The sequence below is a fragment of the Corallococcus sp. bb12-1 genome (assembly GCF_026626765.1).
Lineage (GTDB): Bacteria > Myxococcota > Myxococcia > Myxococcales > Myxococcaceae > Corallococcus > Corallococcus terminator.
Map to the genome: position 1 here is coordinate 405,116 of NZ_JAPNJZ010000015.1, position 52,219 is coordinate 457,334.

Consider the following 52,219-nt stretch of genomic DNA (forward strand, 5'->3'; position numbering starts at 1 on the left):
AGGCCTCCCGCGACCGCGTGCCCGGCGATGGCCGCCACCACCGGCTTGGACAGCAGCATGCGCGAAGGGCCCATGGGGCCATCCCCCTCCGGCTCCAGGCGCGACAGGCGCCCTTCCGCCACGGCCTTCAGGTCCGCGCCCGAGCAGAACGTGCCCTCCTCGCCGAAGAGCACGCCCACGCGTGCATCGGGGTCCGCGTCGAAGGCACGGAAGGCGTCCGCCAGTTCGGCCGCCGTGTCGCGGTCCACCGCGTTGCGCACCTCCGGGCGGTGGAGGATGACGGTGGTGACGGGGCCGTTCTTCTCGACGCGCACGCTCATGGCCCCGGGTTTTCCCCCGCCCCGCGTCCGGCCTGCAATATGAGGGGCGGCGCGCGGGTGCGAAACAGGAAGGACCGACGGGGCATGGCGGACGAAGGCAAGCAGGACACACAGGACGCGGCGGCGGGCACGAGCATGTTCGAGAACCGCCTGCGCAAGAACGCGAAGCGCCTGCGCAAGTGGGCCCGCGCGCAGGGGCTCACCGCCTTCCGCGTCTATGACCGGGACATCCCGGAGTACTCCTACGCGGTGGACCTCTACGGCGACCACGCGCACGTCGTGGAGTACCCGCGCCGCAAGGCCCACGCAAAGGGTGCCAGCACGGACTCCGAACGCGCGGAGGTGCTCGCCGCCGTCACCTCTGTCCTGGGCGTGCCCGCGGAGAAGACGTCCGTGAAGACGCACACGCCCCAGCCCTGGGGCCGCTCGCAGTACGGCCGCGTGGGCCAGGGCAGCGAGCGACTGGTGGTGGAGGAGCAGGGCCTGAAGTTCTGGGTGAACCTGGGCGACTACCTGGACACCGGCCTCTTCATGGACCACCGCAACACCCGCGCTCGCGTGCGCACGGAGGCCAAGGGCAAGCAGTTCCTCAACCTCTTCGCGTACACGGGCGCGTTCACGGTGTACGCGGCGGCCGGCGGCGCGGCGGGCAGCGTGAGCGTGGACCTGTCCAACACGTACCTGGACTGGGCGGAGGACAACCTGGTCCTCAACAAGCTCGCGGATCCGCGCCACGTGCTCATCCGCGCGGACGCGAAGGCGTGGCTGGAGGACCAGGCACGCAATGGGGACGACCGCTATGACGTCATCGTCTGCGATCCGCCGTCGTTCTCCACGTCGAAGAAGATGTCGGGGAACTTCGACGTGCAGCGCGACCACGTGCGGATGCTCGAACACCTCCAGGCGCTCTTGTCGCCCGGAGGTGTCCTGTACTTCTCCACCAACTACCTGGGCTTCGAACTGAAGGACTCCGCGACCCGGGGCCTGGAGCAGGTGGAGGAACTCACCCCCCGCTCCATCCCCGAGGACTTCCACCGCAAGGAGATCCACCGCTGCTGGCGCATGGTGGCCCCCTCGCGCTGAAAGCCGTCACCCGCTGGCGGCGACTACAGCCAGCAGACGTTCTCCAGGCAGCGCTCGCCGGACGGGCACTCGCAGTTGGCCTGGCAGGCATTGCCGGAGCCGTGGTTCACCGGCTTGCACTGGCCACTCGCGCACATCTGGCCGGCGGGGCACTCGCAGTTGGCCCGGCACACGGAGCCGGACGTGCCCGCGTCCTGGGACGGCTGCGTCGGGGGCAGCTTGCACTTGCCGCTGGTGCAGACCTCACCCGACGGGCACTCGCAGTTCACCGTGCAGGACATGCCGCTGCCCGTGCCGGGGTCCGGCGTGGGCGCCTTGCACTTGCCGCTGGTGCAGACCTGGCCCGAGGGGCAGTCGCAGTTGGCCTGGCACGACTGGCCCGGATCCGGCTGCGGCGACTTGCACTGGCCGCTGGTGCAGACCTGGCCGGCGGGGCACTCGCAGTTGGCCTTGCACGCGCCACCGGAGGGGATGGGCAGGCAGTAGCCAATCTCGCACTTCGTGTCCGCCGAGCACTCCGTGGTGGAGGTGCAGGGCGAGCGGCACTGGCCGTTCACGCAGTCGTTGTTGGCCGGGCACTGGGCCTGCGTGGTGCAGGCGTTCGGGTCCTGCTGGCGGGGCTCGCACAGGCCCTGGATGCACACGCCGTTGGGGCCGCACTTGGCATCCGTGTCACACCCGGCCCTGCAGACGCTGTTGATGCAGTAGCGGTCCGCGCCGCAGTCCGTATTGACCCGGCAGGCCGGGCCGGAGCCGCCGTCCGTGGTGCCCGCGTCCGGCCTGGTGCCACCGTCCGACGTGGAGCCACCGTCCGGCTTCGTGCCGCCGTCCGTGGTGCCCGCGTCCGGCTTGGTGCCCGCGTCCGGCTTGGTGCCCGCGTCCGTCGAGCCGCCGCCGGGCTTGGGGGTGCAGAAGTTGTCCTGGCAGCGGCCGGAGGAGCCGCAGTCCGAGTCGCGGTAGCACGACTGGGCGCACCAGCCGTTGATGCACATCTGCGTGCCGGGACACTCGCTGGAGTACACACAGGCGTTGGCGTCGGAGGAGAGGTCCCAGCAACTGCCGGCCCGACAGTACTGGTCGGAGCCACAGTCGGACGCGCTGACGCAGCTGGTGTCGTAGTCGTAGTCGTCGTCAGGCCAGTAGCCGTCGCCTCGCGTATCGAGGATGCAACCCGACAACAGGCCTAACAGCGCAAGGAACGGCACGAACAGAGTGCCGCGAAGCGAGGTGTTCCTCATGAGTGGGGGCTCCAAAGGAATAGGATGGGTCCGGACCGGCCGCCGGGGGGGTCATCCGATTTCGTGAGGCTTCGACGCAAGAGGGGGCCGAATCGATCAAATAATTTTGATCTTTTTTCGTCTCTTCGGAGACCCAGGGGCACGGAGGCAGTGTGCTCGTCTGGACCACCGACACAGACTGGAGGGCGTTCCTCGATGGGGGGCGCGTCCTGCGTCACCTTGAAGGAGAAGCGGCGGTGTTCATCCGTGGAGCGCGCTCGTGGGCGGCCGCGAACCCACCCGAAGCCGGGTCGGGCGAGGGGGCCGCGCGTGCGCAGCAGTCCGCGGACGAAGCCCACCTGCTCCTCCTGGTGCGCCGCATCCAGGCCGGGGAGCTCTCCGCCTTCGAGCAGCTCTATGAGGCCACGCGCGAGGACGCGGCGCGCACGCTGCGCCATCTGGTGGGCAACCGCGTGGAGGTCGAGGACCTGCTTCAAGAGACGTACCTGCGGCTGCTCACGGCGGTGAAGGGCTTCCGGGGCGAGTCACGCTTCCGCACGTTCCTCTACCGGGTGTGCTCCAACGTGGCGCTGAGCCACCTGCGCTGGAAACGGAGGCGGCCGGAGGATTCGTTCGCGGAGCCGCCGGAGGTGGTGGCCCCGGGGGAGGATCCGGAGCGCGCCGCGGAGCGCCGTCAGGCGGCCCGGCTGGTGGAGGCGGCGCTGGAGAAGCTCAAGCCCAAGAAGCGGATCGTCTTCGTCTACCACGAGCTGTGCGGCATGAGTCCGGACGAGATCGCCCTGGCCGTGGGAAGCTCCGTCAACACCGTGCGCAGCCGCCTTCACCACGCGAGAGTGGAGTTCACCGAAGCCATGCAGCGTCTGGTCGTCGCCCGTCCGATGGGAGGCTCCCATGGCCGGCCATGAGACCCAGGCCCTGTGGGCCCTGGCCGCGGACGAATTGGAGGCCGGAGCGAAGGCCCGCGTGGAGGCGCACGTGGCGGCCTGCGAGGCCTGCGCGGCGGAACTGAAGCGGGTGGTGGAGGCCCGGGCGCTCTTGCACACCGCTCGCGAGGTGGCGCCCACCGTGCGGTGGGAGGAGACCGGGGCCAGGCTGAAGGCCGCGGCGGCGAAGCGGATGGCCGTGCCCGAGCGCCGGTTCCTGTCACCCTGGGCGCTGACGCTCGCGGGGGCCTGTGCCGCCGTTGTCGTGCTGTGGCTGGGCGGTGCGCTGTTCGCTCGGAGGAACGCGGACGTGGGGACATCCCCCATCGCGGTGCGGACTCAGCGCGATGGGGAGTCTCCGACGGTGGGCCCGCCTGGACCTGTTCCCGCGCATCCGTCTGGGGATGCACGGGAGGATCCATCGGCCGTGGCGACCGGACCGGGGACCACGCCCTCGACGGGAGAGGCCCAGAAGGCTCCGGACGCCATCGCGGTACGCTCCGATGCTGCCTCCACCACCGAGGTGGAGCGGGTGACTGGCGCGCTCGTGCGTGAGGTCACCGGGTCGGAGCACGCGCTGGCCTCGGGCATGCGGTTGCGCTCGGGGATGGCGGTCCGTACGCCTCCGAAGGCCTCCGCCGTACTGCGGCTTCCGGACGAGAGCCGCGTGCGGCTGTCAGCCGGCTCGGACGTGGTGTTCGCTCGCGCGGAGACGAACGCCGTGCACCTCACCGTCCAGCAGGGACGGCTCTCCGTGAAGGCCTCGCACGCCCAGCGGGAAGCCTTCCTCGTGGAGTCCGCGGGCCTGCGCGTCACCGTCGTCGGAACTGTCTTCTCCGTGGAGCGCACCCCGGGTGGCGCCGCGGTCGCGGTGCTCGAAGGCCGCGTGCGCGTGGAGGCGGAGGGACAACCTCCTCGCTTCGTGGACGCGGGTGAACGCGTGGAGCTCGCCCAGACCGGAGGCGTGCTGAAGCCTCGCGCGCTCTCCGCTGGGGACCAGCAGGCCTTCCGGGACCTGCGGGCCGCCGAGCCGCGACCGACCGTCGCGAGTGTCACTCCGTCGAACAGGGAGCCCATGCGGACCGGCGTGGCCTCGCCGCCCTCCCCTGCGCCGGAGGTGAAGCCAGACACAGCGGTCGCCGCCACGGACTCCACGCCGCGCCAGTCCATTGCCACCGCCGCCAATCCCTTGGAGTCCCCGGCGGCCGGATCCGAAACCCCGCATCCAGGAAGCGACGCCGCCGTGGCCACGGCGCCCGCGTCCTCCGACGACGGCTTCGTGCCCTACCCCGGATCCACGGGGGACGCGCTCGCGTCCGCCGCGCCCCTGCTGACGCCAGGGTCGGTGCAGGCGCCCTCCATCGCCCCGGTGCCTCCAACGCCACCGCGTCGGCGCAAGACGCTGGGCATGCTCGTCCCGGGCGGGCTGCTGTCGGACGACTCCGACGAGCGCTTCCTCGGGTACGCCCGCTTGCAATCCCATCGCTCGACGTGCGGACGCTTCCTCGTGGGCCTGGGAGAAATCGCCGAAGCCAGCCCCCGCGCGAACCACCGCGAGGAGGCCCGCGCCCTCCGGGGTCGCTGCTTCACGAAGCAGCGTCAATCCGCGGCCGCCGACGACGAATACCGTCAGTACCTGCGCGAGTTCTCCACCGGCCGCTACGCCCCCGAGGCCCGCGCGGCCCTGGGTCTGCCCATCAAGCCCGCGCCTGGGACTCCCGAAAGCGCCCCCGTGCCGAAGCCCACGCCCACCACGCCCCGGTGGAACGCTCCGGGAGGCACGGGCTCGCCCCAGCGGACGCCCGTCAGCCCCGGGGTTCCTCGTCGCTGGTGAAGTCCGCGTCCACCTCGCCGCCCTCGCTCCGGGGGCGGCGGAAGGTCGCGGGCCCCTCCGAGGGCTCGACGGAAGCGGGCACCTCCGAGGTGTCGAAGCGCCGGGCATCCTGGAAGGGCCCCGCCGGCGGGTTCGGGTCGAGCGGCGTCCCATCCGGAACCGGCCCGATGCCCCCGAAGTGCGTCACGCGCACGGCGCCCGAGCGCAGGGTCTGCTCCAGCGAGCGCCGGACGCGCGCCGTCATGTAGCGGCGCACCGGCGGCACCATCAGCGCCAGCCCGATGATGTCCGAGAGGAACCCTGGCGCGATGAGCAGCGCACCGCCCACCATCACCAGCACGCCGCTGAGCAGGCCCTCCTCGGGCACTCCGCCGCCGGCCATCGCCTCACGCCAGTTGCGGAACACCCGCTCGCCCTGCTTCCGGGCGATGAGGCTTCCCAGCACCGCGGAAGCAGCGAGCAACCCGAGCGTGGACCCCAGCCCGATGTGATGCCCGAGCGTGATCAGCAGGTACAGCTCCGCCAGGGGCAACAGGATGCAGACGATGACGAGGGCCTTGAGCACGTCGGCACGTTAACGCCAGATCGGCCTCCGCGCTCATCTCCAGCCAGACACCCAGTGTTCCCGGTCCGCGAGCGCCCGCCAGGGGACCCGGTGCACCCGCCGGGTAAGAAGCGCCTCCAGCTCCAGTTCCTGGGGCCGCTCCCCGCCTTCCCCCACCCAGCGCAGGACGACGAAATGCTTCTCCCGCTCCAGGGGCTGGACCGCCGTCCACTTCGAGCCGACCAGGCGCTCCCGCTGGAGCCGCACCGGTGAGGCCACGGGCCGACTCATTCCCCGTTGAGCTGACGGAGCAGGGACGTCATCACGAAGTAGAGGATCGCGAAGCCCCCCACGCCGAAGAGGATGAGCTTCGTGGGCAGCGACATCCCAGGCCCCTTCGGTTCGTACCGGGCCGCCGCGTCCATCGCCTCCGCCAGGCCGGGAGTGAGCTCCATGCGCGGCGCCGTGCGCGCGTACTGCTCCGTGCGCGTGTACTGCGTCACCACTCGCTCCGTGTCGGCGGCCGCCAGGACCTGCCCGAGCTGCGGGTCGAACAGCCGGACCTTCGCCTCGCGGGCCAGGGCCGCCGCCTCCGCCAGCACCTCGCGGATGAGGTCCGGGTGGTCCAGCAGGGGCACGCGCAGCTCCAGGGCCACGACCCGGCCCTTGTCGTGGAGTGGCGCCACCTCCACGTCGCCCTGGGACAGGGCCCAGTCGCGCGCGCCGTCCGGGCGGGCGGCCCCCGACTTCGCCGCCAGGAGGGCTTCCACCCGCGCCGCGTCGTATGGGACGCCCGGGGCCATCGGTTGAAGGACCAACTCGTATCTCACGCGGGTTACGAGTATACGCCGCGCGGGGCTGTACCCGCCCCCTTTCCCCCCGAGACGCCTTGATGAAGCCCTCACCTCCCCCCCGCTCCGGCCGGCCCGGCTCCCCTCCTCCCGGCCGAGGGAGGCCCGGTGACGCGTCTTCTGGCGGCGCAAGGTCCGGCTCCCTTCCTCCTGGAAGCGGGAGGCCCGGCTCGCGTCCGGAGAAGCACCACCCCGACCGCAAGACGCCCGACCTGGGCCCCGACGGCACCCCCCAGGTGATGCTCCTGCGCCGAGGCTCGGACCGATGGCAGGCCGGCCCGCCATGGATCTACCGCGCCGACCTCAACGGCGACCCTGGCCTCCAGGGCGGCGAAGTCGTCCGCGTGGTGGACGGCCGCGGCTGGTTCATGGGCAAGGCCTTCTATTCGAAGGTGTCCAAGATCTCGCTGCGCTGGCTCACCAGCGACGACATCGCGGTGGACGTGGACTTCTTCAGGAAGCGCCTCCAGTCCGCGGAGGCCCTGCGCACGCTGGCGCTCCCCGGCGAGACGACGTACCGGCTGGTGCACGGTGAGGCGGACGGCCTGCCCGGCCTCGTGGTGGACCGCTATGGCGACTACCTGAGCGTGCAGTTCCTCATCCCCGCCATGGAGCAGCGCAAGGACCTCATCGCGGACCTCCTGGAGGAGCAGTTCCACCCCAAGGGCATCGTCAACCGCTCCGACGTGAGCGTGCGCCACCTGGAAGGCATGCTGCCGGAGAAGGGCCTCCTGCGCGGAACGCTGCCCCCGGGCCCCGTGTCCTTCGACGAGGGACTCGTGCGCATGCGCGCGGACCTGCTGGAAGGCCAGAAGACGGGCGCCTTCCTGGACCAGCGTGAGAACCACGTGATGGCGGCGCACTACGCCTTCGGCGACGCGCTGGACTGCTTCAGCTACGTGGGCGGCTTCGCGCTCCAACTGGCCACCAAGGCGAAGCACGTCACCGCGGTGGAGATTTCAGACGCGGCCTCCGCGCAGCTCAAGGAGAACGCCCAGGCCAACAAGCTCACCAACCTGGACGTGGTGACGGGCAACGCGTTCGACTTCCTGCGCGACGCGGTGGACGAGGGCAAGCGCTACGACACCATCGTGTTGGATCCGCCCTCGTTCGCGAAGAACAAGGACGCCATCCCGGCGGCATTGCGCGGCTACAACGAGCTCAACCTGCGCGCCTTCCAGTTGCTGCGCCCGGGTGGAATCCTGGTGACGGCCAGCTGCACCTACCATGTGGACGAACAGGGCTTCGAGGACATGCTCGCCTCCGCGGCGTCGGACGCGCGGCGCCGGGTGCAGATCATCGAACGGCGCGGCGCCGGGCGTGATCACCCCGTGCTCATGAACCTGCGCGAGACGCGCTACCTCAAATGTTTCGTGCTGCGCATGCTGTGAGTTAGGGTAGGACCCAAGGGGTCCGTCCTTCGGGCCCCGACGTGCGAGAACGGTTCAAGGGATGGCGCACCGGGACTGGGACGACGCAGAGGATGAAGCCCCCGCGTCCGGTACGCGTGAGATGGAGCGCGCCATGCAGGAGACGCGCACCGTCTACCGGCAGGCGGACGCGGCGTACGTCCCCTACTCCTGCCCCGCCAGCGGCGAGTGCTGCCAGCTGGCGACCACGAAGCGGCAGCCCTGGTTGTGGCGTCCCGAATGGGAAGTCCTCTCCCGGGGCCGCGAACTCCCCCCGCCCCGCGCGGATGGCGGCTGTCCCTTCCTGGACGCCGCGGGGAAGCGCTGCACGGTGTACGAGGACCGGCCGTTCGGCTGTCGGACGTTCTTCTGTGAACGGATCCGCGGCCCGGCCCGGCAGCCCGCCGAGGACGTGACGCGCCTGTTGCTCCGGCTGGAGCGGATTTCACAGCGGGTGATGCCGTCGCTCCAGGGCCCCCGCCCCCTCCTGGAATGGTATGCCGAGGCACGTACCGCCCCGGCCCGGGAGGAACCGTGAAGTCCATGTTGCTGACGCGGTGGCGGAACGCCCACCGGAGTCCAGTCGTGTTCGCGAAGCCCCCCTTCACGGCAGTGCTCCGTTCCACGCCTCGCGCACCGGCGGGGTCCCCCACGTGATCCGTCCGCGCTGGCTCATCGCGCCCCAGGAGTTCAAGGGCACCCTGAGCGCCGCCGAGGCCTCGGTCGCCATGGCGGAAGGGCTGCGGCAGGCGTCGCTGGACGTGGTGCTGGACGTGGCACCGCTCGCGGATGGAGGTCCCGGCACCGTGGACGCGCTGCTCGCGGGCGGACGCGGCGAGCGTCGGCTGCGCACCGTGCGGGGCCCGATGGGCGCGCCGGTGGAGGCCGCGTGGGCCCGACTGGAAGATGGCCGCACGGCGGTGGTGGAGATGGCGGCGGCGTCGGGCCTGTCCCTGGTTCCGGCCGAAGCACGGGATGCCCGCGCCGCGTGCACGTACGGCACGGGCGAGTTGATCCGCGCGGCCCTGGACGAGGGCTGCGAGCGGCTCATCGTCGGACTGGGCGGCAGCGCGAGCACGGATGGCGGCAAGGGCGCGCTGGAGGCGCTGGGCTACCGCTTCCTGGACGCGCGCGGAGACCCGCTGCCCCCGGGAGGCGCGGCCCTCGCGAAGCTCGTGCGCGTGGAGTCCGACGCACGGCATCCCCGCCTGGGCAAGGTGGAGCTGCTGGGGGCCACGGACGTCATCACGCCGCTGTTGGGCGAGGACGGTGCCGCGCGCCTCTTCGGTCCACAGAAGGGCGCGTCACCGGAGGCGGTGGAGGAGTTGGAAGCGGCGTTGGCCCACTTCGCGCGCGTGGCGGGTGAAGCGACCGCCTCCACTCCCGGCGCGGGCGCGGCGGGCGGCATGGGCTACGGACTGGCGGCGCTCACGGGCGCGAAGCTGACATCCGGCTACGTGCTGGTGGCGCGGGCGCTGGGGCTGGAGCGGCGCGTGCTGCTCGCGGACCTGGTGCTCACCGGAGAGGGCCGCTTCGACCGGCAGACGTGGCTGGGCAAGGGCCCCGGCGCGCTCGCGAGGCTGGCGCGCGAGCACGGCACCCAGGTGGTGCTCTTCACGGGCAGCGTGCACGCGGATGCCCTGTTGGACCTGTCGCTCTTCCGCGACGTGGTGGAGCTGAACGGACAGGCCCGCCCCGGCGCCAGCGCCCAGGACACCCTGCGCGAAGCGACGGCGCGGTGGGCGATGGGCCGGCTGGGTCGGTAGCCGGCCCCTCCCTTCCCGTTACTCCCCCACCCCGTCCGTCGTGCGCACCACGCGCATCCCCGAGGCGCGGAAGCTCTCCAATGCCTCCTTCGCGATGCGGGGGAAGTCCAGCGCGGCGGGCAGCGGGCTCACCGGGGGCGCGGGCACGGGGCTCATCGCGTCCTCGAGGATATGGATGCGCGACAGCTTCGACGGATCCGTGCGCTCCAGGTACTGCTGCAGGTCCCGCAGCGTGGACAGCACGCAGTGGGAGCTGGCCTGCCCGAAGACATACACGCGGTCGAACGTCATCAGGTGATCCATGAGGCCCTGGTTGAACTCGCCCACGCGCTGGCCCTTCACCTCCTTCACCTCCGGCGACATCACGGAGTAGCTCTCCGTCAGCGGGTGCTCGCCCTTCAGGTCGAACCGGGTGGGCGTGTCGCGCACGAGCGCGTGGAAGAGGCTGGCCTCGTACATCGCCGGCATCAGCGCGTGGCTCATCCCGCCCAAGAGCGAGTGGTACGGCCAGATGTTGAGCACGTACCGTCCGCTCGCCTCCAATTGCTCGCAGTACGACAGGCTCTCCTGCGGGTGGCGCGTGGGGCGCCAGCGGCCACTGCGCACGTCCTTCGCGCTGATGACCGTCATGGGCGCGGGCGGACGACCCTCCGCGTCCTTCCACCACGCGGGGTGGAAGATTTGAAACACGCGATGCGTGTCCAACGAGAACACGAGCTCCGTGATGTGGGCCATGTTCGTGTACAGCCACAGCAGCGCGCGCGCGGTGTCATCCACCGCGCCGGGGACGAAGAGGGCCGCGCCGGGCATGCAGAAGCCCACCTGCACGTCGATGCCGAACGCCGCGACGCGGATGGGATCCTCGCGCGCAGGACGCACGCGGTTCTCGGCGGCGTAGCGGAAGGCCTCCGCGGAGACCTCCGCGACGCGCTCCAGGTACAGCTCACCGACGCGGTTGATGTCGAGAAACCCGGGGAGGGGCAGATACATGACGTCGTCTCCAGACCGCATGACGCCGCCCACCCCGTCGTCCTACCGGAAGCGTCAGCGTCCCTGTGGGAAGTGGCGCCGCGTGAGCGATTCCACCAGCGCCTGAGTGGTCGCAGTGTAGCCGATGCGCTGCTCCTCCGGCGTCACGCCCTCGGCGATGGACAGCGACGGCGTCCCGGCCTCCGACTCCATCAGCGGGAAGTAGCCCTGGGGTGTCGCCTCACCCGCCTGCCCCACCAGTCCCAGCGGCCCCGTGCCGGTGCGGCGGCGGAAGATGATGGGCGTGCCGGGGACGCTCTGCTTGCCCTCGGTCAGCTCGTTGCCGAACTTCATCACCGGCGTCGCACCCGTACACGACAGCTTGTAGACGGCCGCCACCCGGTCGCGCGTCATCGCGTGCGACATGGTCCGCGCGACGATGTGGCCGCCGTAGCCGTAGAACTGCGCGGTCGGCTCCCAGCCCACCTGCCTGCGCAGCTCCTCGAACTCGCGCGTCATCTGCGCGTCCAGGCCGTCCTCCAGGATGAGCACCGGCTTGATGCCCATGTCCCGGGCGCGCGTCACCGCGTACAGGTACTGGAGCTTCTTGTTGCCGGAGTCGAACCGGATGGAGTCCCCACCCTGCGGCTCCTCGGAGATGAGCTTGAACGCGGCCGGGATGCCCGACATAAGCGTGTCGAAGGTGTCCAGCAGGTAGCTGGAGCGCTGCGGCCGCCGCTCGTGCATCGCGCGGAAGGCCGCGTCGTCGGAGCCGTAGCGCTGCACGTGCTCGTGGCCCATGGTGCCCACGGGAATCATCCCCAGCACCCGAGCGCCCTCCACGTTGCTCGTGCGCTGCACGCCCGCATCCTGGCAGGCCCTCAAAGCCAGCTCGTGCTGCTCCAGGCAGGTGGCCGCGCGCAGGCCCACCTCGAAGATGCGGGCCGGCTCCTCGACGATGTCCACCAGCTCCTTCACCTGCGCCCGCACGCGTTGCAGGTAGCCCTCCGTGTCCACCCGGATGGGGAAGGGCTTCACGCCCACCTGGTCCAGCGTCTCCAGCGCGATGCGCTTCTCCTCCTCGCACGTCACCGTGGCGAGCGCGCGCGCCAGCGCCTCGCGGTCCTGCAGCGCCTGGGTGGCCACCTGGATGCGGTAGTTGAGCTGGAGCAGCAGCGGCTCCAGCCAGGACACCAGCGCGGAGGAGCCGGTGAGCGTGAGGATGGGCTCGCGCGGCAGGAACACCGCGCCCCGGGGGACGGCGCGCACGGACAAGCGCTCCGTGCGCAGGATGGCCGCCTTGAAGCCCACGCCCATCTCGTAGTCGTGCTGGGCGAGGAAGGCATAGTCCTCCGGACGGGGCACGGGCAGCAGCCGGCGCACGTACGCCTCCAGGTCCAGCGGCATCACCTGCGGCCCGCCCTTGCGGTGCGAGTAGTAGAACGTCTCCTTCCGCAGGGGCCAGCCGGCCTCCGCCATGCTGAACTTGTAGCCATCCGTGGCGAGCAGCGACTGAGACATTGAGGCAGGGCTCCTTGTTGACCCAAAGACTATGCGTCACGCCCACCCGTTACCTAATGCCTCGCGTCCGGAAGGATGCGGGGTGAAGAAGCTCGGGGGGCGAGACACGGGTGTCCTGTCACCCGCTTCTTCACGGACCAACACATCTGGGAATACGCCCGCCGCGACAGGTCCGGTTAAGCTGTCCGGACTCACAACGAAGCCAAGGTGCCCATGCCCGCAGAGAACGAGACGCAGAAGGTCGAAGCGGTACTGCGCGAACATGCGCTGAGCTACCCCGGCGCCCACGAGGACTTCCCCTGGGGTCACCGCGCGATGAAGGTCAATGACAAGACCTTCCTCTTCATGACCGTGGAGGGCGAGAAGCTGAACCTCTCCGCCAAGCTGCCCGACTCCAAGGACGCCGCGCTCACGCTGCCCTTCACCGAGCCCACCGAGTACGGCCTGGGCAAGAGCGGCTGGGTGACGGCCCACTTCGAAGCGGCCGCGCAGGTGCCGGTGCCCGTCATCAAGGCGTGGATCGACGAGAGCTACCGCGCCATCGCGCCCAAGAAGCTCGTGAGCCAGTTGCCCGAGCGCGGCACCACCGTGCCCGGCCCCGCCTCCAAGCCCTCGAAGCCCGTCGCCGCCAAGCGCGGTGCCAGCCCCAGCGCCCGCGCGGGCGCCGCCACCCGCAAGGCCACCGCCCCGGTGAAGAAGGCCGCAACGAAGGTCGCGGCTCCGGTGAAGAAGGCCGCCAGGAAGGTCGTGGCCCCGGTGAAGAAGGCCGCCAAGAAGGTCGTGGCCCAGGTGAAGTCCGCCGCCAAGAAGGCCGCCGCGCGCGTGCAGTCCGTGGCCAGGCAGGTCGCGAAGAAGGTGCCGGCCGCCGCCAAGAAGGTCGCGCCCACCCGCAAGGCCGCGGCTCCTGCCCGGGGCAAGCGCACCCCCGCCGCGGCGCCGAAGCGCGCGCGCCGCTCGTAGCCCGCGAGGCCGCGCGGAAAGGAGGGCGTGCCGCCACCCTTCCGCGCGCCTTCGGGCAGGGGAACTACTTCGAGCCCTTGCCCGCGCTCCTGCCCATCACGCCCTTGCCCGACGCAGCCTTGCTCCCCGGGCTCTTGCCAACAGGGGTCTTGCTGGCAGCGCTCTTGCGACGGGGCGCCGGTGCGGAAGCCGCCTTGCGCGAGGGCTTCGACGGTTCCTGTTCCGTGAAGAGCTTGTCGTAGTCGCGCATGCTGCGGCGGATGACCTCCAGCGCCTCCGACCGATCGTAGACCTCCGCGATCTCCACGCTGCGCTTTCCCTCACCGGGGATCTGCTTGTAGGTGAGGAAGTAGTGCTTGAGGCGATCCAGCAGGGGGCGCGGCAGCTGCGCGATGTACTGGAGCTCGCCGTACACCAGGTCCGACTCCAGCACCGCGATGATCTTGTCGTCGGCTTCGTTGCCGTCGACCATCCGGAAGCCGCCGATGGGAACCGCGTGCACCAGCAGGTTGCCGTTGGAGACGACCTTCTCCGTCAGCACGCAGATGTCGATGGGATCCCCGTCGCCGTGGATGTCCTTGTAGCCGGTGCGCTCCGCGCAGCGCTTCGCCACCTGGTCGCCGCAGTACGTCTGCGGGATGAACCCGTAGAGCGTGGGGCACTGGCTGCTGAAGCGCTGGGGGCGGTCCACCTTGAGGATGCCGGACTCCTTGTCCAACTCGTACTTCACCGCGTCCGTGGGGACGATCTCGATGTACGCGTTGACGATTTCAGGAGACTCCGGACCCGGCGAGATGCCGTGCCAGGGATGGCTTTGGAACGTGGTCTGGTTCGACTTCTTCATGGCGTGTCTCCCGAGCGCTCTCGCGCCTCGGCATAGAGCCCGGCGACGGCCTCTTCCAGGCGTCGCGTGAGGGTGTCCCGGTCTTCCAGCGTAAGCCCCTGCGTCGGCACGGGCCTGCCCACCACCAACGCCACCCGCTGTCCCCAGCGGACCGCTCGGCCTCCCTTGGGGAGGATGAGCCGCGTCCCTGAGAGCGCCATCGGTACGACGGGAACCTGCGCCTGGATGGCCAGCGTGGCGGCGCCCTTCTTGAACGGCTTCAGCTCCCCGTCCGGACTGCGCGTGCCCTCCGCGAAGAACAGCACGCTCACCCGTTCGCGCAAGGCCGTCACCGCCTCCGACAGCCGCGCCTTGTCACCCGCCCCTCCGGTGCGCTGGACGGGGATGTTGCCCGCGCGCCGCATCGCCCGGCCGAACACGGGAATCTTGAACAGCTCCGCCTTGGCCACGTAGCGCGTGTGCTTGCGGATGTGGGCGAAGTTCACCATCGCGTCGAAGTGCGACTGGTGGTTGCACACGAAGACGACGTTGCCGTCCTCCGGGATGTGCTCCAGCCCGTACGCATCATGCCGCACGCCCGCCGCCGCCAGCGACGAGCGGCCCCACGCACGCAGCACCTTGTCCGCCGCCAGCGGGTCGAACCCGGACAGCACCGACACCGTCGCCGACGCCGCGCCCGTGAGCCCCACCGCGGCCGTGCCGGCGAACACCGTCTGGAGCAGCTTGCGCATCAGACGAACCCGTGTGCGGGGAACAAGAGGACGTCCTCGATGCGCTGGACCCCGAGCAGCAGCATGAGGATTCGGTCGAGTCCGACGGCGATGCCCGCCGCCGGAGGCATGCGCCCCACCGCTTCCAGGAAGCGCTCATCCAACGGATACACGGAGCGCCCCAACCGCCGACGCAAATCCTGTTCCTCCACCAGCCGCGCGCGCTGCTCCACCGCGTCCGTCAGCTCGGAGAAGCCGTTCGCCAGCTCCAGCCCCTTCGCGTACAGCTCCACCCGCTCCGCCACCGCGCTGTCGCCGGGCTTCAGCCGGGACAGGGCCGCCATGGAGGCCGGGTATTCGATGAGGAAGGTGGGCCGCTCGTGCCCCAGCCCCGTCTCCACCTTCTGCAGGAACAGGTGGAAGAAGACGTCGTCGAAGGACTCCGCGTCCCCGGTGCGCACGCCCGTGGCCTCCACCGCCCGCTTGAGCGAAGGGCCGTCCGCGTGCTTCCGGATGTCCACGCCCGTGGCCCTGAGGACGGCATCCCGCACCGTCACCCGCTCGTAGGGGGTGCGCGTGAAGAACGAAGGATCCGCGCCCGGAGCCCCTTCACCCGAGGTGGCCGCCGCTGCTCCGGCCGCCACCAGCGCGCCCTCCAGGTCATCCATGATGGCGTGGTAGTCCGCGTGCGGCCGGTAGAACTCCAGCAGCGAGAACTCCGGGTTGTGCGTCTGGGACACCTCGCCGTTGCGGAACACCTTGCAGATCTGGAACAGCGGCCCGGCCCCTTCGGCGAGCAGGCGCTTCATCGCGTATTCGGGGCTGGTGTGCAGGTACAGGGTGCGGGCCTTCCCCAGGTCCGTTTCAGGGACGAAGGGGGCCTCGAAGGCGGTGATGTACGGCTCCATGCCGGGCGTGGGCACGAGCAGGGGCGTTTCGACTTCCAGGTATCCCTGGCCGGCGAAGAACTGGCGCAGGGCGGAATACAGGCCCTGGCGTCCCCGGGCCGCCCGCCATGGGTTTACGTTGGGCATCGGCAGGTCGGAAGTAACATGGGCGGCCTCATGTCCCCAAGGATTCCCGCCCTCCTCGCCGCCGCCCTCTGTCTGCTGGGCGCCTGTCACAAGGCCCCGCCCGCGGCGCCAGTCCCCCCTCTGAGTGAGGAGCAACAACTGACCGGGGAGGTGAACGCCCTGGCCACGGAGGCGGCCCTGCTCCTGGAGGAGCAGCACCGGCTGGTGTGGGACTTCTGGACCGAAGGCAAGGTCGCGGACATCGCGGCGACGTACACCGGCAAGGAGGTCCTCTTCAGTCTGGAGAACCTGCGGCGCATCGACCGGCTCCGGCACCTGACGAAGGACCCGCGCGAACTGCGCGCCCTCACCGCGCTGCACGGCCACTTCGCCGGCGAGTTCCTGGCGCGCGAGCTGGCCGAATACAACGACGCCTCCGCCAACCTGGAGTCAGCGCTCCGGCTGAACGTGGACGGGCGCGAGGTGCGCTACCGCGACATGGAGCGGCTGCTCGCCAACGAGAAGAGCGCGGCGAAGCGCAAGGCGCTCTACACGGCGGCCACGCCCGCGCTCACGCGCCTCAACCAGACGCTGTACCGCAAGGCGGAGCGCACCGAAGAGCTGGTGAAGCAGATGGGCTTCGAGTCCTACGAGGCCTTCGGCAGCGAGCTGCGCCAGGCGGACCTGGAGCGGCTCTCCCAACTGGCGGAGGAGGTGCTCCAGGCCACCCAGGAACCGTACAAGCAGGTGATGGAGCGGCTGAGCCAGCGCGAGCTGGGACTGCCCTTCGCGCAGATTACCCGCGCGGACATCCCGCGCCTGTTCCGCTCGCGCGAGGTGGAGGACGCGTTCCCCAAGGGCGAGTCGCTGGCGAAGGCCCAGGCCACGGTGGCGGGGCTGGGCATCGACCTGGCCGCGCTGCCCAACGTGAAGGTGGATGCGCGCGACCTGCCCCGGAAGAACCCGCGCCCCCTGGCCATGGCGGTGCGCGTGCCGTCCGACGTGCGGCTGTCGTTCAAGCCCGGCACGGGCGTGCTGCACCAGGGCCGCGTGCTGCACGAGGTGGGGCACCTGATGCACGTGGCCTTCACGCAGGAGCCCCGCTTCGAGCTGGCCCGGCTGGGCAACCCCACGGTGGGCGAGGCGTACTCGGCGCTCTTCGAGGATCTGCTGGAGGATCCGGTGTGGCTGGAGGAGCACGCGGGCGTGCTCGGCGACAACGACAAGCGTGCCCAGTTCCTGGCGGCCTCCAGCGCGCACAAGCTGTACCTCATCCGTCACGCGGCGGGCCGGCTGCTCTACCAGTTGGAATTGCACCGGCGCGTGGAGGTGGATCCGCGCGAGCTGTACCGCGCGCTGATGGCGCGCGCGGGCGCCATGCCCATGACGGAGGACGACGTGGAGCGCTACCTCGTGGAGCAGGAGGACTTCTACCAATCCGCCGACAGCTTCCGGGCGTGGTTCCTCGCGGGCCAGTTGCAGGGACAGTTGAAGGCGCGCTTCGGTCCGGCGTGGTGGCACGCACCGGAAGCGGGCGCGTTCCTCAAGGAGCTCTGGGCCCGGGGCAGCGCGCCCTCCGCGCGCGAAATCACCCAGGCGATTGGTGAGAACGGGCTCGCGCCGGACGTGCTGCTGCTGCGGCTGAGCACCACGCTTCAGGTGCCCATGAAGCTGGACCTGCGCCGACTGGACGACACTCCCCCGGCACCAACGCCCGACGCGCCCACGGAGCCGCCGCCCGCCGTGAAGCCCTCCGCGACGCCCCACGTGAAGCCGTCTTCCACGTCCGCGTCCGTGCCGTCGTAGGCGTGCCCGCCGCGCTCCGCGCTCAAGGCAGCCAGCAAAAATCCATCCGGGATGTCCGCGTCCGTGCCGCTGGCCACGGACGCGGGGCCTCCCTCCAGGGCTGGCACTGGACGGCACTTCCCGTCCCCGCTGCCAGCACGTAGGGTTCCGGGCCATGGTGTCCGTGAATCAGCTTCGTCCCTTCGCGGAGGCTTCGCTGGACTCGTTCCGGGCCGCTTCCGGTTCCGTGGCCCTCATCCAGCAGCCGGTGGAGGCCGTCTTCCGCGACCCGACGCCCCACTTCATCGGCGCGCGCACGGTGGGCATGGCGCACCGCTCCCGGATGGCGGAGCGGCTGCTCGCGATGCTGCGCGACTTCGACAACCTGGAGGTGCACTTCCTCCAGCCGAACCAGGACGGCGAGGAGTTCACCGTGGGCCGCTCCGAAGCGGACCTCGTCGTGCCCGAGCTCTCCGTGTCCCAGCACCACGCCACCCTGCGCTGGAACGCCACCTCCGGAGACTTCTCCGTGCGCGACGCCCAGTCCATGAATGGCACATTCATCAACGGCGCCCCCCTGGGCTTCAAGGCCCAGGTGATGCTCCACGACGGCGCCACGCTGGCCTTCGGCGACGTGCAGTTCCTCTACCTGCGCGCGGAGACGCTGCACGAACACCTGCGCCTCGCGGCGCCCGGCATGCCCTCCCCCTGAACGCGACGAAGGCCCCGCCTCCACCTGGGAGACAGGGCCCTCGGGTGCTACGGAAACCGCTGACTACAGGAGCTTCATCAGCTCCGTGCGCTTGGCGGCGTACTCCTCATCGGAGAGCACGCCCGCGTCCTTCAGCTCCTTGATCTCCTTGAGCCGCTGCGCCGGGCTGCGCGTGTCGCCCGCGGGCGCCGCCGCCTCCGCGGGCTGCGGGGGCCGCTGCTGCTGCTGGTTGGCGAACTGCTGGGCCATGCCGAAGCCCATGCCCATCCCCATGCCCTGCAGCGCGCCGTCGGATCCGCCACCGCCCTTGGCCATGCCCTCGGACGCGCCGAGCATCGCCTGGCCCTGCGCGTACTGCTGGAAGCCGCCCGCCAGCCGCGAGTACGCCACGTCCTTGGACAGCTTCTTCAGCGTCGCCTCGTCCTCGGGCTTGATGCTGACGTGGAAGTTGCCCATCCGGACGATGGTGAGGCCGTAGCTGTCCACGTGCGGCTTGAGGCCGGCGAGGATCTCCACCTCCATCTCTTCCAGGTAGGCGCCGCTCGTCACATCCAGCAGCGGCCACTTCTTCTTCACCAGCATTTCGGCGGTGCGGTCGCGCGTCACCTTGAGGACCTGGCCCTTGAACCAGCCCAGGAACTCCTCGTTGCTCGCGCGGCCCATGCCCACCAGGCCCACCACCAGCTTCTCCGGCTCCGTCACGCGGATGGAGAAGTCGCCGTACACCATGGTGCCGATGCCCAGGCCCGTCTCCGGGTCGCGCACATCGCCAATGGGGCCGCCGAACTTCACGCCCGTGTGCTCACGCGTGGAGACAAAGAAGATCTCCGCCATGAACATGTTGCCGCCGGTGAAGCCCTCAATCAGCTTCCCCAGGAACGGGATGTTGCTGGTGTCCAACTGATGACGGCCGGGCCCCAGCTTGCCCTCCACCTTGCCGTCCTTGACGAACAGCGCCACCTCGTCGGCGTCGACGGTGAGCTGCGTCATCATCCGGACGTTCTTCTCCGGATACTTGTAGACGATCTCGCCCTTCGCCTCGTCCGCGCGGGCAATGAAGTTCCGCTTCGCCTCGCCCTTGATGCTGTCGAAGATCCCCATGTCTGTTTCAGCGCCTCCGTGGCCGCCTGGGCGGCAGGTCTTCAAAGCTCCGTAACCCCATCCCCTAAATGCATGGCCACCGGCACGAAAGCGCTTCCGCTTCCGACCCGACGTCCCACCCGGAACATAACAGCTTCACGAGCCCCTGCCCGTCTGGCAGCCCACCGGGAGTCCAGTCCCCGACCCGCCAGTGGTTCAACCCCAGCGGCTGACCAGACGTTCCCGGTCCAGGACGCGAATGCTGGCCACCAGGAGGATGAGATCCAACACCAGCACCACCCCTGCCTGGATGGCGTAGTACCCCAGGTCCGCCTTGAGCACGCCCGCCACCTGTCCGCCCACCATGCCCACCAGCGGCAGCACCACCAGGGCGGACAATTGCTGCGCCATGCGCGCCTCCGCCACCCGGGCGGAGATGAGCACCGCGACCCCGTTGCCGAAGAAGGCGAACAGCGGCGCGAACACGAACACGCCGAAGCCCCACAGCGCGTTGGGCATCAGGGGCCCCTGCACCAGCGGCCACGCCACGATGTCCACGCCCACGCAGAACAGGGCGAAGGCGAACCAGGTCATCAGCACCGCCGGCACCAGCGCCGCCAGGCTCTTGCCCATCACCAACTCCGCCGCCGACACCGGCGAGGCCAGGAGCGGCTCCAGCGTGCGGCGCTCCTTCTCCCCCGCCACGCTCTGCGACGCGATGAGGATGGGGATGAAGACGGGCATCACCAGGAACATGCCGAACCAGTCGGTGAGCGACTTGTCGATGAGGAAGCGCGCCGCGCTCGCGCCCAGGGGCAACGTGGGGTCGTAGAAGAGCGCCACCGTGCGCAGGTCCGAATGGTCCGGCTGCGACACGTACGTCCACACCACCCCGATGGGCACCGTCACCATCACCAGCGGCAGCACCCCCATGGACAGGAGCAGGCCCAGGTTCTTGCGCAGGTCCAGCGAGTCCTTCCAGAACACCGCCATCGCCCGTCGCGGTCGGAACGCCATGCTCACGCCACCCCGTCCTTGAGCAGATCCAGGTACACCTCTTCCAGCGGCCGCTGCGACGGCACCACGCTGTGCACGCGCGCGCCCGCGCCCACCAGGCACGCCACCACGTCGGGCGCCTGCGCTTCGTCCGCCAGCATCACCCGCAGGCGTCCGCCCTCCAGCAGCACGTTGGGCGCGAAGGGCAGCCGGGCCAGCGCGGGTCGGAACACTTCCGCGTCCCCTTCCACGCGCACGTCCAGCGCCTGACCCGAGCGGCGCAGCTCACGCACCGGCCCCAGCGCCAGGAGACGCCGTCGCACCACGGCCACGCGTTCGCACAGCCGCTCCACCTCCGACAGGTTGTGCGAACACAGGACGATGGTGCGCCCCTCCGACGCCAGCTCCGCCACCGCGTCGCGCACGGTGCGCGCGGACTCCGGATCCAGGCCGCTGGTCGGTTCATCCAGGAAGATGACGCGCGGGTCGTGCACCAGCGTGCGCACGATGGCCAGCTTCTGGCGCATGCCCTTGCTGAAGCCGCCGCACGCCTCGTTCTCACGGCCGCCCAGCCCGAAGCGCTCCAGGTAGTGCAGGGCCCGGGGCCACGCGGTGGCTTCGTCCAGCTCATGCAGCTTCATGAAGAAGCGCAGGTTCTCGCGCGCGGTGAGCCTGTCGTAGAGGCCGGGCTGTTCGGTGAGCAGGCCCACCACCTTGCGCAGGGACTCGCCGTCCCGGGTGACGGAGTGGCCCCACACCTCCGCTTCGCCCTCGGAGGGACGCAAGAGGCCCGTCAGCATGCGCACCGTCGTCGTCTTGCCGGCGCCGTTGGGGCCCAGCAGGCCGAACACCTCGCCGGGCCGCACGTCGAAGGTGAGCCCCTCCACCGCGAGGCGTTCACCGAAGCGCTTGGCGAGCCCCCGCACGCGGATGCCGCCCTCGGCAGGAGCTTCCACGCGCGGCACCGGGAGGGAGTGCGTCACTCGATGGTCACCAGGACGAACTTGTTGTTGATGTCGCGGTCGATGAGCGTGACGGTCTTGTCGGTGCCCACCGCGCTGCGCAGCAGGGACACGCGGCTGTGCTCCACCAGCGCCCACTCACGACCCGGCCGCGCCGCGTACTGGCGCATGCGCGTGTTGGCGTCGCCCGCGCGGAACTGCTCCACCGTGTTGCGCGAGTAGAACGTCTCCCCGCGCCAGTTCATCATGTACGCGGCGATGGGCTCCCCCGCCTGACGCTGGGAGTAGTAGCGCCAGAACAGGTCGCGCTGCGTCCAGTGGTGGGACAGGTCCACCCAGTGGCCCCAGTTGAACCAGAGCGCGAAGCCCACGGCCAGCCCCCAGAACGTGCCGAACAGCATCACGCGCGAGCGCTGCAGCGCGGCCACCACCGCCAGCACGCCGGCCACGCCGAACGCGAAGCCCAGGCCCGTCTTCACGTTGATGGTGCCGGAGAAGGCCTTGAAGAGCGCGTCCGAAGCGGCCGGGCCCTTGAAGCCGCGCACCGCCAGCACTACGCCCACGAGCGCGAGGAGGAAGCCCACCGCCTGGAACATCGTGCGGCCCGGAGCCTCCTCCGGCCGCGACGCCTGCCAGAAGACGAAGCCCGCCAGCGCCACCAGCGCCACGCCCCACAGCCCCATCGCGGACACCTGCCCCTGCGTGGCCACCGCGACCAGCGTGGCGACGCCGGTGAGCAGCAGGCCCAGCGCCACCGCGCGAGCCGCGCCCGGACGCTCCGCCTTGTCCTTGGAGGAGAAGGCCTCGAAGGAGAGGTAGACGCCGAAGGCCAGCAGCACCAGCGTCACCAGGTCGCCCATCCACAGCGGGCGCGAGGCGAAGAACGCGATGGGCTTGGAGACCAGGTCCTGCGGATAGGGCCGGTCGTAGTTGTAGACGAACAGGTCGGTGAAGTCCTTGGGGTTCTCCGCCAGGTCCTTGCCCACGAGGATGAAGAGCACCAGGCCGAAGATGAGGCTCACCGAGTGCTCGGAGACGCCGTCCTTCCACAGCCGGTCCACGAACAGCGCGATGAGGATGGCCAGGCCCGGCAGCACCGGGAACACGTAGTGGTGGAACTTCGTCGCGCTGGAGGCCAGCAGGTAGAACGCGAACGCCACCCAGACGACGGCGATGAGCGCCAGGTGGTCCGCCTTGTCGCGCGAGCGCAGCTTGAGCCGCGACACCACGGCGAACGCGCCGGGCAGGAGCGCCACCCAGGGGAAGATGGCGAAGCCGCCCTGTTCGATGAAGTAGGTGAACGACCCGCCCGGGGTGGTGGTGTGCACGCCCGCAGTGAGGCGGTTCAGGTGGTCGTGGATGAAGAAGCGGTACCAGAACAGCTTGCCCTCGTCGTCCACGCTGTCGAACAGGCACAGCGTCAGGTACCAGGGCACCGCCACGGCGAAGAACACGAGGATGCCCGTGCCCAGCTTCATCCGGTACATCTGCGCCCACAGCACCGGCATCTTCCGGGTGCCCGCGCGCACCTGGGCGCGCATCACCCCGCTCGTGAGCCAGCGCAGGTGCGCCTCCAGGCCCTCGCGGTCCCACGGGATGACGGCGGCGGCCGCGTAGAGGACGAGGATGACCGCGGGCAGGCCCACGCCCAGCAGGCCCTTGGCCAGCGTGGCCAGACCCGCGAAGACATAGAAGCCGTACCACCAGCCCGCGCGGTGCTTCGTCGTGTCGTCCAGCTGGCCGATGATCGCGCACGCCATCGCGCACACGAAGGTGGTGACGAAGGGCGTGTCGGTGACGGTCTGCCGGGTGAGCAGGAAGTACAGCGGCATGGTGGCCAGCACGAAGCCCGTGGCCAGTCCCGCGCGCGTGTTCACCACCCGGGCCACGGCAAGCGACAAGAGCGACACCGCCGCGATGCTCAGGAGCGCGAAGGGCATGCGCATGCCCCACTCCGTGTAGAGGCCCATGGCGCCGTCGCCCCGGAGGGCGCCGACGATGTTCATGCCCAGCGCCTGCATCCACATGGTGAGGGGCGGCTTGGAGAAGAACCACGCGTTCTCCCAGAAGGGATAGACGTAGTCGCTGCGCTGGATCATCTGACGGCCGACTTCGCCGTAGTGCGTCTCCCAGGGGTCCCACAGGCCGACCGCGCCCAGGTAGGGCACGAAGAGCAGTGCCGCGAAGCCCGCGGTCGCCAGGACCACGCGCGCGCTGAGGGACAGGGCCAACCACTTCTTCGCCCATGCCGACGTCAGGGTGTCCTCACCCAGGAGGGCCTGGGTGAAGGTCTCTTCCCGCTGCGGGGTCTGTTCGCCGTCGCTTGCCACGCGCACGTGCTCCTTCGTCATCCGGGACGGGCCCTTCGTGAGAGGCACGGGGCCGGGGGGCTTATATCCCCCCCATCCCCTCCGGTCGACCGACCTGGAAGGGGGTGCGCCATTCTCGCGTCAGTGCGTGCCCCAGACTGTGCAGGCGGTGTGCAGGCGCCTGCACAGTCGGCCGGGGCAAGTCCGCGAAAGCCCGTCCACCAGCCGGGGGCACGGGCTTTGTAATGGCCGCCCCGTCACAAGCTGCACCCGCGTGGCCGACAGCGCGGGGCTCTCCTTGAGGAGAATGGATGCTGGTCTCAGCGGTGACCCTGGGCTGTGCCCTCCTGTTCGGGCAGGTGGAGATGCCGGAGGCGGAGGTGCCCCCAGTCCCAACAGAAGCTCCGACGGACGCTCCGGTGAAGGCCCTGGTGGAGGCGCTGGAGCAGCCCCGCGCGCAAGCGGATCCGGACACGTGGGCCTTCCAGATGGCCGTGCCGGACACGAACTCGCCCCGACAGTCCTCGGCATCAAGGGTGCTGTGCCTGAACCTTCCGCCCACGCCCGCCGTCCCTTCGGGCCAGTGGCGCGCGCAGTGTGACGAGACGAAGAAGGAGTGCCTGGTCGCCCCCGCCTGGGAGCTGGACTCGGAGGGACATGAGACAGGCAAGCCTCTGGAGCGCGTGTCCATGTGCCTGGAGGTGATGCCCGCCGCGATGGCGCGTGCCTACCGGCTGGTGCCCGCCATCGCGGAGGCGCCCCCCGGCTGGTACCGCGACGAGCGCGGGCGGGTGTTGCAGTACAACTTCGATCTGCACCGGCGCATCCGGGTGGGGGGCGCCTGGGCGCCGCGCTGGCTGCATGAGACGGCGGGACGGGACGACCGCGTGCGGGTGGACTTCGGCGTGGACCTGGAGTGGCCGGGGGACCCCGGACAGTTGCACCGCATGACGCTCCTGGACACGGAGCTGTACCTGGGGGACGCGTCGTCGTTCGAAGCCACGCTCCTGAGCTACGACTTCCGCAGCGAGCGCGACGAGCCGCTCTTCCGGGTGACGACCTTCTACGGCAGGCCCCGGCGCTTCGACGTCTTCGCCAACCTGGGCTTCTGGCTGGAGGTGCTCCACGCCGAGCAGGTCCGCCGAGAGGACGTGAAGGCGGACTTCCTCACCCTGGGCTCCACGCAGGCGACGCTGGACCTGTGGCATTCGCGGGACCTGGTGTCCTACGTGCGCCTGAGGGCGGGCCCCTCCGTGGAGCGCGACCGGACGAACGGCTTCCTCACGCTGGTCCCCGCCGCTGCGCTGGAGGGGGACCTCACGGTGGACCGCGATGGCTTCCACCATGTGCTCTTCGGCGTGGAGGCCCAGAAGGTCCTGCTCGCGGAGCGCGTGGAGGGCCGGCCCCTGCGCCCGGAACGGCTGCGGCTGCGCGCGAGCTACGAGGTCATCGCCCTGGCCATCAACGACCAGCCCGTGAGCCTGACGCTGGACGGACGCGGGACGTGGCGCGACGACCTGGCGAACGCGCCCGCCGGCTGGGAGTGGTCCGCCCAGGCGGGACTGCGCTTCTCCCTCTGGGCTCCGGCGCGGCGTGATGCTCCCGGGGCGCAGGGCGGGAAGGAATAGGCACGGGGATGGTGGCACTCGCGCTGGCCCTGCTCCTGAGCACCCTGCCCCCCCCGGACGTGGCCTGCGAGGGCTCCACGGACGCCGGGGAGACGTTCCCCACCTGCTTCGATCCCGGAACCGGCTGGGTGCTGGGCACCGTGCTCCACGTGCAGGACGAGGAGGCCGCCCTGCTCCTGCGCACCGGCATCCTCCTGAGGGTGGTGCGCACCAGCAACAGCAAGGGGGACTCGAGCTGGTTTGATTCACACCGCCTCTTCATGACGGAGGCCCGGGGAGGCACGCACAAGGCCCTGAGCTTCACCGGGTATGACGGCCTGCTGCGAAGGCACGTCGACGAGGGCTCGCTCCTCGTGTCCTTCGGCAGGCCCGTGCGCATCCCCTTCCCCTTCGACGTGGCCATGGCCCTGCGCGCGGCCCACTTGGAGCGGCGCGTCTGGGAGGGACCGGGCTGGACGCTGGAGACCGGGCGCGTGGGCCTGCTGTTGGATCCCGTGCGCACGAACACCGAGTGGGGCTGGCTGGCCGTGGGCCCCGCCGCGAGTCACACCCTGCGCCACGACCGGGACGGCACCCAACACGAGGTGTCGCCGTTCACGTCGCTGCTGCTCGACACGGGCTGGGAGACGCGGGACGGACGCTGGGCGCTGCGCGCGACGGGGCTCGTGGGCTGGGCTTTCGACTTCGACGGAGGCTCCCACTTCCGCGCCCGGGGAGAGGTCGCGCTGGAGCACGTGCTCCTGGCCATCAATGACGCGCCGGTGTCCCTGCGTCTGGCGGCCACGGGCGTGCTCGGTGACGCGGGGCTCGCACGGCGCGACGAAGCGATGCTGAGCGCCGGGCTCATGGTGCGCCCGTTCGGTGAGCGCTGAAGGCGAACCGAAGCGTTCGTCGCCCGCATGGCCCCCGCCTTACGGTGCCTGCGTTTCGAGCGCCGCCTTCAACGCGCCCTCGGCCGCGCGCAGCCGGGCATCGCGAGGATCCAGGCGGCGGGCCTCCTCCAGCCGCAGCAGGGCCTTCGCCGTGTCGCCCCGCGCCAGTTCGCACCGCACGCCCGCCTCCATCGCGCCCGTGTCGGACGGCCCGTACACGCGCGCTTCTTCCGCCGCGTGACAGCCTTCCTCCACCTGCCCGGATTCGAAGAACGCCCGGGCCAGCTCCACCCGCGTGTCGACGTGCGCCGGCGCCAGCCGCACCGCCGAGGTCAGCGGCTCCACCGCGTCCGCTGGAAGCCCCCACCGCCGCAGCCCATGCCCCAGCTCGCGCAGCGGCCCCGCGACCCCCGGCACGAGCAACGCCCGGGCCCGGGCGATCCGCAGCTCCGCGGGCTCCTCGAAGCGCACGTCCGCCACCATCCGCTCCACCACCCGCCCATAGGCGGGATAGGCATGGGGCCACGTGAAGACGAGCCGGTACACCCATTCCCCCCGGGGCACGAACCACGCCACCAGATGCGTGGGGCCCCCGGTACCGTCCAGCTCCGCGCGGATCCGCTGCGCGGGCCGGCCGCCCAGGGACGCGGGCTCCAGGCCACCCACGGACACCGTGCGCCCCTCCGGCCCCGCCACGCCGGGCACCAGCGCTTCATCCCGGAAGTGCCGCGCCTGCACCGAACCATCCCCGGGCTCGCCCGCCTCGATGGCCTCCGCCGCGAGCGTGGCGCGCCCCAGGCCCGTCAGCCCGTTGGAGAAGGCCCGCCGGCCCCGACCGTCGTCCTCCCGCCGCCAGCCCTCCGGAAGCGACACCGCCAGGCCGAAGCCGTCATCTCGCTCCACCCGCCACCCCGAACGCTCCGCCACCACCACCGCCGCCCCCAGCGCCGCCAGCACCACCACCCCCGCCGCGCGCGCCACGCCCGGAACGCCGGCCCCCAGCGTCCGCGAGCGCAGGAAGACGCCCACGAGCAGCCCCGCCAGCAGGCCGCCCAGGTGCCCCGCGTTGTCCACGCCCGCGCTCGTCCACCCGAGCCACAGGAAGACGAGCACCGTGGGCAGGGCGCTCTCCCCGGAGAACCACCGGAAGCGCGCCCCCGGCCCGTTTCGCGAGCGCCGCCCCAGCACCAGCAGCGCGCCCACGCAGCCGAACACGAGCCCTGACGCGCCCACGCTCACCGTGGGCGACCACCAGAGCGAGCCCGCCATGGTCGCAAGCCCCGCCACCCCGAGCAGCGCCAGGTAGTCCCACCAGCGGCACGCCCGCTCCACCGCCGAGCCCACCACCGTGAACACCAGCAGATTGAGCCCCAGGTGCAGCCCGTCCCGGTGCAGCAGGTTGGCCGCCAAGAGCCGCCAGCCCTGGCCCACGTCCGTCACCAGGGGGCCCGTCTTGGCGCCCCATCGCACCAGTGCATCCACTCCAGGGGGGCCACCGGGCGCCAGGATGACGTACAGAATGGCCTGTGCCGCTACCAGTGCTACGGTGAGCCAAGGTAGCCTCGACTCCCCACCCTTTCCGGCCAATCGACCGATGGACAACACTGCCTCCCTGACCCTGGGATGGGCAAAAAACCCTGTTGTTCCCGGGGGATACATGGCTTGTCTCGGCAAAGGGCATTCTGCTATAGCTGTACTCGGACCGGACCCGTGCTGAAGCTCATCATCGAAGACGACGAGGGGCGCAAGACCGTTGTTCCCTTCGTGCGCGACGAAATCACCATTGGCCGTCAGGAGGGCAACACGATCCGCCTGACCGAGCGCAACGTGTCACGTCGACACGCGCGACTCGTGCGCCTCAATGGTCACGTCGTGCTCGAAGACCTGGGGAGCTACAACGGCACCCGGATCAACGGTGAACGCGTCGCAGGCCAGCTCCCTCTCAAGGAGGGCGACCTCATCCAGATCGGCGACTACGATCTGGCGCTGCAGGTCGAAGGCGCGGCCGCCACCGCCGCCCCTACTGGCGCCATCACCGCCAAGGTGCCTGCCTCCCGCCGGGCGGACCCCGACGACGAGGACGACGCCCCAGCGGCCGCCGCGGCGCGGGCCGACGAGGAGGACGAGGACGACGCCGAGGATGGCGACGAACACGACCACACGCCTCCGTCCGCGGAGATGCGGCGCAACGCCACCTCCATCATCCGCATGGATCAGATGGAGGCGGACCGCCCCCGCAAGGTGGAGCGCGTCCCGGAGGACGAGCAGCCCCGGCTGCTGGTGCTCGCCCCCACTGAATTCAAGGGCCAGGAGTACGACTGCAACCGCACGGAGCTGCGGATCGGTCGCACGTCGGAGAACGACATTGCCCTGGACCACCGCTCGCTGTCCCGCACGCACGCGAAGATCGTGCGCGAGGAGACCGGCGAGTGGCGCGTCATCGACATGCAGTCGGCCAACGGGATGACGGTCAACGGCGAAAGCTACGCCCAGGCCACGCTGTCCCACGGCGACGTCATCGAGATGGGCCACGTGAAGCTGCGCTTCGTGGGCCCCGGCACGCTGGCGGAGGACATCGCCGCGCAGGGCCGCTCGGGTTCGAAGAAGATGCTGGTGACCGCGGCGGTCGCGTTCCTGTCCATCGCCGCGGGCGCCGCGCTCTTCGTCGTGAAGGGCGAGGAGTGGTTCGGCCCGTCGCCGACGCCGCCCGTCGTCACCGACAACCAGCCGCCGCCGGAGACACCGAAGACGCCTCCGGAGACCGTGACCGCGCCGACGCCGCCCGAGACGGCGCCCCCGGAGACGCCGCCCGAAGTGAAGGTGACGGAGCAGGACTTCGAGAACGCGCTCCAGGCAGGCGACTTCGCCACGGCCGGCACGGCCCTGGAGACGCTGCGAAAGACGAAGGGCGTCCCACCCCCCAAGGCGAAGGACATGCAGCAGCGCCTGACCCTGGAGACCAAGGCGCAGCAACAGCTCACCCTCGCCGAGGAGTCGTTCAATAGCGGCAAGTTCGCCGAGGCGGCCACCGCCCTCAAGGCCACCCCCGCGAACACCGTGGTCTTCGCCACCCGCTACAGCGATCTGGGCGCGAAGCTCGCCGCTCAGCAGCAGGCGGCCCAGGAGACACCGCCTCCGGTGGAGCCCCCCAAGCCCCCTGCTGGAACCAAAGCCTCGGGGCAGGCCCTTGAATCCGAGTACATGCAGGGCAAGAAGCCCGCGGATGTCACCAGGGACATTGAAGAGATCCAGGCCAAGGTCCGGGGCCTCATCACGCAGAGTCCGAACGAGGCCCTGGCGATCGCCAAGGATTGCGCCCAGCTGGTTTCCGAACTCCCTGAATGCCATCTGATGCTGGGAGTGGTGTACGCCAAGCTCAAGAACAGCAAGATGAGCGTGAGCCACTACGAGAAGTTCCTCCTGCTCACGTCCGCGGGCCACTCCAAGCGGGACCTGGTCGTCAAGGCGCTGAGCAAACTCAACGCGGCCGAGACTCCGCCCGGAAGTCAGGCCGACAAGAAGAACACCCAGTAACCCCCCCCGCAGCACTTCCCTCAACCCTGCAGCGAGGAGACGCTGTGCAGATTCGCATCCTGGTAGTTGATGACGAGCAGGACAACTGCGACTACCTCAAGCTGGTGCTGACCCGAGAGGGCTACGAGGTGGTCACCACCACCGACCCCACCCAGACGGTGGACATCCTCCGGGGCTCTGACTTCCACCTCGTCATCCTCGACATGATGATGCCGCAGATGTCGGGCACCGAAGTGCTGGAGCTCATCCGCAAGTACGACACGGACGTCGCTGTCATCGTCGCCACGGCCTACCCCACGGTGGACACGGCGGTCGCCTCGCTCAAGGCGCAGGCGTCCGACTACGTGAAGAAGCCCATGGAGCCGGATCAGTTCATTGCCGCCGTGCGCAATGCCCTCCAGAAGAAGGGTCTGTCGCAGGACCCGGAGGCGGACCTTCACCGTGCCATCGGCCGCACCATCCGCGACGCCCGCAAGACGCAGGAGCTCACGCTCAAGCAGCTTGCCCGCCGCACCGGCCTGTCCGTGTCCCTGCTGTCGCAGATTGAACGCGCGGAATCCTCCGCATCCATCTCGTCGCTCTACAAGATCGCCTCCGCGCTTCAGTTGCGGATGGGCGAGCTGTTCGGCGACACCTAGCGCCCGTTGAACAGGGGCGCGCGCTTTTCCAAGAAAGCCGCGCGCCCCTCCTTCGCATCCTCGCTGCCGAACGCCTCGCCGCGCACCTGACGCAGCCGCGCGACGTCCTCCGGAGCCAATCCGGAGCGCGACAGCAACCCGAACGCCTCCTTCATCCCCGTCACCGCCTTCGGGGCCTGCGCGGCAAGCGTCGCGCACAGCGCCAGCGCGCGCGCCTCCGCATCCTCCGGGCACTCGTCCAGCAGCCCCCACGCCAGCGCTTCGGGCGCCGGCAGCCTTCGCGCGGTGAGGAAGAGCTGCTTGGCCCGGGACAGCCCCACCAGCCGCACCGCCCGCGCCAGGCCCTCCGGCGAGTACACGATGCCCAGCCGGGCCGGGGGCATGAGGAAGAACGCGTCCTGGGCGCCCACGCGGAAGTCGCAGGAGGCCGCCAGGTCGAAGCCCGCGCCCACCGCGCCGCCCTGCACCAGCGCCACCGAGGGCACCGGGTGCCGCTCCAGCTTCAGCAGGCACGCCACCAGCGGGTCATCCGGCAGTCGTCCATCCGCGCCGGGCGGGCCCAGGTGCGTCAGGTCATAGCCCGCGCAGAAGTGCCCTCCCTGCCCGCGCACCAGCAGCACGCGGACGTGGGGGGCGGGCTCCAGCGCCGCGTCCAGGCGGGCCAGCAGCGCGTCGTTGAGGGCATTGCGCCGCGAGGGGTTGGAGACGGTGAGCACCCGGACGCCGCCGTCGCGGTCCTCCACTTCCAGCGTGGGCTCCATCGCCGTCTCCTGGAATCCGTGACCGGACTAGCCGACCACCACGAGGACGTCGCCCTCGTTGACCGACTGCGCTTCCTTGCAGCGGATCTCCGTCACCGTGCCGCTCACGTCGTCGGGGACCTCCACCGGCATCTCCATCTTCATCGACTCGAGGATGACGAGCGTGTCACCGGACTTCACCGCGTCGCCCACCTTCACCTCGATCTTCCACACCGTGCCTGTGATGTGCGCCGCAACGTCCGCCATGAGCCAGTCCCTCCTCGGGTGTGAAAAACGAAGCGCGACCTGCCGCGCTCCCTACGGCTTCGCGTGATGATCCAGGAAATGCGTGTCCAGCTCTCCGGCGCTGAAGGCAGGGTCCTTCAGGATGCGCAGGTGCAGCGGGATGTTCGTCTTGATGCCTTCGATGCGGAAGTCCTCCAGCGCCTTCACCGCGCGGGCAATCGCCTCGTCGCGCGTGGCGCCAGTGATGATGAGCTTCGCGATCATCGGGTCGTAGTTCGGCGTCACCACATCGCCCTCGGCATAGCCCGAGTCCAGGCGCACGCCCTCGCCCGTGGGCGGCTGGTACACCTTCAGCGGGCCAGGGGACGGGAAGTACTTCACCGGGTCCTCCGCGTAGATGCGGAACTCCAGCGCCGCGCCCTTCCGCTTCACGTCCTCCTGCTTCACCGTCAGCTTCTCGCCCGCGGCGATTCTCAACTGCCAGCCGATGAGGTCCAGGCCCGTGGTCAGCTCCGTCACCGGGTGCTCCACCTGGAGGCGAGCGTTCATCTCGATGAAGTACACCTGCCCGTCCGAGTACAGGAACTCCACCGTGCCCGCGTTCGCGTAGCCGAACGCCTTGGCCGCGGTGACGGCCGCCGTAAAGAGCTGCTCCGACAGCGCGGCGTTCTGCCCATTGGCGAACAACACCGACGGGGCCTCCTCCACCACCTTCTGGTGCCGGCGCTGGATGGAGCACTCGCGCTCCAGGCCGTGGATGAGGTGGCCGTGGGTGTCCCCTAGAATCTGCACCTCGATGTGGCGGGGCGCCGGGAAGTAGCGCTCCAGGTACACGCCTTCGCGGCCGAAGGCGGCCTTCGCGCGGTCCGTGCACTGGCGGTACACCTTCTCCAGCTCCGCGGGGTTGTTCGCCGCCGCCATGCCGATGCCGCCACCGCCGCTGGCGGCCTTGCACAGCACCGGGTAGCCGATGCGCTCCGCGGCCTCCAGGGCGCTCTGCACGTCCGGCAGCACGCCGTCGCTGCCCGGCACCACCGGTACGCCCGCGGCGGACACCAGCTTGCGCGCCTGGCTCTTGTCCTTCATCCGCGCCATGGCCTCCGGCGGCGGCCCCACGAACACCAGGCCCGCGTCCGCGCACGCCTGCGCGAACTCGCCGTTCTCCGACAGGAAGCCGTAGCCGGGGTGCACGGCCTGCGCGCCCGTCTTCTTCGCCGCCTCCAGGATGGCGGGGATGCTCAGGTAGCTGTCCCTGGCCGGCGCGGGACCGATGCGCACCGCTTCGTCCGCTTCCTTCACGAAGGGCAGCGTCGCGTCCGCGTCCGAGTGCACAGCGACCGTCTTGACCCCCATGCCCCGGGCGACCGTCCCGATGCGGCGCGCGATTTCACCCCGATTGGCGATCAGCAGCTTCTGGAACATGGCGAAGACCCCGGCGTTGCGAAGGGCGGCCAAACTAACCCCCACCCCCCTGCCTGACAAGCGCTCGGGCAGGCGCGCAACAGGTCCGTACAGTCCCGTAAATTTGCGGGGTTGAGCAGCCCTGGCGTACCTTGCCCGACGTGAAGCCTCCTTCGACAGGAACGGAAGGCGTCGTGGACCTGCATGGTGCCCGTCGCGCTCGCCGTCTGGATTTGTACCGCACCCGGCTCAACGAGCGGGTGCAGGACACTCGCGCCAATCTGGTGACGCTCTACCAGGGTGGCACCCTCTTCACGCCCGACGGCACGAAGCAGGGCCGCTCGCTCCTGAAGGCCCTCCAGTTGCTGCAGCGCGTGGGCATCAAGCTGGAGGAGCTGGGTGGAACCGGCGTGCTGCCCGCCCCCCGTGCGTCGGAGCGCATCGACGCGCTCTACGACGAGGTGGACGGCCTGTTCACCCGCTGTGACCGCCTCACCGGCCGGGGCACGGCGAGCGTCGCCCGCCTCCCCCGCCGCTAGGCCTTCGCCTTACGGCAGTTCCGTCTGGCCCTGACGGCGCAGGAACGTGGGGATGTCGAACTGATCCTCGTCCAGGGGCAGCGCCGCGTCCTTCACCACCGACGTGCGCGCGCTCTGCATGGAGGACTTCGGGTTCTCCACCGTGGACATGGCCGGACGGGGCGTGCTCTTCGCGGGGACCAGGCTGGCCACCTCCTCGCGCGACGAGGACAGCACCGACGGCGCGGGACGGCTGGACAGCGGCACCTGGACCACCTGCGCCATGGGCCGCATCTTGGCCGCTTCACGGTGCACGAAGCCCGTGGCGATGATGGTGATCTTCACCTCGTCCTGGATCTGCTCGTCGATGAGCGACCCGAAGATGATCTCCGCCTCGCCATCCGCCGCGTCGTGCACCAGCGTCAGCGCCTCGTTGACCTCCTGCAGGGTCATGTCGCGGCCGCCCGTGATGTTGATGAGCAGGCCCGTGGCGCCGTCGATGGAGACGTCCTCCAGCAGCGGGCTGGAGATGGCCTGCTGCATGGCGATGACCGCGCGCCGGTCGCCGCAGGCGTTGCCCGTGCCCATGAGCGCCAGGCCCTTGTCGCTCATGATGGTCTTCACGTCCGCGAAGTCCACGTTGATGTAGCCGTGGTACTGGATGAGGTCGCTGATGCCCTGCACGGCGTTGAGCAGGACCTCGTCCGCGCGCTTGAACGTCTCCAGGAGCGGCATGGGCTCATTGGAGAGCGACAGCAGGCGCTGGTTGGGGATGGTGATGAGCGTGTCCACCGCGGCCTTGAGCTCCACGATGCCCTGCTCGGCCTGCTTGCGGCGCTTGTTGCCTTCGAAGAGGAACGGCTTGGTGACGACGCCGACGGTGAGGCAGCCCAGGCTCTTGGCGATGTCCGCGATGATGGGCGCGGCGCCGGTGCCGGTGCCACCGCCCATGCCGGCCGTCACGAAGACCATGTCGGCGCCTTCCAGCACCGCGGCGATCTGATCGCGCGACTCCAGCGCGGCTTCACGGCCCATCTCCGGGTTGGCGCCGGCGCCCAGCCCCTTGGTGAGGGCCTGGCCCAGCTGCAGACGGGTGGGCGCCTTGCTGGCGGCGAGCGCCTGGACATCGGTGTTGGCGGCGATGAAATCGACGCGATCCAGCTTCGACAGAATCATGGTGTTGACCGCGTTGCAGCCCGCCCCGCCCGCGCCCACGACACGAATCTTCGCGGCCTGCTTGTTCTGCTCGAACTGGTCCATGTCGTTCCTCTTGGCGGAAGCACCCCAGCGCCGTCCGCGATGACTGCCGCCTTCGACAATCATCAGGAAGTCAGGCGCTTTGGCAAGTATTCCGCTACCAGCCTGTAGCGCCCTGCTGCGGTGTCGAGTCCTGACGCCCACTTACGCGCGCGGCGGAAGCGGTCATGCGTGCGCGGCGGTGGGTGAAACGCCCTCTTGACTCGCGCGCATGACTCGCCGTGGTCGGTTGTGCGCGCCTCGCACGCCTGGGGACGTGTGAAGACGGGGTCCGGATGACGAAAAGGCCCAGCTCCCTCTACGGGAACCGGGCCTTCGCGTTCAAGCACGACGGTGAAGCGCTACGGGGCCGGACGCTCGATTTCGACCTTGCCCAGCTTCAGGATGTTGAACTCCACGCGGCGGTTGTTCTCCCGGCCCGCGGCCGTCTTGTTGGTGTCCACCGGCTTGGTCTCACCGAAGCCCTCGGACTCCAGGCGCTCCGAAGCGATGCCTTCGTTCACCAGGAACGTGCGCACGTTGGCGGCGCGGCGCTTGGACAGGTCCAGGTTGGCGGCGTCCTTGCCCTGGTCGTCCGTGTGGCCCTCGATGCGCAGCAGCTCCACCTGCGGGTTGGCGCGCAGCACGGCGGCCACCTGCTTCAAGAGCGGGAACGAGCGCGGCAGGATGATGTCCTTGCTCGTGGCGAAGTAGACCTTCTCCAGGATGAAGATGCGCTCACCCTCGACGGTCACCTTGACCTTGCCCTTGTCCGGGCAGCCGTCCTCGTCGTCCACGCCGTTGATGGTCTCCGGCTCGTTCGGGCACTTGTCCGCCGTGTCCGGGATACCGTCGCGGTCGTTGTCCGGATCCGGGCAGCCGTCCTCGTCCTGGAAGCCGTCCTTGTCCTCGGGCGCGTTCGGGCACTTGTCGTCCGGATCCATCAGGCCATCGCCGTCGGTGTCCACCGGCGCGGGCGGAGGCGGAGCGGGCTTCGTGTCCGGGCAACCGTCGGTGTCCTCGTAGCTGTTGAACGTCTCCGGCTCGTTCGGGCACTTGTCCGCCGTGTCCGGGATGCCGTCGTTGTCGTTGTCCGGGTCCGCGCAGCCGTCCGCGTCCTGGAAGCCGTCGAAGTCCTCCGGACCTTCCGGGCACACCGGCCGGGGAGGCGCCGGGGCACGGTCAGGGGTGCTGTAGCTGAGGCCCGCGAGCACTCGGAAGGACGGCGTGCCGTAGCCACGCGTCAGGCCCGGGCCCGCGCCCACCTGGGCGGAGAGCCCGCTGACCGCGCGGTACTTCAGGGCCGCGAGCAGCTCCAACGGACGCTCCTCCGCATCCTGCTCCTTGAACCCCAGCGAGCCCGCCAGCGTGGCGGCCACGGCCAGGGGCACCTTGCCCAGCTCGAACGGGACCTCCGCGCCCACCCCGTACGCCAGCGCGCTGCCGGTGTTGAGGTTGCGAAGCTGCTCCGACTTGCGGATGTCCACGCCCAGGTTGGCCAGCACGCGGAAGGTGCGGCCGTACTCACCCACCAGGCGCGGGTTCACGGACACGCCCGACCCGCCGAGGAAGTCCGAGGCACCGCCCGTGGGCAGCGACAGGGGCACCGCCAGCGACAGGCCGTAGCTCTCACCTTCCAGCAGCCGCGCCTTCGGGATGAGCCGCAGATCGCCGATGCCGCCCCCGCTCACCCCGTTGGCGAAAGAGGGGTCCACCCCCGGAGAGTTCTCCGAGCCCTGGATGGTGATGGGCAGCACGACGCCGATTTCGAAGCGGTCGAGGAAGCCCACCGCGCCCATCAGGTCCACGCCCACCTGGCTCTTCACCAGGGAGGTGACGTACTCGTCCTTGCGGGGGTCGAAGAAGTTGAGCGGCTTGTCGGCGTAGTTGACCGAAAGCCCCACGTTCCACCCCAGGTGCCGCTGCACCTTCGCGCCGTGCAGGGCGAGCACGTCCGACACGCCCGGGCCCGGCTTGTACTGCTGCACGTCGATGGCCTGCGACACCGCCCCGGCCTGGGCCAGGGCTGCCGGGGCCGCGAAGAGCGCGGCCACGAACATGGCGACCGCCCCACCCGCGCGGACCAGGAGCTGCCCGGCCTTGCGGAAGCGGCGCCCCACCAGGGGCAGGGCCAGCAGCATCAGCGCGAAGGGCGCCAGCGAGCCCGTCCCACCCGTGCTGCAGCCATGGCCCACGACGAGGAAGTCGTCGTTGGCGTCGAGCGGGTCGGAGCCGCCCTGCACTTCCACGCCGTCGTCGATGCCGCCCTGGTCGGTGTCCTTCATCGTCGGATCCGTCTCCGTGGCGTCGCGGCGACCGTCGTGGTTGGCGTCTTCCGCCCCGTCCTTCAGGCCGTCACCGTCCGAGTCCGGGTTCTTCGGATCCGTCTTCGTCGACGGGTCCGCGTCCGGCTTGAAGTTCGGAGACGTCTGGTCGGTGCCCGGCGGCGCGGTCTCGGCGGTGACGCCCAGCTCCGTGCCGTCGTTGATGCCGTCGTTGTCGCTGTCCGGATCCAGCGCGTCGATGATGCCGTCGCCGTCCGTGTCGGTCAGCCCGTCGATGCCGTCCGGCACGCCGTCGTCGTCGGAGTCGGAGTCGAACGGATCCGTACCGGCTTCGATTTCACGAGCGTTGCTGATGCCGTCGCCGTCCGCGTCGGTGTCGTCCGCGGGGTTGTTCGGATCCGTCTCCAGCACGTCCACGCGGCCATTGTGGTTCGCGTCCTCGATGCCGTCGAACACGCTGCCACCGTCGGTGTCCTTGTTGAGCGGGTTCGTCTTCGTGTCGGGATCCTGGTCCGCGACGAACTTCGTCGGGTCGGTATCCGTCCCCTGCGGCGTGGTGAGGCCCAGCTCCAGGCCGTCCGTCAGGCCGTCGCCGTCCGTGTCGATGCTGTTCGGGTTGGTCTCCGTGGGGTCCACGAAGCCGTCGTGGTTGGCGTCCTCGTTGCCGTCCTTGAGGCCGTCGTCATCCGAGTCGTCGTCCAGCGGGTTCGTCTTCGTCGAGGGGTCCTTGTCCGCCACGAACTTCGACGGGTCGGTGTCGTCACCCTGGGGCACGGTGAGACCCAGCTCCACGCCGTCCGTCAGGCCGTCACCGTCGGTGTCCGCCTCGTTCGGGTCGGTCTCGTCCGCATCGACGATGCCGTCGTGGTCCTTGTCCTCGTTGCCGTCCAGGATGCCGTCGTCATCCGAGTCATCGTCCAGCGGATCCGTCCCGCCGACCTTGACCTCGACGCCGTCGGGGATGCCGTCGCCGTCCGTGTCCGGGTTGGTCGGATCGGTGCCGATGAGGGCCTCCTCCGCGTCCGGCAGACCGTCGCCGTCCGTGTCCACCAGCCCCGTCGAGTCCACCGTGAAGGAGGTGCTCGCGGTCGAGCTCGTGGCCGTCCCGTCCGTGGACACCGCCGTCACCGTGTACGTGCCGTCGGCCAGGGGGCCGGGCAGCGCCTGGCTCCAGTTACCGCCCGTCACCGTGATGGGGCCGTAGCTGTTGCCCTGGAAGGTGACCGTCACGGTCGTCGCGTTCGCGGCCGTACCCGACACCGTCACGGTGGTGGCGGTGATGGTCGAACCGTTGGCCGGCGAGGTGATGGCCACGGTCGGAGACGTCACGTTCACCGTGAAGGTGGAGGTCGCGGTGGGGCTGTCGTTGCCCGCCGCGTCCTCGGCCACCGCGGTCACGGTGTACGAACCGTTGGCCAGCGGGCCCGGGAGCACCTGGCTCCAGTTGCCCGAGGCGTCCACGGCGATGGGGCCGTAGTTGTTGCCCTGGAAGGTGACCGTCACGGACGTCGCGCCCGTGGACGTACCCGTCACCGTCACCGTGTCGGTGCCAACCGTGGAGCCATTGGCCGGCGTGGTGATGGCGACCGTCGGCGCCGTCAGGTCCACCGTGAAGGTGGTGCTCTCGGGCGCGCTCTCGTTGCCCGCCGCGTCCACGGCCACCGCGGTCGCGGTGTACGTGGTGCCATCGGTCAGGGTGCCCGGGGTCGTGAAGGTCCAGTTGCCCGCCGCGTCCACCGGGACCGAGTAGTCCGTCCCTTCGAAGGTCACCGTCACGGACGTCGCGCCCGTGGACGTGCCCGTCACCGCCACCGTGTTGGTGTTGACCACCGCGCCGTTGGTGGGCGCCGTGATGTCGACCGTCGGCGCCGTCAGGTCCACCTCGAAGGAGGTGGTGTCAGGCGAGCTCACGTTGCCCGCCGCGTCCGTGGCCACCGCGGTCACGGTGTACGAGCCCTCGGGGAAGCTCACGGGCAGCAGGTAGGTCCAGTTGCCCGCGCCATCCACCGGGATGGGGCCGTAGTTCGTGCCGGCGTAGGTCAGCGTCACGGACGTGGCGCCCGTGGACGTACCCGTCACCGTCACGGTGTCGGAGTTGAGCACCGTGCCGTCCACCGGCGTGCTGATGGCCACCGTCGGAGGCGTCAGGTCCACCGTGAAGGTGGAGGTCGCGGGGGGGCTTTCGTTGCCCGAACCGTCCTCGGCCACCACGGTCACGGTGTACGAGCCCTCGGTCAGGGGGCCAGGCAGCGCCTGGCTCCAGTTGCCCGAGGCGTCCACGGCGATGGGGCCGTACTCCGTGTTGTCGAAGGTGAGCGTCACGAACGTCGCGCCACCGGAGGTCGTGCCCGTCACGGTCACAGTGTCGGTGCTGACGGAGGTGCCATTGGCCGGCGTGGTGATGGCCACCGACGGTCCGGTCAGGTCCACCGTGAAGGTGGAGGTCGCGGGCGTGCTCTCGTTGCCCGCCGCGTCCACGGACACGGCCGTGACGGTGTACGACTGTTCCGACAGGGTGACCGGCGGCTGGAAGCTCCAGTTGCCGGACGCATCCACCGGGATGTTCTCGTAGTCCGTGCCCTCGAAGGTGAGCGTCACGGACGTCGCGCCCGTGGACGTTCCCGTCACCGTCACGGAGGTGGTGCCAATCGTCGAGCCGTTGGCCGGCGTGCTAATGGCGACCGTCGGGGCCGTCAGGTCCAGGGTGAAGCTGGAGGTCGCGGTGGGGCTTTCGTTGCCCGCCGCGTCCGTGGACGTGGCCGTCACGGTGTACGGGCCCTCGGACAGCGGACCCGGCAGCGCGTAGCTCCAGTTACCCGATGCATCCACCGCGATGGGGCCGTAGCTCGTGTTGTCGAAGGTGAGCGTCACGAACGAAGCGCCACCGGAGGTCGTGCCGGTGACCGTCACCGTGGGGGTGTTGATGATCGAGCCGTTGGCCGGCGTGCTGATGGCCACCGCCGGCGCCGTCTGATCCACCGTGAAGGTGGAGGAAGCGGTCGTGCTGTTGGTGCCCGAGCCGTTCGTGGACACCGCCGTCACCGTGTACGGGCCGTCCGCCAGGGGGCCGGGCAGCGCCTGGCTCCAGTTGCCGCCGGTCACCGTGATGGGGCCGTAGTTCGTGCCCTGGAACGTGACCGTGACCGAGGTCGCGTTCGTGGCCGTGCCCGTCACCGTCACGTTCGGGTTGGTCGTCGTCGAGCCGTTGGCCGGCGTGGTGATGGCCACCGTCGGAGCTGACACGGCCACCGTGAAGGTGGAGGTCGCGGCCGTGCTGTTCGTGGTGCCATTGGTGGACACCGCCGACACCGTGTAGCTGCCGTTGGCCAGCGGGCCTGGCACCGTGGCGGTCCAGTTCCCGCCCGTCACCGTGTAGGGGCCGTAGCTCGTCCCGTTCAGAGTGAACGAAACGGACGTCGCGTTCGCCGCCGTGCCCGACACCACCACGTTGCTGGGATTGGTCACCGTCGAGCCGTTGGCAGGCGTCGTGACAGCCACCGTCGGGCCCGCCACCGTGAAGGTGGAGGTCGCGGCCGTGCTGTTGGTGGTGCCGTTGGTGGACACCGCCGACACCGTGTACGAGCCGTTGGCCAGGGGGCCCGGGACCGTCGCGGTCCAGTTACCGCCCGTCACCGGGTAGGGGCCGTAGCTCGTCCCGTTCAGCGTGAACGTGACGGACGTCGCATTCGCCGCCGTGCCCGCCACCACCACGTTGCTGGGATTGGTCACCGTCGAGCCGTTGGCGGGCGCCGTGATGGCCACCGTCGGCGCCGGCACGGCCACCGTGAAGGTGGAGGTCGCGGTCGTGCTGTTCGTGGTGCCATTGGTGGACACCGCGTTCACGGTGTAGCTGCCGTTGGCCAGGGGGCCCGGGACCGTGGCGGTCCAGTTACCGCCCGTCACCGGGTAGGGGCCGTAGCTCGTCCCGTTCAACGTGAACGTGACGGACGTCGCATTCGCCGCCGTGCCCGCCACCACCACGTTGCTGGGATTGGTCACCGTCGAGCCGTTGGCAGGCGTCGTGACAGCCACCGTCGGGCCCGCCACCGTGAAGGTGGAGGTCGCGGCCGTGCTGTTCGTGGTGCCATTGGTGGACACCGCATTCACGGTGTAGCTGCCGTTGGCCAGGGGGCCCGGGACCGTGGCGGTCCAGTTACCGCCCGTCACCGGGTAGGGGCCGTAGCTCGTCCCGTTCAGCGTGAACGTGACGGACGTCGCATTCGTCGCCGTGCCCGACACCACCACGTTGCTGGGATTGGTCACCGTCGAGCCGTTGGCAGGCGTGCTGATGGCCACCGTCGGCGCCGGCACGGCCACCGTGAAGGTGGAGGTCGCGGTCGTGCTGTTCGTGGTGCCATTGGTGGACACCGCGTTCACGGTGTAGCTGCCATTGGCCAGCGGGCCCGGGACCGTGGCGGTCCAGTTACCGCCCGTCACCGTGTAGGGGCCGTAGCTCGTCCCATTCAGCGTGAACGTGACGGACGTCGCGTTCGTCGCCGTGCCCGACACCACCACGTTGCTAGGATTGGTCACCGTCGAGCCGTTGGCAGGCGTGGTGATGGTCACCGTCGGCGCCGGGGCACCCGTCACCGTGAAGGTGTTGGTGTTGCTCGGGGCGCTCTCGACGCCACTGGTCACCGTGACCGCATAAACGGTGTGCGCCGCCACGGTCAGCGGCGTCGACGGCGTGAAGGTGAAGTTGCCTGCCGCGTCGGACGTCACCGTCACGGCCTGCGGCTGGCCGTCGATGTAGATGCGGACGGTCTGATTCGGGCTCGGCGTCGTGCCCGTGATGGGGGGCGTGGTGTTCGACGTGGACGAACCATTGGCCGGCGTCAGCACCGTGGGAGCCGGGCCCATGGTGATGACACCCGGGTTGCCCGGCACCGAGCCGTAGGTCACACCATCCGGAGCCGAGGCCGTGGGCTGGGTGCCCGCGAGTCCTCCCGCGACGGACGGGGGGCAGGAGTAGGAGCTGGCCTGCAAGTGGATGTTGCCACCACCACCACCGCCGCCCGTGCCGTGTGGCGACGCAACGAAGATGCTGTTACCGCCATTGCCACCCTTCGCGGACAGCGCGCCGGAGCAGGACAGGGCGCCCGTGAACCGCAGGGAAAGGGTACCGCCCGCGCCACCACCACCCGCCGCGTCGTTCTCGGAGGCGAGCGCCCCAACGCCGTCCGCCGTGATGCTGCCCGCTCCCGCGAGCGACGCGCCGCGCACGAACACGATGCCACCCGCATTGCCGCCGCCGGTGCCCGTGCCGTCATTGCCATGACCAGAACCGCCACCGCCTCCGAAGAGGGCGCGCGTCGCCGGGCTGAAGAGCATCCGGCCACCGGGCAGGCCACCCACCGCGCGCGCCGGGCCGGTGTCACCCGTCCACGTCCGGCCACCGATGCCACCCGCACCGCCGTTGCCACCACCGCCGCCACCGGAGTTGTGGCAGATGCCGCCACCACCCGCGTTGAGGGTGTTGCCCCGGCCCGAGAGGGGCGCGGTCTGCAGGAACACCGTGGGCTGCTTGTAGCGGGCCGGCACGAGCCCCTCGCCCTTCATGGCGCCCTCGGGATTGGCCAGGTCCAATGCGGTGGCGGGGCAGTTATCGCCATCACCGTTGAAGTACTCCGCGCCGCGGAATCCCGCGCCCGTGGCGGAGATGGTGCCGTTGTTCTGCACCGCCCCCGTGGCGAAGAAGATGGCGATGCCACCCACGGTGTCGTTGATGTCCGCGCTGGACCACGGCCGGGCAGTGATGCTGGCCCCGGCGTTGATGGTCACAGTCGTGTACTCCGGCACCCGGATGGCCTGCGCCGATGACCGGAGGAGCACGCTGTTGTTGGCGGCGCTGTTGCTTCCCGTGAACGCCGCCGTGAGCGCGTTGCCCGTGAAGGTCAGGCGCGTGCCCGTCAGCGCCGTCACACGGACGAACTGCCAGTTGCCCACCGCAGTAGCGTTGAAGTCGAACGGGCCCGCCGCGCCCGAGGTCACCGTGCCGGTGAAGCCCGTGGACTGGTAGATCATCACCAGGTCGCCGGTGGCGAAGCCCGTGGTGTCCGTCACGGTGACGAACGTCTGGCCCAGGGGGGCATTGGCGGTCAGCCGGGCGTACGTGTTGACCACCGTGTTGGCCGCGTTGACGGTCAGCGCGCCGTTGTGGCCGTTGCCCAGGCCGAAGGTGTCCGGTTCCGCCATCGCCGGCGGCGCCATGAACACGGCGCACAGCAGGGCCAGGAGGCCTGCGGCGGAGCGGCGAACTCCCGGAAGGGGCGTCAGCAACCGCATCGTCTTTTGTGGAGTCATAAGGTCAGGGGCTCGCGGGAACAGCGGGATGGTTCCGGGGGCCTGAAGCTCCCCTAGCAAGCCGAGCGCCATCCTCTGTCGGATTTTCATTCCCACCAAATCCGGGCACTTGCGCGGCTTGCCCAGCGTCCTTACGAGCGGCGTCCGGAAGGTGGATCCAGATTCCAGAATCTGGAACTACTTCCCGCGTCGCTTCCTGACGCGTCAGCGTGCGCCGTTGACGCGTCCGCCCTACCCCGCACGTCCCCCAGAAACGCGAAAGGGCCCCCCGAAGGGAGCCCTGACTCAGCGCATCACCCCACCGGGTGCGGCTAGAAGATCTCTTCCAGCCACTCGCGCATCCGGCCCTTCACCTTCTTGTAGACGTTGCTGTCCTCGCGGTTGCGGAACATGCGGCGATCCATGTGACGCGCACCGTAGACGACCAGGCCCACGCCCGTCGCGTACATGGGGCTCTTCACCACGTCCACCAGACCGCCAATGCCGCGCGGCATGCCCCGGCGCACCGGCAGGCCCAACACCTCTTCGGCCAGCTCCGGCATGCCCGCGAGCAGCGTGGAGCCGCCCGTGATGACGATGCCGGACGCGAGCAGGTCCTCGTAGCCGCACTTCTGGATTTCGCGGTGGACGAGCTGGAAGATCTCCTCCACGCGCGGCTCCAGAATCTCCGAGAGGATCTGCCGGCCCAGGACGCGCGGCTGACGGCCGCCCACGCTGGGCACTTCGATCGTCTCGTCCTTGTTGATCATGGACGCGAGCGCGCAGCCATACTTCTGCTTGATGCGCTCGGCCTCGTGCGCGGGGGTGCGCAGACCGATGGCGATGTCGCTCGTCAGGTTGTTGCCGCCCAGGGCAATCACGGCCGTGTGGACGATGGAGCCGCCGGAGAAGATGGCGATGTCCGTGGTGCCGCCGCCGATGTCGACGAGGCACACGCCCAGCTCCTTCTCGTCCTCGCTCAGCACCGCCTCCGCGGAGGCCAGCGGCTGGAGCACGATGTCGGAGACATTCAGCCCCGTGCGGTTCGCGCACTTGACGATGTTCTGCGCGCTGGAGACGGCGCCCGTGACGATGTGCACCTTGGCCTCCAGGCGCACGCCGGCCATGCCCAGGGGCTCCTTGATGCCGCCCTGGTCGTCGATGATGAACTCCTGGGGCAGGACGTGGATGACCTCCCGGTCCAGGGGGATGGCCACCGCCTTCGCGGCGTCGATGACGCGCGCGATGTCCGCCTCGCGGACCTCCTTGTCCTTCACCGCGACGATGCCCTGGGAGTTGAAGCCCTTGATGTGGCCGCCGGCGATCCCCGTGTACACGTGGGAGATCTCCGCCCCGGCCATCAACTCGGCTTCCTCCACGGCGCGCCGGATGGACGACACCGTGGCCTCGATGTTCACCACGACGCCCTTGCGCAATCCCTTCGACGGATGCGTGCCGATGCCGATGATGTCGATCCCGCTATCGGTCAGCTCGCCGACGATGGCGCAGATCTTCGTCGTGCCGATGTCGAGGCCGACGATGATCTCCCCCGACTTCTGCTTCGCCATGAATCCTCCCAGGCCCCCTCACTCTCGTGAAGGAAGCATCCTCACTGCGTCGAGCCCCCGCTCCTCACGGAGTCGGACCCGCTCGAAAGCCTCACCGCCACCCAACCCGGTCGGGCACGGTTATCCAGGCGAATGATCTCGGCCGCAAGCCCCCTCGTGCTGAGCTCGCGACGAACGCGCGCCAGCCGCTGGAGCTTGACTTCCGTATCGCCCGCGCCGAGGCGCACCTCCTGCCCCGTCGCCGTCACCAGCGCAAGCCCGCTGTTCTCCAGGCGCACCTCGGACAACCGCTCGGATCGCCCCGGCAACAGCCGTGCATAAGCACGGGTTACATCCAAAGCCTCGCGGAAGCGCGCACGCACCGCGTCCGCGTCCGCGACGTACGCGTCGCGCTCCAACCCCGTGACGAGCGGCAGGTCCAGCCCGTCCCCCGGGGTGACGCGCTTGAAGGGTTCGCCCTCCTCGTCCAGCACGTACAGGTCGCCCAGCACCACCAGTGCCGCTGGCGCATGCTCCGACACCTCCACCGACACCCCGCGCGGAAACCGCCGCGTCACCTCCACCGTGCGCACCCAGGGGTGCTGGCCCATGGCCTTCGCCAGCGCCGCCGCGTCCAGCGACCACAGGTTCTGCCCCGCCGCCAGCCCCGACAGCTTCAGCAGCTCCGGGCGCGAGGCCCGCTCCAGCCCGGTGAACGTCACGGACTCCAGCGCGAAGCGCGGAGACACCCGCGCCCAGGCGCGCAGTTCGATGCCGCCCCACACCAGCGCCGCCGTCGCCACCGTCAGCCCCAACGCCTTCGCCACCCGGGGCCCGTGCGAGCGCACGGCGCCCGTCACCGCGGTGTTGCGCGCCGCAGCATCCAGATGCCGGCGTTTCTTGTTCTTTCCGAAAGCCATGGGGAGGGATGCGCATGCTGCGTGCGGACACTGCTTGACGCCAGTTTTTGGCTACAGGCACGTCGCTGTAGCGGCCCGAAGGGACACGCCGGCCCGCCAAGGGGCCGGAACTCCAGGGGACACGACGACTCAGGCCTTGAGCGACGCGCCCTGGAGCAGCCGCTCACACAGCGCCGGGAAGTCGATGCCCCGCCCCGCCGCGATTTTCGGCAGCAGGCTGGACGCCGTCATTCCGGGCAACGTGTTGATTTCCAGCAGGAAGACGTCGCCCGTTTCCGTGACGATGACGTCCGAGCGGGAGCCGCCCGAACACCCCAGCGCCACGTGCGCGGCGAGCGACACTTCGTTGACCCGCGCGTAGAGGTCCGGCGACAGGGGCGCGGGGAACAGGTACTGGGTGCCGCTGCCGGCCTTGTACTTCGCTTCGTAGTCGTAGAACTCGCGAGCGGCCTTCACTTCGATGACGCCCAGGGCCTCGTTGTCCAGCACGCCGCCCTGCACCTCGCGGCCCTTGATGAACTGCTCCACCAGCAGGGTGCCGGCGTGCTTCGACGCGTCCTCGACGGCGGCCGCGTAGTCCTCGTGCGTCTTGCAGATGTGCACGCCCACGCTGCTGCCCTCGCGGCTGGGCTTCACCACCACCGGGAAGGGGAACGGCAGCCGATCCGCCTGCGCCAGCGCCGCCGTCGCCGAGGGGAAGGCGCGGTAGGGGGGCGTGGGGATGCCGCGCGAGACGAAGATCTCCTTGGCGTACACCTTGTCCATGCCCACCGCGGAGGCCATCACGCCGCTGCCGGTGTAGGGGATGAACATGGCCTCCAGCAGGCCCTGGATGCAGCCGTCCTCGCCGAAGCGGCCGTGCAGCGCGAGCCACGCCACGTCCACCTTCTCCGCGATGAGGCGCGCGGGCAGGTCCTTGCCCACGTCGATGTCCACCACGTCGTAGCCCAGGCCCCGGAGGGCGCCGGCCACCGCGGCGCCGGTGCGCAGGGAGACTTCGCGCTCGGAGGAGAGGCCGCCGTACAGCACGCCCACGCGCTTGGCCTTCAACTCTTCCGGGGTGAAGCCACGGGAACCGAGGGTCATGGAAGGAACGCTCCGACGAACTTGACTTCGGGTTGCATGGAAACGCCCGAGGCTTCCAACACCCGCTGCTGCATCAGGGTGATGAGGCCCCGCACGTCGCGAGCGGCAGCGCCGCCCAGGTTGACGATCCAATTGGCGTGCAGCGTGGATATCTGCGCGCGTCCCAGGGTGTGCCCCTTCAGGCCGACAAGTTCAATCAGCCGCCCGGCGGCGTCGCCCGGCGGGTTGGTGAACACACTGCCGAAGTTGGGCTGACTCAAGGGCTGCGTGCGCTTGCGGTATCCCAGGTCCGCGTCCATCGCCGCCTTGCTGGCCACGACATCACCCCTGGGAAGCACGAAGCGCACGCGGGTGACGATACCTCCAGGCGGCAGCGTGGCGTGACGGTAGGTGTGGGGCACCTGCGCTTTCGTCAACCACCCCACGCCGTCCGCCGTGGCAACCTCGACGGCCTCCACCACGCGGAAGCACTCGCCGTTCTTGGTGCCCGCGTTCATGGTCACCGCGCCGCCCAGGGTGCCGGGAATGCCCGCGAGGAACTCCGCGCCCACCAGCCCCTGCACCCGCATCACGGTAACGAGCCGGGCAATGGCCGCGCCCGTCCCCAGCGTCACCCGCCCCTCGGCCGGGCCGACGTCGAGCACCTCCGGGAACAAATCCGAGGGCAGCTTGAGCGTGATGCCGGGCACGCCGCCATCGCCCACCAGCGTGTTGGCGCCGCCACCCAGCACCGTGACGGGGACCCCCTCGTCGCGGGCGAAGCGCAGCAGGTCCACCAGCGCGTCCGCCGAACGGGGACGCACCAGGGCCTCGGCCGGGCCACCCACGCGCACGCTGATGAGCGGCGCCAGGGGTTCGCCCGGCTTCACGTCCAGGCCCGGCAGCCGCGCCAGGCGCGCCGCGAGCGGTGTGACGACACCCGCCTCCATCCCCTACCCGCCCTTCGCCGCGCCCATCAGGTTCAGCAGGTCCGGGCCCACCTGGGTGATGTCGCCCGCCCCCAGCGTCAGCACCAGGTCACCTTCGCGCACGCGCTCCTGGAGCGCCTTCGCCACGTCCGCGCGCTTCTCCACGAACGTCACGTCGCGGTGTCCGTGCGCGCGGATGGCCTCCGCCAGCGCGTCCCCGGTGGCGCCCGGGATGGGCTCCTCGCCCGCCGCGTACACGCTGGTGACGAAGAGCACGTCCGCGTCGTTGAAGGACGTGGCGAACTCCTTCATCAGGTCATGCGTGCGCGTGTAGCGGTGCGGCTGGAAGGCGGCCACCACCCGGCGCCCGAAGGCCCGGCGCGCGCCCGACAGCGTGGCCATCACCTCCGTGGGGTGGTGCCCGTAGTCGTCCACCACGGTGATGCCGCCCACCTCGCCGCGCACGGTGAAGCGGCGCTGCACGCCACCGAACTCGGCCAGCGCACCGCGCACCGTCTCCAGCGGGATGTCCATCTCCTCCGCGATGGCCACGACGGCCAGCGCGTTGAAGGCGTTGTGCGCGCCCACCATGCGCACGCGGAACTCCCCCAGGTCCTCTTCGCGGCGGAACGCACGGAAGGTCGTGGTGAAGCCGTCCAGCGTGATGCCTTCCAGCCGGTAGTCCGCCATGTGCGAGCTGCCGTAGGTGACGAAGCGCTTCTCGATGCGCGGCAGCAGCGCCTGGACGTTGGGGTTGTCCAGGCACAGCACGTTGAGGCCGTAGAAGGGAACGCGGTTGCAGAACTCCACGAAGGCGGACTGGAGCGTCTCCAGGTTGCCGTAGTGGTCCATGTGCTCCGGGTCGATGTTGGTGACGACCGCGATGGACGGGTGCAGCTTGAGGAAGCTGCCGTCGGACTCGTCGGCCTCCACCACCATCAGCTCGCTCTTGCCCAGCTTGGCGTTGGAGTCGAGCACGTTCACCTTGCCGCCCACCACCGCCGTCGGGTCCAGGCCCGCCGCGGACAGCACCGTGGCCACCATGGACGTCGTCGTCGTCTTGCCGTGGCTGCCGGCGACGGCGACCGCGTACTTCAGGCGCATCAGCTCCGCGAGCATCTCCGCGCGAGGGATGACGGGAATCTTGCGCTGGCGCGCCGCCACCACCTCCGGGTTGTCCTTGCGCACCGCGGAGGAGATGACGACCACGTCCGCGTGCACCAGGTTCGCCGCGCGGTGGCCCTCGTACAGCGTGGCCCCCAGCTTCGCGAGCCGGCGGGTGATGTCGCTCTCGCGCAGGTCGGAGCCGGACACGCGGTAGCCCAGGTTGAGCAGCACCTCCGCGATGCCGCTCATGCCGATGCCGCCCACGCCCACGAAGTGCACATGCGCCGCGTGGCGCGTCTTGTAGAGGCTGCCGGGCTTGTTGCTGACGGACTTGCTCATGCCTTGCTCCCGGGTGCCTTCTTCGCGTCCTTGGCGTCCTTCGGATCCTTGGGCCCTCGGTCGCGGCCCTGGGGACCCCACGCCTGCGTCGTCAGGTCCACGCACACGTCCGCCAGCTCCTTCGCGGCCGCGGGCCGGCCCAGGATGCCGGCCTTCTTCGCCATCTGCTTGAGCTTCGCCGGGTCCGTCATCAGCCCGCGCAGCGTCTCCGCCAGCTTCTGGCCGGTGAGCTCCGACTCGCGGAACATCAGCGCCGCGCCCGCGTCCACCAGCGCCCGGGCATTCACTTCCTGGTGGTTGTCCGTCGCGTGCGGGAAGGGCACCAGGATGCTGGCCTTCTTGCACACCGTCAGCTCCGCCAGGGACGTCGCGCCCGCGCGGCAGATGACCAGGTCCGCCTGGGCATAGGCGGAGGACATGTCGTCGATGAACTCCACCACCGTGGCCTGCGCGCCGAAGCCCTTGTCCGCGTAGCCCTTCTTCACCGTCTCCAGGTCGTTCTTGCCCGTCTGGTGGACGATGGAGATCTGATCCTTCAGGTCGCCCAGCGAATCCAGCGCGTCCAGCATGCGGTTGTTGAGGCCGCGCGCGCCCAGGCTGCCGCCGAACACCAGCACGGAGAACTTCTCGTGCGCCGCGCTGCTGCGCAGGTAGTTGTCCATCAGCTTGCGGCGGATGGGGTTGCCAATCATCTGCACCTTGCCCTCGGGGAAGAACGCTTTCGCTTCCTCGAAGGCGGTGAAGACGACCTTCACGATGCGGCCCAATATCTTGTTGGTGAGCCCGGGCAGCGCGTTCTGCTCCTGGATGGCGGTGGGAATCCCCATCATCCACGCGGCCAGCACCACCGGCCCGCTCGCGTAGCCGCCCACGCCCACCACCACGTCCGGCTTCTGGCGCGACAGGATGCGGAACGACGCGAGGAACGCCAGGGGCAATGCGATGAGGCCCTTGAGCAGGCCGATGAAGCCCTTGCCCTTGAGCCCCTGCACCTTCACGAACTCCAGCGGGTAGCCCTCCTTCGGCACGACGCGGGCCTCCAGGCCCCGCTCGGTGCCCACGAAGACGACCTCGTTGGCATGGTGGCGCGTGACAACTTCCTCCGCCAGCGCGATGCCCGGGAACAGGTGTCCCCCGGTGCCGCCACCCGCGATGAGCACCTTCACGCCGTCACCTCCCGCAGGTCCGACGAACCCGCCCGGATGGGCCGAGTGGCCCCCTGCGTGTTCGCGCTCAACGACAACAGCACACCCGCGGAGCCCATCAGCACCACCAGCGACGTGCCGCCGTAGGACACGAACGGCAGCGTCAGGCCCTTCGTGGGCAACAGGCCCATGGCCACGCACATGTTCACCGTGGCCTGGAACGCGATGATGGAGCTGATGCCCAGGCCCAGGTAGGTGCCGAACGTCTCCCCGGCCGCGAGGCTCGCGCGGATGCCGCGCCAGAGGACGATGGCGTACAGGGACACGAGCAGGCCCACGCCGATGAGGCCCAGCTCCTCCCCCAGGATGGAGAAGATGAAGTCCGTGTGCGCCTCCGGCAGGAAGAACAGCTTCTGCCGGCCGTCGCCCAGGCCCAGGCCAGTGATGCCGCCCGAGCCGATGGACATCAGCGACTCCGCCACCTGGTAGCCCACGTCATGCCGGTGGGCCCACGGATCCATGAACGCGAGGATGCGCTTCATGCGGTAGGGGCTGGTCGCGATGGCCACGAAGGCAAGCGGCAGCGCCAGCAGCACCGACCCCACCAGGTAGCTGAGCTTGGTGCCCGCCGCGAACAGCAGCACGAAGAGCATGAACACCAACAGCACGCTGCTGCCGAAGTCCGGCTGGAGCATGCACAGGAACACCAGGATGCCGCACAGCGCGAGGTGCGGCAGGAAGCCGATGGAGAACGTGGCCACCTTCTCCCGCTTCTTCGCGAGCGAATAGGACAGGTAGACGAGCCACGCGAACTTGGCGACCTCCGCCGGCTGGAGGCTGAAGCCCGGCAGGCGGATCCACCGCCGCGCGCCACCCGCCGTCGTGCCGATGCCGGGGATGGCCACCAGCACCATCAGCACGATGGCCACGAGCAGCAGCGGGTACGCCAGCCGCGCCAGCCGCCGCCAGCCCAGCTTCATCATCACCGCCATGCCCACGACGCCCAGGCCCGCGGCCACCAGCTGGCGCTTGAGGAAGTACAGGCTGTCGCCCAGCTTGTCCTGGGCCAGCACCGCGCTGGCCGAGTACGTCATGACGAGGCCCAGCGAGACGAGCGCCAGCACGGCGCACAGCAGGATGGGATCGAACCGCACGGGAACGGTCGGAGGAGAGGTCTTCATGAAGGTCAGAGCGCTCCGACGAGGCGCTTGAACGTGTCGCCCCGGTCCTCGAAGTTCTTGAACTGGTCGTACGACGCGCACGCGGGCGACAGGAGGACCGTGTCCCCCTCCACCGCGAGCGAGCGAGCCTTCGTCACCGCCGCGTCCAGCGTGCCGCACGCGTGCACCGGGGCGTCGTTGGCGTAGGCCCGCGCGAGCGCATCCGCGTCCTGCCCGAGGGTGAGCACGCCCTTCACCTTCCCCTGCCCCGCTTCCACCATGGGCGCGTACGGCGCGCCCTTGCCCTTGCCGCCCGCGATGAGCCACACACCGCCCGCGAAGGCCTTGAGCGCCACCAGCACCGAGTCCACGTTGGTGGCCTTGGAGTCGTTCACCCACTCCACGCCGTCCAGCACGCGCACGCTCTCCAGCCGGTGCGGCAGGCCCGGGTAGCCATCCAGTCCCGCCTGCACTGCTTCCGCGGACACGCCGCCCAGCCGCGCGAGCAGCGTGGCCGCCATCGCGTTCTGGGCGTTGTGGGCACCCCGGAGCGCGCGGTTGCGCAGGACGAAGTCCTCGCCGGAGAACTCCAGGCGGAAGCCGCCCTCACGGGCCACCGCGAGCCCCGCGAGCTTCGGCACGTCCGCCACCGGGCGGCCCGTGACGCTGAAGCCGTACACCGGCACGCGCGCGGAAGCCGCCAGCGTCATCACCGCCGCGTCGTCCGCGTTCACCACCGCGAAGTCGCTGCCGGCCTGCTGGTTCATGAAGATGCGCGCCTTCGCCGCCCCGTACCTC

The 52,219-nt window shown here is 69.9% G+C and carries 42 protein-coding genes (1 of these 42 only partly in view); 14 read left to right on the forward strand and 28 right to left on the reverse strand.

The window, feature by feature from the left end; translation table 11 throughout:
* Window positions 1–320: the 5' end (the start) of a crotonase/enoyl-CoA hydratase family protein gene (locus tag OV208_RS18970; RefSeq protein WP_267575243.1), read on the reverse strand. It extends 442 nt beyond the left edge of the window; 320 of the gene's 762 nt are visible here — the first part of the coding sequence; the start codon lies at window positions 318–320; its stop codon lies beyond the left edge, outside the window.
* An 84-nt stretch (window positions 321–404) separates the two neighbouring features.
* Between OV208_RS18970 and OV208_RS18975 the strand changes: the two genes are divergently transcribed.
* Entirely contained in the window at window positions 405–1,403 is a 999-nt protein-coding gene (locus OV208_RS18975; protein ID WP_267575244.1) for a class I SAM-dependent methyltransferase, read from the forward strand.
* 23 nt (window positions 1,404–1,426) lie between these two features.
* Here OV208_RS18975 and OV208_RS18980 read toward each other — a convergent pair whose 3' ends face one another.
* The gene (locus tag OV208_RS18980) at window positions 1,427–2,641 is read right to left on the reverse strand and encodes a hypothetical protein (protein ID WP_267575245.1); all 1,215 of its coding nucleotides are present in this window, start codon (window positions 2,639–2,641) and stop codon (window positions 1,427–1,429) included.
* 236 nt (window positions 2,642–2,877) lie between these two features.
* Here OV208_RS18980 and OV208_RS18985 point away from each other — a divergent pair, with 236 nt between their 5' ends.
* Both OV208_RS18985 and OV208_RS18990 read left to right on the forward strand, forming a co-directional pair.
* Window positions 2,878–3,546, forward strand: coding sequence for an RNA polymerase sigma factor (locus OV208_RS18985; RefSeq protein WP_267575246.1), 669 nt, complete (start codon window positions 2,878–2,880; stop codon window positions 3,544–3,546).
* On the forward strand, window positions 3,533–5,398 hold the full coding sequence (locus OV208_RS18990) for a FecR domain-containing protein (RefSeq protein WP_267575247.1): 1,866 nt from the start codon (window positions 3,533–3,535) through the stop codon (window positions 5,396–5,398). Before OV208_RS18985 ends, OV208_RS18990 begins: the two co-directional genes overlap by 14 nt.
* Here OV208_RS18990 and OV208_RS18995 read toward each other — a convergent pair.
* Genes OV208_RS18995 through OV208_RS19005 form a run of 3 tightly spaced genes read right to left on the reverse strand, consistent with a single transcriptional unit; the run spans window position 5,370 to window position 6,745 of the window.
* Window positions 5,370–5,963 (reverse strand): FxsA family protein, encoded by a 594-nt coding sequence (locus OV208_RS18995; RefSeq protein ID WP_267575248.1) that lies wholly within the window; start codon window positions 5,961–5,963, stop codon window positions 5,370–5,372. The two genes, OV208_RS18990 and OV208_RS18995, sit on opposite strands and share 29 nt — an antisense overlap.
* Window positions 5,964–5,996: 33 nt before the next feature.
* Window positions 5,997–6,221 carry a TIGR02450 family Trp-rich protein gene (locus OV208_RS19000; RefSeq protein ID WP_267575249.1) on the reverse strand — a complete coding sequence of 75 codons (225 nt, stop codon included), beginning with the start codon at window positions 6,219–6,221 and terminating at the stop codon, window positions 5,997–5,999.
* An 8-nt stretch (window positions 6,222–6,229) separates the two neighbouring features.
* A complete protein-coding gene (locus OV208_RS19005) occupies window positions 6,230–6,745 on the reverse strand; it encodes a hypothetical protein (protein ID WP_267575250.1) in 516 nt (171 codons plus the stop codon).
* Between the two features lie 287 nt (window positions 6,746–7,032).
* Here OV208_RS19005 and OV208_RS19010 point away from each other — a divergent pair, with 287 nt between their 5' ends.
* The 3 genes from OV208_RS19010 (at window position 7,033) to OV208_RS19020 (ending at window position 9,968) form a co-directional block, all read left to right on the forward strand.
* Window positions 7,033–8,184, forward strand: coding sequence for a class I SAM-dependent rRNA methyltransferase (locus OV208_RS19010; RefSeq protein ID WP_267575251.1), 1,152 nt, complete (start codon window positions 7,033–7,035; stop codon window positions 8,182–8,184).
* Between the two features lie 61 nt (window positions 8,185–8,245).
* Entirely contained in the window at window positions 8,246–8,740 is a 495-nt protein-coding gene (locus tag OV208_RS19015; protein WP_267575252.1) for a YkgJ family cysteine cluster protein, read from the forward strand.
* 115 nt (window positions 8,741–8,855) lie between these two features.
* On the forward strand, window positions 8,856–9,968 hold the full coding sequence (locus OV208_RS19020) for a glycerate kinase (protein WP_267575253.1): 1,113 nt from the start codon (window positions 8,856–8,858) through the stop codon (window positions 9,966–9,968).
* 18 nt (window positions 9,969–9,986) lie between these two features.
* Here the strand turns inward: OV208_RS19020 and OV208_RS19025 are convergent, their stop codons facing one another.
* Complete coding sequence (locus tag OV208_RS19025) at window positions 9,987–10,958, reverse strand: nicotinamidase (protein ID WP_267575254.1); 972 nt, start codon at window positions 10,956–10,958, stop codon at window positions 9,987–9,989.
* Between the two features lie 54 nt (window positions 10,959–11,012).
* Window positions 11,013–12,458 carry a nicotinate phosphoribosyltransferase gene (locus tag OV208_RS19030; protein ID WP_267575255.1) on the reverse strand — a complete coding sequence of 482 codons (1,446 nt, stop codon included), beginning with the start codon at window positions 12,456–12,458 and terminating at the stop codon, window positions 11,013–11,015.
* 213 nt (window positions 12,459–12,671) lie between these two features.
* On the opposite strand from OV208_RS19030, the gene OV208_RS19035 reads away from it, so the two are divergent.
* Window positions 12,672–13,418: an MmcQ/YjbR family DNA-binding protein gene (locus tag OV208_RS19035; RefSeq protein ID WP_267575256.1), complete on the forward strand. Its 747-nt coding sequence runs from the start codon at window positions 12,672–12,674 to the stop codon at window positions 13,416–13,418.
* Between the two features lie 64 nt (window positions 13,419–13,482).
* Here OV208_RS19035 and OV208_RS19040 read toward each other — a convergent pair whose 3' ends face one another.
* Genes OV208_RS19040 through epmA form a run of 3 tightly spaced genes read right to left on the reverse strand, consistent with a single transcriptional unit; the run spans window position 13,483 to window position 16,006 of the window.
* Window positions 13,483–14,262, reverse strand: a complete 780-nt coding sequence (locus OV208_RS19040) for an inorganic pyrophosphatase (RefSeq protein ID WP_267575257.1) — start codon at window positions 14,260–14,262, stop codon at window positions 13,483–13,485.
* A complete protein-coding gene (locus OV208_RS19045; RefSeq protein ID WP_267575258.1) occupies window positions 14,259–14,993 on the reverse strand; it encodes a lysophospholipid acyltransferase family protein in 735 nt (244 codons plus the stop codon). Before OV208_RS19045 ends, OV208_RS19040 begins: the two co-directional genes overlap by 4 nt.
* Window positions 14,993–16,006: an EF-P lysine aminoacylase EpmA gene (epmA, locus tag OV208_RS19050; RefSeq protein WP_267575259.1), complete on the reverse strand. Its 1,014-nt coding sequence runs from the start codon at window positions 16,004–16,006 to the stop codon at window positions 14,993–14,995. Before epmA ends, OV208_RS19045 begins: the two co-directional genes overlap by 1 nt.
* Window positions 16,007–16,036: 30 nt before the next feature.
* On the opposite strand from epmA, the gene OV208_RS19055 reads away from it, so the two are divergent.
* Window positions 16,037–17,791, forward strand: a complete 1,755-nt coding sequence (locus OV208_RS19055; RefSeq protein WP_267575260.1) for a chromosome segregation protein SMC — start codon at window positions 16,037–16,039, stop codon at window positions 17,789–17,791.
* A gap of 154 nt (window positions 17,792–17,945) precedes the next feature.
* A complete protein-coding gene (locus OV208_RS19060) occupies window positions 17,946–18,482 on the forward strand; it encodes an FHA domain-containing protein (protein ID WP_267575261.1) in 537 nt (178 codons plus the stop codon).
* A gap of 63 nt (window positions 18,483–18,545) precedes the next feature.
* Here the strand turns inward: OV208_RS19060 and OV208_RS19065 are convergent, their stop codons facing one another.
* The 4 genes from OV208_RS19065 to OV208_RS19080 all read right to left on the reverse strand — a co-directional run bounded on the left by OV208_RS19065 (window position 18,546) and on the right by OV208_RS19080 (window position 23,871).
* Window positions 18,546–19,583, reverse strand: coding sequence for an SPFH domain-containing protein (locus tag OV208_RS19065; RefSeq protein ID WP_120542868.1), 1,038 nt, complete (start codon window positions 19,581–19,583; stop codon window positions 18,546–18,548).
* Window positions 19,584–19,778: 195 nt separating this feature from the next.
* Complete coding sequence (locus OV208_RS19070; protein WP_120542869.1) at window positions 19,779–20,579, reverse strand: ABC transporter permease subunit; 801 nt, start codon at window positions 20,577–20,579, stop codon at window positions 19,779–19,781.
* Between the two features lie 2 nt (window positions 20,580–20,581).
* Complete coding sequence (locus tag OV208_RS19075; protein ID WP_267575262.1) at window positions 20,582–21,541, reverse strand: ABC transporter ATP-binding protein; 960 nt, start codon at window positions 21,539–21,541, stop codon at window positions 20,582–20,584.
* A complete protein-coding gene (locus OV208_RS19080; protein ID WP_267575263.1) occupies window positions 21,538–23,871 on the reverse strand; it encodes an ArnT family glycosyltransferase in 2,334 nt (777 codons plus the stop codon). Before OV208_RS19080 ends, OV208_RS19075 begins: the two co-directional genes overlap by 4 nt.
* A gap of 269 nt (window positions 23,872–24,140) precedes the next feature.
* On the opposite strand from OV208_RS19080, the gene OV208_RS19085 reads away from it, so the two are divergent.
* Both OV208_RS19085 and OV208_RS19090 read left to right on the forward strand, forming a co-directional pair.
* Window positions 24,141–25,457 carry a hypothetical protein gene (locus OV208_RS19085; protein ID WP_267575264.1) on the forward strand — a complete coding sequence of 439 codons (1,317 nt, stop codon included), beginning with the start codon at window positions 24,141–24,143 and terminating at the stop codon, window positions 25,455–25,457.
* Window positions 25,458–25,465: 8 nt separating this feature from the next.
* Window positions 25,466–26,329 (forward strand): hypothetical protein, encoded by an 864-nt coding sequence (locus OV208_RS19090; RefSeq protein ID WP_267575265.1) that lies wholly within the window; start codon window positions 25,466–25,468, stop codon window positions 26,327–26,329.
* Window positions 26,330–26,368: 39 nt separating this feature from the next.
* Here OV208_RS19090 and OV208_RS19095 read toward each other — a convergent pair whose 3' ends face one another.
* Complete coding sequence (locus OV208_RS19095; protein WP_324291392.1) at window positions 26,369–27,799, reverse strand: rhomboid family intramembrane serine protease; 1,431 nt, start codon at window positions 27,797–27,799, stop codon at window positions 26,369–26,371.
* A 240-nt stretch (window positions 27,800–28,039) separates the two neighbouring features.
* On the opposite strand from OV208_RS19095, the gene OV208_RS19100 reads away from it, so the two are divergent.
* Together OV208_RS19100 and OV208_RS19105 are read left to right on the forward strand one after the other, a co-directional pair.
* Window positions 28,040–29,863 carry an FHA domain-containing protein gene (locus tag OV208_RS19100; RefSeq protein WP_267575267.1) on the forward strand — a complete coding sequence of 608 codons (1,824 nt, stop codon included), beginning with the start codon at window positions 28,040–28,042 and terminating at the stop codon, window positions 29,861–29,863.
* A 44-nt stretch (window positions 29,864–29,907) separates the two neighbouring features.
* Window positions 29,908–30,501, forward strand: coding sequence for a response regulator (locus OV208_RS19105; RefSeq protein ID WP_267575268.1), 594 nt, complete (start codon window positions 29,908–29,910; stop codon window positions 30,499–30,501).
* Here the strand turns inward: OV208_RS19105 and OV208_RS19110 are convergent.
* Genes OV208_RS19110 through OV208_RS19120 form a run of 3 tightly spaced genes read right to left on the reverse strand, consistent with a single transcriptional unit; the run spans window position 30,498 to window position 32,909 of the window.
* Window positions 30,498–31,262, reverse strand: a complete 765-nt coding sequence (locus OV208_RS19110; RefSeq protein ID WP_267575269.1) for an enoyl-CoA hydratase/isomerase family protein — start codon at window positions 31,260–31,262, stop codon at window positions 30,498–30,500. The genes OV208_RS19105 and OV208_RS19110 overlap by 4 nt on opposite strands.
* Before the next feature lie 27 nt (window positions 31,263–31,289).
* Window positions 31,290–31,508 (reverse strand): acetyl-CoA carboxylase biotin carboxyl carrier protein subunit, encoded by a 219-nt coding sequence (locus OV208_RS19115; protein WP_267575270.1) that lies wholly within the window; start codon window positions 31,506–31,508, stop codon window positions 31,290–31,292.
* Window positions 31,509–31,559: 51 nt separating this feature from the next.
* Window positions 31,560–32,909, reverse strand: a complete 1,350-nt coding sequence (locus OV208_RS19120; RefSeq protein ID WP_324291394.1) for an acetyl-CoA carboxylase biotin carboxylase subunit — start codon at window positions 32,907–32,909, stop codon at window positions 31,560–31,562.
* Between the two features lie 173 nt (window positions 32,910–33,082).
* On the opposite strand from OV208_RS19120, the gene OV208_RS19125 reads away from it, so the two are divergent.
* Entirely contained in the window at window positions 33,083–33,427 is a 345-nt protein-coding gene (locus tag OV208_RS19125) for a hypothetical protein (protein ID WP_244237927.1), read from the forward strand.
* A gap of 9 nt (window positions 33,428–33,436) precedes the next feature.
* On the opposite strand, the gene ftsZ is transcribed toward OV208_RS19125, so the two are convergent.
* The 10 genes from ftsZ to OV208_RS19175 form a co-directional block, all read right to left on the reverse strand.
* A complete protein-coding gene (gene ftsZ / locus OV208_RS19130) occupies window positions 33,437–34,666 on the reverse strand; it encodes a cell division protein FtsZ (protein WP_120538984.1) in 1,230 nt (409 codons plus the stop codon).
* 338 nt (window positions 34,667–35,004) lie between these two features.
* Complete coding sequence (gene agmC / locus OV208_RS19135; RefSeq protein ID WP_267575272.1) at window positions 35,005–43,230, reverse strand: adventurous gliding motility protein AgmC; 8,226 nt, start codon at window positions 43,228–43,230, stop codon at window positions 35,005–35,007.
* Between the two features lie 311 nt (window positions 43,231–43,541).
* Window positions 43,542–44,777, reverse strand: coding sequence for a cell division protein FtsA (ftsA, locus tag OV208_RS19140; RefSeq protein ID WP_120532012.1), 1,236 nt, complete (start codon window positions 44,775–44,777; stop codon window positions 43,542–43,544).
* A gap of 41 nt (window positions 44,778–44,818) precedes the next feature.
* Window positions 44,819–45,676, reverse strand: coding sequence for a cell division protein FtsQ/DivIB (locus OV208_RS19145; protein ID WP_267575273.1), 858 nt, complete (start codon window positions 45,674–45,676; stop codon window positions 44,819–44,821).
* 129 nt (window positions 45,677–45,805) lie between these two features.
* Window positions 45,806–46,762: a D-alanine--D-alanine ligase gene (locus tag OV208_RS19150; RefSeq protein WP_267575274.1), complete on the reverse strand. Its 957-nt coding sequence runs from the start codon at window positions 46,760–46,762 to the stop codon at window positions 45,806–45,808.
* A complete protein-coding gene (murB, locus tag OV208_RS19155) occupies window positions 46,759–47,691 on the reverse strand; it encodes a UDP-N-acetylmuramate dehydrogenase (RefSeq protein WP_267575275.1) in 933 nt (310 codons plus the stop codon). Before murB ends, OV208_RS19150 begins: the two co-directional genes overlap by 4 nt.
* A gap of 3 nt (window positions 47,692–47,694) precedes the next feature.
* Complete coding sequence (gene murC / locus OV208_RS19160) at window positions 47,695–49,116, reverse strand: UDP-N-acetylmuramate--L-alanine ligase (RefSeq protein WP_120538980.1); 1,422 nt, start codon at window positions 49,114–49,116, stop codon at window positions 47,695–47,697.
* Window positions 49,113–50,282, reverse strand: a complete 1,170-nt coding sequence (gene murG / locus OV208_RS19165; RefSeq protein WP_267575276.1) for an undecaprenyldiphospho-muramoylpentapeptide beta-N-acetylglucosaminyltransferase — start codon at window positions 50,280–50,282, stop codon at window positions 49,113–49,115. The genes murC and murG overlap by 4 nt, the downstream gene beginning before the upstream one ends.
* Window positions 50,279–51,442: a putative lipid II flippase FtsW gene (gene ftsW, locus OV208_RS19170; RefSeq protein ID WP_267575277.1), complete on the reverse strand. Its 1,164-nt coding sequence runs from the start codon at window positions 51,440–51,442 to the stop codon at window positions 50,279–50,281. Before ftsW ends, murG begins: the two co-directional genes overlap by 4 nt.
* A 5-nt stretch (window positions 51,443–51,447) precedes the next feature.
* A partial coding sequence (locus OV208_RS19175; protein WP_267575278.1) for a Mur ligase family protein occupies window positions 51,448–52,219 on the reverse strand: 772 nt, incomplete at its 5' end.

Excerpts from the sequence above, each read along its gene's own strand:
- agmC (WP_267575272.1), bottom strand. The coding sequence starts at position 43,230 with ATGACTCCACAAAAGACGATGCGGTTGCTGACGCCCCTTCCGGGAGTT.
- OV208_RS19080 (WP_267575263.1), bottom strand. The coding sequence starts at position 23,871 with ATGACGAAGGAGCACGTGCGCGTGGCAAGCGACGGCGAACAGACCCCG.
- OV208_RS19035 (WP_267575256.1), top strand. The coding sequence starts at position 12,672 with ATGCCCGCAGAGAACGAGACGCAGAAGGTCGAAGCGGTACTGCGCGAA.
- ftsA (WP_120532012.1), bottom strand. The coding sequence starts at position 44,777 with ATGGCGAAGCAGAAGTCGGGGGAGATCATCGTCGGCCTCGACATCGGC.
- OV208_RS19150 (WP_267575274.1), bottom strand. The coding sequence starts at position 46,762 with ATGACCCTCGGTTCCCGTGGCTTCACCCCGGAAGAGTTGAAGGCCAAG.
- ftsW (WP_267575277.1), bottom strand. The coding sequence starts at position 51,442 with ATGAAGACCTCTCCTCCGACCGTTCCCGTGCGGTTCGATCCCATCCTG.
- OV208_RS19005 (WP_267575250.1), bottom strand. The coding sequence starts at position 6,745 with ATGGCCCCGGGCGTCCCATACGACGCGGCGCGGGTGGAAGCCCTCCTG.
- ftsZ (WP_120538984.1), bottom strand. The coding sequence starts at position 34,666 with ATGGACCAGTTCGAGCAGAACAAGCAGGCCGCGAAGATTCGTGTCGTG.
- OV208_RS19030 (WP_267575255.1), bottom strand. The coding sequence starts at position 12,458 with ATGTCTCAGTCGCTGCTCGCCACGGATGGCTACAAGTTCAGCATGGCG.
- OV208_RS18990 (WP_267575247.1), top strand. The coding sequence starts at position 3,533 with ATGGCCGGCCATGAGACCCAGGCCCTGTGGGCCCTGGCCGCGGACGAA.
- OV208_RS19025 (WP_267575254.1), bottom strand. The coding sequence starts at position 10,958 with ATGTATCTGCCCCTCCCCGGGTTTCTCGACATCAACCGCGTCGGTGAG.
- murC (WP_120538980.1), bottom strand. The coding sequence starts at position 49,116 with ATGAGCAAGTCCGTCAGCAACAAGCCCGGCAGCCTCTACAAGACGCGC.
- OV208_RS19085 (WP_267575264.1), top strand. The coding sequence starts at position 24,141 with ATGCTGGTCTCAGCGGTGACCCTGGGCTGTGCCCTCCTGTTCGGGCAG.
- OV208_RS19055 (WP_267575260.1), top strand. The coding sequence starts at position 16,037 with ATGTCCCCAAGGATTCCCGCCCTCCTCGCCGCCGCCCTCTGTCTGCTG.
- OV208_RS19090 (WP_267575265.1), top strand. The coding sequence starts at position 25,466 with ATGGTGGCACTCGCGCTGGCCCTGCTCCTGAGCACCCTGCCCCCCCCG.
- epmA (WP_267575259.1), bottom strand. The coding sequence starts at position 16,006 with ATGCCCAACGTAAACCCATGGCGGGCGGCCCGGGGACGCCAGGGCCTG.
- OV208_RS19060 (WP_267575261.1), top strand. The coding sequence starts at position 17,946 with ATGGTGTCCGTGAATCAGCTTCGTCCCTTCGCGGAGGCTTCGCTGGAC.
- OV208_RS19115 (WP_267575270.1), bottom strand. The coding sequence starts at position 31,508 with ATGGCGGACGTTGCGGCGCACATCACAGGCACGGTGTGGAAGATCGAG.
- OV208_RS18980 (WP_267575245.1), bottom strand. The coding sequence starts at position 2,641 with ATGAGGAACACCTCGCTTCGCGGCACTCTGTTCGTGCCGTTCCTTGCG.
- OV208_RS18975 (WP_267575244.1), top strand. The coding sequence starts at position 405 with ATGGCGGACGAAGGCAAGCAGGACACACAGGACGCGGCGGCGGGCACG.
- OV208_RS19110 (WP_267575269.1), bottom strand. The coding sequence starts at position 31,262 with ATGGAGCCCACGCTGGAAGTGGAGGACCGCGACGGCGGCGTCCGGGTG.
- OV208_RS19120 (WP_324291394.1), bottom strand. The coding sequence starts at position 32,909 with ATGTTCCAGAAGCTGCTGATCGCCAATCGGGGTGAAATCGCGCGCCGC.
- OV208_RS19070 (WP_120542869.1), bottom strand. The coding sequence starts at position 20,579 with ATGGCGTTCCGACCGCGACGGGCGATGGCGGTGTTCTGGAAGGACTCG.
- OV208_RS19045 (WP_267575258.1), bottom strand. The coding sequence starts at position 14,993 with ATGCGCAAGCTGCTCCAGACGGTGTTCGCCGGCACGGCCGCGGTGGGG.
- OV208_RS19065 (WP_120542868.1), bottom strand. The coding sequence starts at position 19,583 with ATGGGGATCTTCGACAGCATCAAGGGCGAGGCGAAGCGGAACTTCATT.
- OV208_RS19010 (WP_267575251.1), top strand. The coding sequence starts at position 7,033 with ATGCTCCTGCGCCGAGGCTCGGACCGATGGCAGGCCGGCCCGCCATGG.
- OV208_RS19040 (WP_267575257.1), bottom strand. The coding sequence starts at position 14,262 with ATGAAGAAGTCGAACCAGACCACGTTCCAAAGCCATCCCTGGCACGGC.
- murB (WP_267575275.1), bottom strand. The coding sequence starts at position 47,691 with ATGGAGGCGGGTGTCGTCACACCGCTCGCGGCGCGCCTGGCGCGGCTG.
- OV208_RS19145 (WP_267575273.1), bottom strand. The coding sequence starts at position 45,676 with ATGGCTTTCGGAAAGAACAAGAAACGCCGGCATCTGGATGCTGCGGCG.
- OV208_RS19015 (WP_267575252.1), top strand. The coding sequence starts at position 8,246 with ATGGCGCACCGGGACTGGGACGACGCAGAGGATGAAGCCCCCGCGTCC.